38 protein-coding genes (2 of these 38 running past the window's edge) are annotated in these 57,671 nt (G+C 72.3%); 9 read left to right on the top strand and 29 right to left on the bottom strand.

The features are described 5' to 3' along the window. The 4 genes from dapB to rpsO form a co-directional block, all read right to left on the bottom strand. Window positions 1-216, bottom strand: partial view of a 4-hydroxy-tetrahydrodipicolinate reductase gene (gene dapB / locus WJM95_RS24485; protein ID WP_339131950.1) — the beginning only. It extends 537 nt beyond the left edge of the window; 216 of the gene's 753 nt are visible here — the first part of the coding sequence; it begins with the start codon at window positions 214-216; its stop codon lies off the left edge, out of view. A gap of 26 nt (window positions 217-242) precedes the next feature. After that, a complete protein-coding gene (locus WJM95_RS24480; RefSeq protein WP_339131949.1) occupies window positions 243-1,622 on the bottom strand; it encodes a pitrilysin family protein in 1,380 nt (459 codons plus the stop codon). After that, a complete protein-coding gene (locus tag WJM95_RS24475) occupies window positions 1,619-3,835 on the bottom strand; it encodes a polyribonucleotide nucleotidyltransferase (RefSeq protein ID WP_339131948.1) in 2,217 nt (738 codons plus the stop codon). Before WJM95_RS24475 ends, WJM95_RS24480 begins: the two co-directional genes overlap by 4 nt. Before the next feature lie 363 nt (window positions 3,836-4,198). Further along, on the bottom strand, window positions 4,199-4,489 hold the full coding sequence (rpsO, locus tag WJM95_RS24470; RefSeq protein WP_339131947.1) for a 30S ribosomal protein S15: 291 nt from the start codon (window positions 4,487-4,489) through the stop codon (window positions 4,199-4,201). Window positions 4,490-4,753: 264 nt separating this feature from the next. Between rpsO and WJM95_RS24465 the strand changes: the two genes are divergently transcribed. Next, window positions 4,754-5,047 carry a DUF397 domain-containing protein gene (locus WJM95_RS24465; RefSeq protein WP_339131946.1) on the top strand — a complete coding sequence of 98 codons (294 nt, stop codon included), beginning with the start codon at window positions 4,754-4,756 and terminating at the stop codon, window positions 5,045-5,047. 449 nt (window positions 5,048-5,496) lie between these two features. Beyond that, window positions 5,497-9,015, top strand: coding sequence for an SCO5717 family growth-regulating ATPase (locus WJM95_RS24460; RefSeq protein WP_339131945.1), 3,519 nt, complete (start codon window positions 5,497-5,499; stop codon window positions 9,013-9,015). A 109-nt stretch (window positions 9,016-9,124) separates the two neighbouring features. On the opposite strand, the gene WJM95_RS24455 is transcribed toward WJM95_RS24460, so the two are convergent. From WJM95_RS24455 to rimP, 9 genes are all read right to left on the bottom strand, one after another. Continuing rightward, the gene (locus WJM95_RS24455; protein ID WP_339131944.1) at window positions 9,125-10,078 is read right to left on the bottom strand and encodes a bifunctional riboflavin kinase/FAD synthetase; all 954 of its coding nucleotides are present in this window, start codon (window positions 10,076-10,078) and stop codon (window positions 9,125-9,127) included. Between the two features lie 135 nt (window positions 10,079-10,213). Beyond that, window positions 10,214-14,287 (bottom strand): trypsin-like peptidase domain-containing protein, encoded by a 4,074-nt coding sequence (locus WJM95_RS24450; protein ID WP_339131943.1) that lies wholly within the window; start codon window positions 14,285-14,287, stop codon window positions 10,214-10,216. 263 nt (window positions 14,288-14,550) lie between these two features. Continuing rightward, complete coding sequence (truB, locus tag WJM95_RS24445; RefSeq protein ID WP_339131942.1) at window positions 14,551-15,456, bottom strand: tRNA pseudouridine(55) synthase TruB; 906 nt, start codon at window positions 15,454-15,456, stop codon at window positions 14,551-14,553. After that, window positions 15,453-15,902, bottom strand: a complete 450-nt coding sequence (gene rbfA, locus WJM95_RS24440) for a 30S ribosome-binding factor RbfA (RefSeq protein WP_339131941.1) — start codon at window positions 15,900-15,902, stop codon at window positions 15,453-15,455. The genes truB and rbfA overlap by 4 nt, the downstream gene beginning before the upstream one ends. Before the next feature lie 43 nt (window positions 15,903-15,945). Next, window positions 15,946-16,239 carry a DUF503 domain-containing protein gene (locus tag WJM95_RS24435; protein ID WP_339131940.1) on the bottom strand — a complete coding sequence of 98 codons (294 nt, stop codon included), beginning with the start codon at window positions 16,237-16,239 and terminating at the stop codon, window positions 15,946-15,948. Window positions 16,240-16,477: 238 nt separating this feature from the next. After that, window positions 16,478-19,627, bottom strand: a complete 3,150-nt coding sequence (infB, locus tag WJM95_RS24430) for a translation initiation factor IF-2 (RefSeq protein ID WP_339131939.1) — start codon at window positions 19,625-19,627, stop codon at window positions 16,478-16,480. A 148-nt stretch (window positions 19,628-19,775) separates the two neighbouring features. Next, window positions 19,776-20,054 carry a YlxR family protein gene (locus WJM95_RS24425; protein WP_339131938.1) on the bottom strand — a complete coding sequence of 93 codons (279 nt, stop codon included), beginning with the start codon at window positions 20,052-20,054 and terminating at the stop codon, window positions 19,776-19,778. 101 nt (window positions 20,055-20,155) lie between these two features. Next, window positions 20,156-21,154 carry a transcription termination factor NusA gene (gene nusA / locus WJM95_RS24420; RefSeq protein WP_339131937.1) on the bottom strand — a complete coding sequence of 333 codons (999 nt, stop codon included), beginning with the start codon at window positions 21,152-21,154 and terminating at the stop codon, window positions 20,156-20,158. Between the two features lie 2 nt (window positions 21,155-21,156). Next, entirely contained in the window at window positions 21,157-21,654 is a 498-nt protein-coding gene (rimP, locus tag WJM95_RS24415) for a ribosome maturation factor RimP (RefSeq protein ID WP_339131936.1), read from the bottom strand. Between the two features lie 251 nt (window positions 21,655-21,905). On the opposite strand from rimP, the gene WJM95_RS24410 reads away from it, so the two are divergent. Genes WJM95_RS24410 through WJM95_RS24400 form a run of 3 tightly spaced genes read left to right on the top strand, consistent with a single transcriptional unit; the run spans window position 21,906 to window position 24,025 of the window. Further along, window positions 21,906-22,571, top strand: a complete 666-nt coding sequence (locus WJM95_RS24410; RefSeq protein ID WP_339131935.1) for a hypothetical protein — start codon at window positions 21,906-21,908, stop codon at window positions 22,569-22,571. After that, window positions 22,568-23,041 (top strand): ferritin-like domain-containing protein, encoded by a 474-nt coding sequence (locus WJM95_RS24405; RefSeq protein WP_339131934.1) that lies wholly within the window; start codon window positions 22,568-22,570, stop codon window positions 23,039-23,041. Before WJM95_RS24410 ends, WJM95_RS24405 begins: the two co-directional genes overlap by 4 nt. Window positions 23,042-23,080: 39 nt before the next feature. Continuing rightward, window positions 23,081-24,025: an aminoglycoside phosphotransferase family protein gene (locus tag WJM95_RS24400; protein WP_339135806.1), complete on the top strand. Its 945-nt coding sequence runs from the start codon at window positions 23,081-23,083 to the stop codon at window positions 24,023-24,025. 489 nt (window positions 24,026-24,514) lie between these two features. Here the strand turns inward: WJM95_RS24400 and WJM95_RS24395 are convergent, their stop codons facing one another. The 9 genes from WJM95_RS24395 to WJM95_RS24355 all read right to left on the bottom strand — a co-directional run bounded on the left by WJM95_RS24395 (window position 24,515) and on the right by WJM95_RS24355 (window position 38,410). Continuing rightward, complete coding sequence (locus WJM95_RS24395) at window positions 24,515-26,206, bottom strand: proline--tRNA ligase (RefSeq protein ID WP_339131933.1); 1,692 nt, start codon at window positions 26,204-26,206, stop codon at window positions 24,515-24,517. 71 nt (window positions 26,207-26,277) lie between these two features. Next, a complete protein-coding gene (locus tag WJM95_RS24390) occupies window positions 26,278-26,847 on the bottom strand; it encodes a GNAT family N-acetyltransferase (protein ID WP_339131932.1) in 570 nt (189 codons plus the stop codon). Between the two features lie 61 nt (window positions 26,848-26,908). Next, window positions 26,909-27,757: a GNAT family N-acetyltransferase gene (locus WJM95_RS24385; protein WP_339131931.1), complete on the bottom strand. Its 849-nt coding sequence runs from the start codon at window positions 27,755-27,757 to the stop codon at window positions 26,909-26,911. Window positions 27,758-27,861: 104 nt separating this feature from the next. Continuing rightward, a complete protein-coding gene (locus WJM95_RS24380) occupies window positions 27,862-28,623 on the bottom strand; it encodes an SDR family oxidoreductase (RefSeq protein ID WP_339131930.1) in 762 nt (253 codons plus the stop codon). Window positions 28,624-29,478: 855 nt separating this feature from the next. Continuing rightward, entirely contained in the window at window positions 29,479-30,636 is a 1,158-nt protein-coding gene (ispG, locus tag WJM95_RS24375) for a flavodoxin-dependent (E)-4-hydroxy-3-methylbut-2-enyl-diphosphate synthase (RefSeq protein ID WP_339131929.1), read from the bottom strand. A gap of 169 nt (window positions 30,637-30,805) precedes the next feature. After that, entirely contained in the window at window positions 30,806-32,110 is a 1,305-nt protein-coding gene (locus tag WJM95_RS24370) for a site-2 protease family protein (protein WP_339131928.1), read from the bottom strand. Further along, window positions 32,107-33,363, bottom strand: a complete 1,257-nt coding sequence (gene dxr / locus WJM95_RS24365; protein ID WP_339131927.1) for a 1-deoxy-D-xylulose-5-phosphate reductoisomerase — start codon at window positions 33,361-33,363, stop codon at window positions 32,107-32,109. Before dxr ends, WJM95_RS24370 begins: the two co-directional genes overlap by 4 nt. Window positions 33,364-33,555: 192 nt before the next feature. After that, entirely contained in the window at window positions 33,556-36,318 is a 2,763-nt protein-coding gene (gene secA / locus WJM95_RS24360; RefSeq protein WP_339131926.1) for a preprotein translocase subunit SecA, read from the bottom strand. 160 nt (window positions 36,319-36,478) lie between these two features. Continuing rightward, window positions 36,479-38,410, bottom strand: coding sequence for an acyl-CoA dehydrogenase family protein (locus WJM95_RS24355; protein WP_339131925.1), 1,932 nt, complete (start codon window positions 38,408-38,410; stop codon window positions 36,479-36,481). A 318-nt stretch (window positions 38,411-38,728) separates the two neighbouring features. Here WJM95_RS24355 and WJM95_RS24350 point away from each other — a divergent pair, with 318 nt between their 5' ends. Continuing rightward, window positions 38,729-39,742: a LacI family DNA-binding transcriptional regulator gene (locus tag WJM95_RS24350; protein WP_339131924.1), complete on the top strand. Its 1,014-nt coding sequence runs from the start codon at window positions 38,729-38,731 to the stop codon at window positions 39,740-39,742. 56 nt (window positions 39,743-39,798) lie between these two features. Continuing rightward, window positions 39,799-41,853 (top strand): glycoside hydrolase family 31 protein, encoded by a 2,055-nt coding sequence (locus WJM95_RS24345; protein ID WP_339131923.1) that lies wholly within the window; start codon window positions 39,799-39,801, stop codon window positions 41,851-41,853. Here the strand turns inward: WJM95_RS24345 and WJM95_RS24340 are convergent. Genes WJM95_RS24340 through WJM95_RS24320 form a run of 5 tightly spaced genes read right to left on the bottom strand, consistent with a single transcriptional unit; the run spans window position 41,850 to window position 49,737 of the window. After that, a complete protein-coding gene (locus WJM95_RS24340) occupies window positions 41,850-44,129 on the bottom strand; it encodes a glycoside hydrolase N-terminal domain-containing protein (protein WP_339131922.1) in 2,280 nt (759 codons plus the stop codon). The genes WJM95_RS24345 and WJM95_RS24340 overlap by 4 nt on opposite strands. Continuing rightward, complete coding sequence (locus WJM95_RS24335) at window positions 44,126-46,132, bottom strand: beta-galactosidase (RefSeq protein ID WP_339131921.1); 2,007 nt, start codon at window positions 46,130-46,132, stop codon at window positions 44,126-44,128. Before WJM95_RS24335 ends, WJM95_RS24340 begins: the two co-directional genes overlap by 4 nt. A gap of 37 nt (window positions 46,133-46,169) precedes the next feature. After that, window positions 46,170-47,105: a carbohydrate ABC transporter permease gene (locus tag WJM95_RS24330; protein ID WP_339131920.1), complete on the bottom strand. Its 936-nt coding sequence runs from the start codon at window positions 47,103-47,105 to the stop codon at window positions 46,170-46,172. Next, the gene (locus tag WJM95_RS24325; protein WP_339131919.1) at window positions 47,102-48,061 is read right to left on the bottom strand and encodes an ABC transporter permease subunit; all 960 of its coding nucleotides are present in this window, start codon (window positions 48,059-48,061) and stop codon (window positions 47,102-47,104) included. Before WJM95_RS24325 ends, WJM95_RS24330 begins: the two co-directional genes overlap by 4 nt. After that, window positions 48,058-49,737 carry an extracellular solute-binding protein gene (locus WJM95_RS24320; RefSeq protein WP_339131918.1) on the bottom strand — a complete coding sequence of 560 codons (1,680 nt, stop codon included), beginning with the start codon at window positions 49,735-49,737 and terminating at the stop codon, window positions 48,058-48,060. The genes WJM95_RS24325 and WJM95_RS24320 overlap by 4 nt, the downstream gene beginning before the upstream one ends. 361 nt (window positions 49,738-50,098) lie before the next feature. Between WJM95_RS24320 and WJM95_RS24315 the strand changes: the two genes are divergently transcribed. Then, window positions 50,099-52,966, top strand: a complete 2,868-nt coding sequence (locus WJM95_RS24315; protein ID WP_339131917.1) for a glycoside hydrolase family 3 C-terminal domain-containing protein — start codon at window positions 50,099-50,101, stop codon at window positions 52,964-52,966. A gap of 186 nt (window positions 52,967-53,152) precedes the next feature. Beyond that, on the top strand, window positions 53,153-54,496 hold the full coding sequence (locus WJM95_RS24310; protein ID WP_339131916.1) for a helix-turn-helix domain-containing protein: 1,344 nt from the start codon (window positions 53,153-53,155) through the stop codon (window positions 54,494-54,496). A gap of 84 nt (window positions 54,497-54,580) precedes the next feature. On the opposite strand, the gene WJM95_RS24305 is transcribed toward WJM95_RS24310, so the two are convergent. Continuing rightward, the gene (locus WJM95_RS24305) at window positions 54,581-56,026 is read right to left on the bottom strand and encodes an aldehyde dehydrogenase family protein (RefSeq protein WP_339131915.1); all 1,446 of its coding nucleotides are present in this window, start codon (window positions 56,024-56,026) and stop codon (window positions 54,581-54,583) included. 572 nt (window positions 56,027-56,598) lie between these two features. Further along, window positions 56,599-57,671 carry the 3' portion of a PucR family transcriptional regulator gene (locus WJM95_RS24300; RefSeq protein WP_339131914.1) on the bottom strand. Its footprint extends 592 nt past the window's final position, so the window shows 1,073 of its 1,665 coding nt (coding positions 593-1,665); its start codon lies off the right edge, out of view; the stop codon is at window positions 56,599-56,601.

The raw sequence follows: 57,671 nt of genomic DNA, 5'->3' as shown, positions 1-57,671 counted from the left end.
GCCGTGCCGGACGCAGAAGTCGAGGTTGCCCATCACCGAGGCCGGGGTGGTCAGCTCGACCACGACCTGGGTGCCGGCCTCGACCAGCGTCTCCAGCTTGTCACCGCGGCCCAGCGCGGCCACCAGCTCCATGTCCTCGGCGGCCTCGACGGCTCGTACCGCCTCGGCTCCGATCCGGCCCTTGGCACCGAGGACCGCCACGCGCAGCTTGCTCATTGCTTCGTTCCTTACCGAGACGGGATTTACGCGACCGCGTCGTGCAGCCGGGACGCCTGCTTGTCCTTGACCGGGCCGATGACCGCCAGCGAGGGCCGCTGTCCGAGGACGTCCCGGGCGACGGAGCGGACCTCGTCCGGGGTGACCGACGCTATCCGGGCGAGCATGTCGTCGACCGACATCTGCTCGCCCCAGCACAGCTCACTCTTGCCGATGCGGTTCATCAACGCGCCGGTGTCCTCCAGGCCGAGGACCGTGGAGCCCTGGAGCTGGCCGATGGCACGGCCGATCTCGTCGTCCGAGAGACCGTGCTCGGCGACCTGGTCGAGCTCGTCGCGGCACAGCTTGAGGACGTCGGGGACCTGGCTCGGGCGGCAGCCCGCGTACACGCCGAAGAGGCCGCAGTCGGCGAAGCCCGAGGTGTACGAGTACACGCTGTAGGCCAGGCCGCGCTTCTCGCGGACCTCCTGGAACAGGCGCGAGGACATGCCGCCGCCGAGGGCGGTGTTCAGGACGCCGAGGGCCCAGCGGCGCTCGTCGGTGCGGGCCAGGCCCGGCATGCCGAGGACGACGTGGGCCTGTTCGGTCTTGCGGCCGAGGAGCTCGACGCGGCCCGCGGTGCGGATCGTGCGCAGGCCGTCGCGCGGGGCGATGGGGGCCGCCGCCGCGTTCTTGAAGGCGCCGGCCTTCTCGAAGGCGGCACGGACCTGGCGTACGACCTTGTTGTGGTCGACGTTGCCCGCGCAGGCGACGACGAGGTGCGTCGGGTCGTAGTGCTTCTTGTAGAAGCGGCGGATGCGGTCCGCGGTGAGGGCGTTGACGGTGTCGACGGTGCCGAGGACCGGACGGCCGAGAGGGGTGTCGCCGAGCATGGTGTGCGCGAACAGGTCGTGCACGCAGTCGCCCGGGTCGTCCTCGGTCATCGCGATCTCTTCGAGGATGGCGCCGCGTTCGACGTTGACGTCGTCCTCGAGGATGAGCGAGCCGGTGAGCATGTCGCAGACGACGTCGATGGCCAGCGGCAGGTCGGTGTCGAGCACGCGTGCGTAGTAGCACGTGTACTCCTTGGCCGTGAACGCGTTCATCTCGCCGCCGACCGCGTCGATCGCCGAGGAAATGTCCAGCGCGGACCTGCGGCTCGTGCCCTTGAAGAGCAGGTGCTCCAGGTAGTGCGTGGCGCCGTTCAGGGACGGCGTCTCGTCGCGGGAGCCCACGTGCGCCCAGATGCCGAACGTGGCGGAGCGCACGGAGGGGAGCGTCTCGGTGACGACGCGCAGCCCGCCGGGCAGGGTGGTCTTGCGGACCGTCCCGATACCGTTCGTGCCCTTGATGAGGGTTTGGGTACGGGCGACGGCCCGCGCCTCCGAGGAGGTGCGGGCCGTCGTCGTGGAGCTACTCGACGTCACTGGTCGGTGTCGTCCTTCTTGTCGTCGTCGCCTTCGCCCTCGATCACGGGGATCAGGGAGAGCTTGCCGCGGGAGTCGATCTCGGCGATCTCGACCTGGACCTTGGAGCCCACACCGAGGACGTCCTCGACGTTCTCCACGCGCTTGCCGCCGGCGAGCTTGCGGATCTGCGAGATGTGCAGCAGACCGTCCTTGCCCGGGAGCAGCGACACGAACGCGCCGAAGGTCGTCGTCTTCACGACGGTGCCCAGGTAGCGCTCGCCGACCTCCGGCATGGTCGGGTTGGCGATCGAGTTGATCGTGGCGCGCGCGGCCTCGGCCTGCGAACCCTGGGCGGCACCGATGTAGATGGTGCCGTCGTCCTCGATCGTGATGTCGGCGCCGGTGTCCTCCTGGATCTGGTTGATCATCTTGCCCTTGGGGCCGATGACCTCACCGATCTTGTCCACGGGGATCTTGACGGTGATGATCCGCGGGGCGTTCGGGGACATCTCGTCCGGCGTGTCGATCGCTTCCATCATCACGTCGAGGATGTGGAGGCGGGCGTCGCGGGCCTGCTTGAGGGCCGCGGCCAGGACGGAGGCGGGGATGCCGTCCAGCTTGGTGTCGAGCTGGAGGGCGGTCACGAACTCCTTGGTGCCGGCGACCTTGAAGTCCATGTCACCGAAGGCGTCCTCCGCACCGAGGATGTCGGTGAGGGCGACGTAGTGCGTCTGGCCGTCGATCTCCTGGGAGATGAGACCCATGGCGATGCCCGCGACGGCGGCCTTCAGCGGCACACCGGCGTTGAGCAGCGACATCGTCGAGGCGCAGACCGAGCCCATGGACGTCGAGCCGTTGGAGCCGAGGGCCTCGGACACCTGACGGATCGCGTAGGGGAACTCCTCGCGGGTCGGCAGGACCGGCACGATCGCGCGCTCGGCGAGCGCGCCGTGGCCGATCTCGCGGCGCTTCGGGGAGCCGACGCGGCCCGTCTCACCGACGGAGTACGGCGGGAAGTTGTAGTTGTGCATGTAGCGCTTGCGGGTCACCGGGGAGAGGGTGTCCAGCTGCTGCTCCATGCGGAGCATGTTGAGGGTGGTGACGCCCAGGATCTGGGTCTCGCCACGCTCGAACAGCGCCGAGCCGTGCACGCGCGGGATGGCCTCGACCTCGGCGGCCAGCGTACGGATGTCCGTGACGCCACGGCCGTCGATGCGGACCTTGTCCTTGATGACGCGCTCGCGGACCAGCTTCTTGGTCAGCGCGCGGTACGCGGCGGAGATCTCCTTCTCGCGACCCTCGAACTGCGGGAGCAGCTTCTCGGCGGCGATCTCCTTGACGCGGTCCAGCTCGGCCTCGCGGTCCTGCTTGCCGGCGATGGTGAGCGCCTGGGCGAGCTCGCTCTTGACCGCGGCGGTCAGGGCCTCGAAGACGTCGTCCTGGTAGTCCAGGAAGATCGGGAACTCGCCGGTCGGCTTGGCGGCCTTCGCGGCGAGGTCCGACTGCGCCTTGCACAGGACCTTGATGAAGGGCTTCGCGGCGTCGAGACCGGCGGCCACGACCTCCTCGGTCGGCGCCTCGGCGCCACCCTGGACGAGCGTGATGGTCTTCTCGGTGGCCTCGGCCTCGACCATCATGATCGCGACGTCGCCGTCCTCCAGGACGCGACCGGCGACGACCATGTCGAAGACGGCGTCCTCGAGCTCGGTGTGCGTCGGGAACGCGACCCACTGGCCGTTGATCAGCGCGACGCGGACGCCGCCGACCGGGCCGGAGAAGGGAAGACCGGCGAGCTGCGTGGACGCGGAGGCGGCGTTGATCGCCACGACGTCGTACAGGTGGTCGGGGTTGAGCGCCATGATCGTGGCGACGACCTGGATCTCGTTGCGAAGGCCCTTCTTGAAGGACGGACGCAGCGGGCGGTCGATCAGACGGCAGGTGAGGATCGCGTCCTCGGAGGGACGGCCCTCACGGCGGAAGAAGCTGCCGGGGATCTTGCCCGCGGCGTACATCCGCTCCTCGACGTCCACCGTCAGGGGGAAGAAGTCGAGCTGGTCCTTGGGCTTCTTGGAAGCGGTGGTGGCCGACAGCACCATGGTGTCGTCGTCCAGGTACGCGACGGCGGAGCCGGCGGCCTGCTTGGCCAGGCGGCCCGTCTCGAAGCGGATGGTGCGGGTGCCGAAGGAACCGTTGTCGATAACGGCCTCGGCGTAGTGGGTCTCGTTCTCCACTAGCGTTTTCTCCTCGTCTTCGTCCCGGTCCTGCCCGTGTGGCAGGGGGACGGTGGCGGAGAGGCGCTCCTTCTCGTGCGGGCCGGTCTTCGATCGAAGCACCCGGGGCTCTGACGCCCGGGGGCCACTACCGAGGACCGGCGGCGATGAGGCGCGCTTCTCCTCGTTCGTTGTCGTGGGACGCCCTACCCGGCGGGTGGGTCGTCGTCACGCTGTGTTCGTCCGTGCTGTTTCCTGCGTATTGCGTTGTGCTACCACACTACAAAGCGTCGGTGACACTCCGCACGTAGAGAGCGCCCTCGGCAGCACATACAGCAAAAGGAGCGGTCCCCAGGATGTGGGAACCGCTCCCTTCACGGCGTCTTACTTGGCGCCGCCGGCCGCACCGCGGCGGATGCCCAGGCGGTCGACCAGCGCACGGAAGCGCTGGATGTCCTTCTTGGCCAGGTACTGGAGAAGGCGGCGACGCTGACCGACCAGGATCAGCAGACCACGGCGGGAGTGGTGGTCGTGCTTGTGCGTCTTGAGGTGCTCGGTCAGGTCCGAGATGCGGCGCGAGAGCATGGCGACCTGGACCTCGGGGGAGCCGGTGTCGCCCTCCTTCTGACCGAACTCGCTGATGATCTGCTTCTTCGTAGCGGCGTCGAGCGACACGCGTACTCCTCGTAGTCTCATGTCTGCCACCGAGTGCCCCTGGTCCACTTCTCAGGGGAGCTTCCGTAACTCGGGAGGCGGGGATCCGCTGGGCGCGGCCTCCAGAGCAGCGCTCCGGGGGTGCGTACACAAACGGCCGTTTCACAGGGTACCAGCCTGGCCGGATACGTCCGCCCGGGTCGCCGAACCTTCCCGGACGGCACGGGCCCGGCCACTAGGGTGACGGAACAGCTCATCCGTACGTGGGGAAGGGGCCGGCGGAACATGGCCGAGGAAGCGGACAACGACGTCAAGGCGCGCAAGGAGCGGGAGAAGGACGAGCTCTACGCCCTCGACATCTCGGGCGCCGAATGGCAGAGCGCGCCGGGCACCGAGCAGCACGAGGAGCGGGTCGAGATCGCGCACCTGCCCGGGGGCGCGGTGGCCATGCGGTCGTCGCTCGACCCGGGGACGGTCCTGCGGTACACGGAGGCGGAGTGGGAGGCCTTCGTGCTCGGCGCCCGGGACGGCGAGTTCGATCTGGAGCCCGCGCCGCACGCGGGTGGCCCGGCGGAGTAGCGCGCCACCGGGAACTCGGGGGCCGGTACGGAGACCTTTCCGTGGCGGCCCTTTTGTCTGCCCGCGTCCGCCCGCCTCGGCGTCCGTCCCGGGGCCCACCGTGCCGTCGGGCACGGCCGTACGACAACTGGCCGCCCGATGGCTTTGTTTGTCCGCTTTCGGGGTCAATAGTGAGCGTGCGGGCGCCACTTCTGGGCAGGGTGTGCCGTAACGGGTCTCCGCGGCGGGGTGGACGGGTCTGCCCCGCGAACAGTCATGGTGATTAGGCTGGGACAGGGCGCGACGCCTGAACCCGTGCACGGGTGGCGCGCGTTATCCGGGGAGCCGGTCAATTCGGGCGGCCTCGTACGGACTTCGGGCGGCCTCGGTCGTCCGTGAACGTCAGCGGACGACAAGCAGACGGTCGAACCGGCACGGCTTGAGGGTGCTCGACCACACCAGGAGGAATTGTGAACAGCGATCGGGACGGGATCCGCGGGGGCTGGGCCACGCCCGGCGATGACCAGTCCGACGCCGAGTCCGCCGTCGAGACGACGGGCGAGTTCACCATCGACTACGCGCCGCCCGCCTGGTACACGCAGAACGCCTCGGGCGGCTCCGGCGATTCGGGGGGCACGGGCGACTCGCGGGCACCGGGCGATGCGGGGGACTCGGAGGCTCCGAAGGAACCGGAGGACCAGGCGCCCTCGGCAGTGGCCGACGGCCCGAACGGTTCCGAGGACGTCCCCGGCGCCGATCCCGGTGCGCGGGACTCCGGGTACGGAGATCTCGAGAGCGGCGCGACGATGCGGTTCTCCGCTGTCGCCCTGAAGCGTGAGATCGCGGAGCGGGCGGTCTCCGAGGACGCCGGGACCGAGGAACCGGACATCACGGACACGCCCTTGGCCGGCTCCGGCGACGATGACACGGAGGCCGAGGAAGCGGTCGGCGCCGTAGACGGTGACGGTGACGACCAGGGTGACGGGGGCGGGGTACCGAGCGAGGCCGAGGCGCCGAGCGAACCCGTGGCCGTGGCGGAGGCACCGAGCGAACCCGTAGCCGTGGCGGAGGTGCCGGGTGCGCCCGTGGCCCCTGTCCAGTCCGAGCACGAGGGTCCGTCGGGGCAGTCGACGGACGCCGAGCCCGGCACCGGTCCCGCTGCCGCTCCCGTCGTCGATCCCGTACTCGCCTACCAGTCGCTGGAGGCGGCCTCCCAGTCCCAGCGCGCCGGCGTGGCCGACGTACAGGTGGACCGGGGCGCCCCGGCCGGTGCCGTCGTCGCTTCCCCGGGAGCCGGGGCAGGTGCGGACGCGGGCGCCGACCCGGCCGAGCGTGACGGTGAGGCCCAGGGCCCGGCCACCGGTCCGGTGGAACCGCGCCCGGCCGACGACGAGGCCGCCGTGCTCGCCGACGACTTCCGGATCCAGAACGCCTCCCCTCGGGACGCCGCTCCCCAGGACCCTTCACCTCGCGACCCGGAACCCCGGGACGCCGAGCACCAGAACCCCATGGCGGTGGACGGCGAGCCCCGGGACGCGGTGCCCGCCGCCGGTCCCGAGCAGCGTGTGGACGTGCAGGACGCGCCCCCCGCCTGGGCTCCGCCGCCGCTGCCTCAGGGTGGCCTGCCTCCGCTGCCGCCCGCCTACCAGCCCGCGGCCCCCGCGTCGGCTCCGCAGTGGCCCGCCAGTACGGAGCCCGCTCCCGACGCGCGGACCAGGGTGCCGGACCAGGTGCCGATGCCTCAGCAGCCGCCCGCGGCACCGGCACCGGGGGCGCCGTTCCAGCCCCCGGCAGCGCAGGCCCCCGCGCCCGGCCAGCCCTTCCGGCCGGCCGCGCCGGTGCCCGCGCCCGGGCAGCCGTTCCAGCCGCCGGCGCCACAGCCCGCGCCGCCGGCGTGGTCCTCCCCCGGTGTTCCCGGTCCCGCGGGCGGGCCTCACGGGCCCGCGCCCGCGCAGCCGACCGGATTCGAGCACGCCGTACCGGCTCCGCAGCAGGCCCAGCCCCCGGTACCGCAGGCCCCCTCCCCCGAGGCACCTGCCCCGGCCGCGCCGCAGCAGGGGACCTACGGCTTCCCCCAGCCCGATGCTTCGGACCAGGCACCCGCCCCGCAGGGAACCTACGGCTTCCCCCAGCCCGGCACCCCGGACCAGGCACCCGCCCCGCAGAGCGGCTACGGCTTCCCCCAGGGCAGTTACGGCTTCCCGCAGCCCGGCGCGCCCTCCCCGGCCCAGGTACCCGCTCCGGCACCGGCGCCGGCACCCGCACAAGCGGCCCCGCACACCCAGGCTCCCGGCTACGGCTTCCCGCAGAACGCCCCGGCCCCCGTCCAGGACCAGCAGGCCGCCGTTCAGCCCGCCCCCGCCCCGGGGTACGGGTTCCCGCAGCCCGGCACCTCGCCCCAGGACCAGCAGGCGGCCGAGCCGGCTCCCGGTTACGGGTTCCCGCAGCCGCATCAGCAGGTCCCGGCACCGGCCGCCCCGCCTCACCCGGCATCGGCCCAGCCGCAGAGCCCGCAGCCGCAGCCCCCGCACCAGCCGGGCCCCCCGCCCGCGCAGCAGCAGCCCGCCGCGCCGGCCGCCCCCGTCGACCCGCGGACCGGTACGGCCTGGCCCCAGCCCGTACGGCACGACCAGCGGCAGCCGGTCAATCCCGGCGCGGCCCCGCTGGGATACACCGCGGCGGTCGAGCTGTCGTCCGACCGGCTGCTCAACAACAAGCGGCAGAAGGTCAAGAGCGGTCGCCCGGCCGCCGCGTCCTCGCGCTTCAAGCTGGGCGGGAAGAAGGAGGAGGCGGAGCGGCAGCGCAAGCTGGAGCTGATCCGGACCCCGGTGCTCTCCTGCTACCGGATCGCCGTCATCAGCCTGAAGGGCGGTGTCGGCAAGACGACCACGACCACCGCGCTCGGCTCCACGCTCGCCACCGAGCGCCAGGACAAGATCCTCGCCATCGACGCCAACCCGGACGCCGGCACGCTCGGCCGCCGGGTGCGGCGCGAGACCGGTGCCACCATCCGCGACCTCGTCCAGGCGATCCCGTTCATCAACTCGTACATGGACATCCGGCGGTTCACCTCCCAGGCGCCCTCCGGTCTGGAGATCATCGCCAACGACGTCGACCCGGCCGTGTCGACGGCCTTCAACGACGAGGACTACCGGCGCGCGATCGACGTCCTGGGCAAGCAGTACCCGATCATCCTCACCGACTCCGGCACGGGTCTGCTGTACAGCGCCATGCGCGGGGTGCTCGACCTCGCCGACCAGCTCATCATCATCTCGACGCCGTCGGTGGACGGGGCGAGCAGCGCCAGTACAACGCTGGACTGGCTGTCGGCGCACGGGTACGCGGATCTCGTCGCGCGGTCGATCACCGTGATCTCCGGAGTCCGCGAGACCGGCAAGATGATCAAGGTGGACGACATCGTCAGCCATTTCGAGACGCGCTGCCGCGGTGTCGTGACCGTGCCGTTCGACGAGCACCTGGCCGCGGGTGCCGAGGTGGACCTCGACATGATGCGGCCCAAGGTGCGCGAGGCGTACTTCAACCTGTCCGCGCTGGTCGCCGAGGACTTCGCGCGGCACCAGCAGTCGCACGGGCTGTGGACCAACGACGGCAACCCGCCGCCGGTGGCCGCGCCGCCGATGCCGGGCCAGTACGTTCCCGGACAGCAGATCCCCGGACAGCAGGTGCCCGGACAGTACGCCCCCGGGCAGCAGGTTCCGGGACAGTACGCCCCTGGGCAGCCCGCGCCCGGGCAGGTCCCCCAGCCGTCGCAACCTCAGCCGCAGCCTCAGGCCGAGCAGTCGTACGGACAGCCCGGACAGCCCTACCCGCAACAGCCGGGCCGGCCCTACCAGCAGGCGCCGGCGCCGGGACAGGGATACCCCCAACTGCCGCAGCCGGAGCAGCAGTTCCAGCCCGGTCAGCCCGGTCAGCCCTATCCGCCGCACCCGGGGCAGACCCCGCCGCCTCCGGCGCCCCCGCAGCAGTAGCACGGGCGGGCTCCGTCGAGGGGCCGGCCAACGCGAAGACCCGCACCGTCCACGGACGGTGCGGGTCTTCGCGTAGAGAGGAGAGGTGCCGAAGAGGCGGCAGGGAGGGCTATGCGGCGTCGTACGACTCGATCAGTTCCCGGGAGCGCTTCACGTCGTCCCCGATCGCCACCAGCAGGGCCTCGATCGAGTCGAACCTGGCCTGGCCGCGGACGAACGCCAGGAAGTCGACGGCGACGTGCAGACCGTAGAGGTCGAGGCCGACACGGTCGATGGCGTACGCCTCCACCGTGCGCTCGGTGCCGTCGAACTGCGGGTTGGTGCCCACGGAGATGGCGGCGGGCATGACCTCGCCCTGGGCGTGCAGCCAGCCGGCGTACACGCCGTCGGCGGGGATGGCGGTGTGCGGGAGCGTCTCGACGTTCGCCGTGGGGAAGCCGAGCTCGCGGCCGCGCTGGGCGCCGCGCACGACGACGCCCTCGACGCGGTGCGGCCGGCCGAGGATCTCGCGTGCTCCCTCGACATCGCCCTCGGCGACGAGGCGCCGCGTGAGGGTCGAGGAGAACGGCTCGCCGCCGCCGGCCTCTCCGGACACGAACAGGTCGACGACCTCGACCTCGAAGTCGTAGGTCTCCCCCTGCTCGCGCAGGAAGCCGACGTTGCCCGCGGCCTTGTGGCCGAAGCGGAAGTTGGGGCCCTCGACGACCGCCTTGGCGTGCAGCTTGTCGACCAGCACCTTGACGACGAAGTCGGCGGGCGACAGCTTCGAGAACTCGGTGGTGAACGGCAGGATCAGCAGGGCGTCGACGCCGAGTTCGGCCATCAGCTCGGCACGGCGGTGATGCGGGGCGAGCAGCGGCGGGTGGCTGCCGGGGCGGACCACCTCGCTCGGGTGCGGGTCGAAGGTGACCACGACGGAGGGGACGCCCAGTTCACGGGCGCGGTCCACGGCATGCCGGATGATCAGCTGGTGTCCGCGGTGCACCCCGTCGTAGGAACCGATGGTGACGACGCTGCGCCCCCAGTCCTCGGGGATGTCCTCCAAGCCACGCCAGCGCTGCACTGTGACCGCTCCTTGTCGAACCCGTGTCCGTGATTGCCTTATTCGCAGCTCTAAGGGTGCCATGCCGTGCGCTCTCGGCTTGCATCGGCATCGGGCTGTGACCGATCACTCAGCGCCACGGAGCGCGGGCGCGGTTCAGACGGGAGCCCTCGCCCCGGCCAGGCTCTCGATCAGGTGACGGGTGCCGGGGCCGACGAGGCCGGACCAGGTCCCGGGCGCGCCGGTGACCCAGCGGGCCACCAGGCCGGCGAAGCCGGGGACGTACCGCGCCAGGTCGGACAGGCCGCGGTCGAAGGCGGTGGCCCCGGCCGGTGTGCGGACGAGCAGGAGTCCGACGCGGTGCACGAGTTCGCGGGTGGGCGCCTCTCCCCTGCGGTCGAGGCCGTCGGCGGCGGCCCTCAGCACCGTGTCGAGAACGGCCGGATCCCGCTCGTGCGCCAGCAGCAGATCGAGCAGTTCGCGCCGCAGCGGAGCCGACGCGGGTTCCCCCGGTGCCGCCAGGACCTGGGCGAGCGCGCCGCGCACCGACCTGCCGCAGGTCTCAAGGAGACCGCTGACCAGAGGGAACAGCACCTCTGGGGAGGCGTTCCCGTGGTCGATGCGCCGGTCCACGTCCGCGGCCGTGAAGGCGGCGGCCGCGGGGCACAGCTCCACCGTGTCCCGCACCAGGGCCGCGACAGGGCGGGCCAGTGCGGGGGTGGTGACGTCGGCGAGAGCGCGCAGCAGTTCGGCGGTGTCGGGGCCGAGCCGCAGCAGCCGGTCGCGGAACGCGGCGAGCACGGGCTCCGGGTCGGTGGCGAGCGCGGCGGCCGGCGCGCTCGGCGGCAGCCGGGGATCGCCGGCCGCGAAGCGCTCCAGTGCCTGCGGCAGGCAGCGGGCACGCGTGAGCGGATCCCGTACGAGGATCCCGAGCGCTCCGCCGTGCAGGGCGCGGTCGGCCGGGCGGGCGAGCAGGGCGAGAGCGGCCCCACGCAGCAGTTCCCGGTCGGCCGGGGTGGGCGCGAACGGCGCCGCCCGGAGTCCGTGGGCGACCGCCGCCGCGCGCCGCGCCGGCCGTTCGTCCCGGGCCCACCGGTCGACGGCCCGGCACACGGCCGAGGGCTCCTCCTCGGCGAGGACGGCCAGCAGTTCGTCGCCCCGCGGATGCGCGCCGGTCATCAGGGCCTCGGTCAGATCGTCCGGGGCGCGCCGCCGGTGCGCGTACAGCAGGGCCTGCGCGGCCGTCGCCACGGTCGCGTTCGGCGTCGCGGGCAGGGGCCGCTCGTCGTCGAACCAGCGGGTGAGGTGCCGGTGTACGGCGATGGGGTCGGCGGCGAGGAGTCGGGAGACGGTGTCGAGGTGGCGCGGGGCGGCGGGGGCCCCGCCCGGGTGCGCGGGCTCGGTGGCCGGGGCCCGGCGGGGGTCGGCCACCACCAGGCGCCTGAGCAGATCGAAGCGTTCCGTGTCCGGGACGGGCAGCGCGACCCAGAACGCGGGGCCGAGCTCCTCCGGGACGGCCCTGCCCTGCTGCCTCCACGCCACGATCCGCTCGGTGAGCAGCCGCAGCGCGCCGGTGTGCGGGGTGGCGTCGGGCACGCGGAGCAGGACGGTGGTCAGCAGACGGGTGGCCCACCAGAGGGAGTCGCCCTGCGGGGCGGGCGGCCGGCTGCCGAGGGCGGCGGTGTGCGGGGAGTCGGGCCCGTCCGGAGCCTCGGGGAGCAGTTCGTCGATCGCGTGGACGAGGTCCGCGAGGCGGAGGGTCAGTTCGGCGGTGTCCTGGTGACGGGCCGACAGGAGCAGGGTCTCGACGACGGGACCGATCCTGTGACGCGGCACGGGGGCGGGGTCCGTGCCGGGACCGCCGGCCCCCGCACCGGGCGGGCCGGACCGGTCACGCCCGGCATGCCGACGGCCGGGCCCGGCGTCCGGTCCGCCGGGGGCGAGGGCGCCGGATTCACCGGCTCCCGCGCCGGGCACGCCGGACCGGTCACGCCGGGCGTGCCGACGACCGGGCGCCGAGGTCTCCGTACGCCCGGAACCGGACCCGAGGCCGGCACCCGTGCCAGAGCTTGAACGGGAGCCGGAGCCGGTGCCTGAACCGGAGCCGGTGTCGGAGCCCGTGCCGGTGTCGGAGCCAGTGACGGTGTCGGAGCCAGTGCCGGAACCCGGTGTGGCGCGGTCGCGGTGGACCAGGGCGGCCAGTGCGGCGTCCAGGTCGAGGTGGGAGCCCTGGATCCAGTCGGCGAGCTCCTCGTGGGCGAAGCGGTAGCCGTCGCCCGCGGGGACGAGGAGTCCTTCGGTGAGGACGGCGGAGGCCCAGCCGGTGATGCCCGCGAGGCGCCCCCGGGCGGGTCCCCAGGGGAAGACGCTCTCGAAGGAAGCCCGGTCCAGGCGGCCCTGTCCGGGGCCGAGACAGCGCCGCGCGGCTTCGTGGACCTGCCCGGAGACCCGGGCGGCGAGCCGGCGCACCGCGGTGCCGCGCAGTCCGTTCGCGTCGGCGAGCCGCACCGCGACGCGCAGGCACATCAGGTCGAGATGGGCGGCGAACACGTCGTCGCGGCCGAGGTGGGGGGCGCCCTGTGCCGTGGCGGGCGGTGGCGGCGGGTCCACCGGAGCGGCCAGCACCTCGGAGAGCAGGCGCAGCACCAGCGGATGGCGTGCGTCGCCCGGGGCGAGGACGCCTTCCGGAATCCCGGCAAGGGACCGGGCCCGCCGCCCCTCGTCCTCGCTCAGGTCGCCGAGCGGCACACAGGACGGCAGGGCCGGGGCCGGCCGCCCGTCCGGGTCCGGGGTCCACGGGCCGCCCGGACACGGCTCGGGACGGTGCAGCAGGTCCGCGGGGAATTCCGCGCCCGCCCCTTCCCAGTACTCCGCGCGGCAGGCGACCACCAGGCGGGTGCCGGTCTCCGTCAGCCACGCGGCCGTCGCCTCGGTCCAGGCGGGGAGGCGGTGCGCCAGTTCGGGGGGCATCTCCTCGGGGCTGTCGAGAAGCAGCAGGAGGGGACGGCCGGCGGCGCGGGCGGGCTCGGCCAGGCGGTCCGGGGCGATGTCGCCGAGTTCGCCGCCGTATCCCTCGGGGGGCAGGACGCTCGTCGCGGCAGGGGACCGCCGCGCGGCCACCGCCCCGGTCTCTCCGGGACCGCGCCGGGACGCGGCCACGATCCGTCCGGCGCGCTCCAGGGCACGCGACGCCGCGTCCGCGACCGAGGTGTCGTCGGCGCGCAGGTCGGCTCCGCGCAGCCACAGCGTGGGAGCCGGCGCGCGTCCCCAGAGGCGGCGGGAGGCGAGGGCGGCGAGTTCCGTCGTACGGCCGCTGCCGGGCGGCCCGACGAGCCCGAGGACGACGGCCGGACCGCTCTCGAACGCGGTGAACTCCCTTACCGGGGCGTCCCGTTCGACGATTCCGGCGTACGGTCCGGCTGCCCCGGACGCGACGGGTGGGCGGGGTCCGTCCGAGCCCACCGAGGTCGCCGTGAGTTCCAGGGCGGCGGCGAGGTTCAGATCGGCGCCGTACGCGGGCACGGTGGCAGCGTTGCGGGCCAGCACTTCGGCGAGCGGCTCCGCGGCGCCCCGCACGGGGATGGCGAGACCGGGCGCGCGACGGCCTTCCGGGGTCTCCCCGGACGGGGTGCGGGCGAGCAGGGTGGTGCCGACGACCGCCACGACCGCGCCGGTGCGGGCGTCCAGGACCGGTCCGCCGGATGCTCCGCCGCCCGGCCTGAGCGCGTCCGCGCCCGCCGTGCCGATCGCCAACTCCAGTGCGCCGCGCAGGAGATGGCTGCGTCCGCCGGTCTCGTACGTCACGCTGGAGGAGTCCAGGACACGAGCCTCGCGCCAGCCGCCCGCGGCGAGTCTGACGTACGTGCCGGTCGCGACGCGGTCCCGCACGGTGACGGGGAGCGGGACCAGGCCGAGACCGTCGGTGTGCACGAGGGCGAGACCGAGGGCGGGCAGGGGTGTGACGGCGTCGGCGCCGAGCACACGGGAACGGCCGCCGGGGGCGTGCAGGACGAGCCGGGCCAGGCCGTCGACTGCCTCGTGGCTGGTGATCACGGTGCCGTGGTCGTCGGCGGCGAAACCCGTGCCGCGTGGGCGGCCGGCCAGGTCGCTGATGCGTACGAGGGCGTCGTCGCCCGAAGGTCCGGCGCCGTCCGCCGCCTCCCCGTACCCGGTCCGACCGGCGCCGTCCGCCGTCTCGTCGTACCCGGTCCGCGGGCCTCGCCCCGCCATACCCGAACCTCCCCGCCGCGCTCCTGATCCGACGGTAGGGGCGAGTTGATCAGCGGGAAAGATCGTGCGGGAAACGCGCCCCCGTCTACTCCCCCGGTTCACTCCGAGCGCCCGCCCGATGGGGTGAATACGGCGGTTCGGATGGATACACCCTTGGGTGGGGGAACCGAGGGGGGACCGTCGAGCGGCGGGCACGAGACCCCGTGACCGCCGCTCCACGGGCGCAGTCCGTCCGGCCGCGCGCCCGACGGGGCGCGCGATGCTCAGGCGAAGACGGCCAGGCTCTTGGCCTTGCCCTTCTGCTCCTCGACCAGCGCGAGGAACTGCCCCTCGGGGTCGAAGACCGCGACGGTGCCCTTGCCCGCGTACTCGTCGGGCATGTCGAGCCGGACGCCGTTGAGCAGCAGCCGGGCCCGCTTGGAGTCCACGTCCCAGCGCGGGAACGCGGCCGCGGCCGCCTCCGCGATCGGCATGACCGTCAGCTCCTCCTGGAGCTGGTCCAGGGTACGAGCGGAGTCCAGCTTGTACGGGCCGACGCGGGTGCGGCGCAGGGCGGTGAGGTGACCGCCGACGCCCAGGTCCGCGCCGAGGTCGCGGGCGATGGCCCGGATGTACGTGCCCGACGAGCAGACGACGGAGACGACCAGGTCGAGCACCGGGGTGCCGTCCTCGGCGACCGCGTCACGGATGTCGTACACCGCGAACGAGGAGATGGTCACCGGGCGGGCCGGGATCTCGAACTCCTCGCCCTCGCGCGCCCGCTTGTACGAGCGCACGCCGTCGATCTTGATGGCGCTGACCTTGGACGGCACCTGCATGATGGCGCCGGTCAGCCTGGCCACCCCGGCGTCGATCGCGTCGCGCTTCACGGCGGAGGCGTCCGTGGAGGAGGTGATCTCGCCCTCGGCGTCGTCGGTCAGCGTGTTCTGGCCGAGCCGGATCGTGCCGAGGTACTCCTTCTCGGTGAGCGCGAGGTGTCCGAGGAGCTTGGTGGCCTTCTCGACGCCGAGGACGAGCACGCCCGTCGCCATGGGGTCGAGGGTGCCCGCGTGGCCGACCCTGCGGGTCCTGGCGATCCCGCGCATCTTGGCGACCACGTCGTGCGAAGTGAAGCCCGACGGCTTGTCCACGATGACAAGCCCGTCGGGCGTTTTGGTCTTCTCCGTCATCGAGCCGAGTCGTCCTCGTCGTCCTCGCCCGGCTTCTTGTACGGGTCCGCGTCACCCGCGAAGGCCGCGCCGGCCGAGACCTCGCGCACCTTCGCGTCCGAGGCCCGTGCCTTGTCGAGCAGGTCCTCGATGGTCTTGGCGGTGTCCGGCAGGGCGTCCGCGACGAACGTCAGCGTCGGCGTGAACTTCACGCCCGCCGCCGCGCCGACGGCCGAGCGGAGCACGCCCTTGGCGCTCTCCAGGCCCGCGGCCGCCTCGGCACGCTGCTCGTCGTCCCCGTACACCGTGTAGAAGACGGTGGCCTCCCGGAGGTCCCCGGTGACCCGGGTGTCCGTGATGGTGACGTGAGTGCCGAGCCGCGGGTCCTTGATCCCGCGTTGCAGCTTCTGGGCCACCACCTCTCGGATGAGGTCCGCCAGCCTCTTCGCCCGCGCGTTGTCGGCCACTGGTCCGTCTCCTTCTTCGCCTTGCGTATTGCGTCGGTCTTCGTCAGTCTTCGTCGCTGTGGAGCCTGCGTCGTACCGACAGCAGTTCCACCTCCGGTCGGCCCGCGACCAGCCGTTCGCACCGGTCCAGTACGTCGGCCAGGTGCTGGGTGTCCCCGGAGACCACCGCCAGGCCGATCTCGGCCCTGCGGTGAAGGTCCTGGTTGCCCGTCTCGGCGGCACTCACCGCGTACTTCCGCTGGAGTTCGGCGACGATCGGCCGGACGAGAGAGCGTTTCTCCTTGAGCGAGTGAACATCGCCGAGGAGCAGATCGAAGGACAGCGTCCCCACATACATGTGTAACCGGATGTCCCGCCGGTACGGGGTAGACGGCCTGCCAAGGCGCTTGGCAGGGACATCAGAACCGTACAACGAACGGCCGGGATGCTCGCGGGGGTTTTCCGTCCCGCGGCCCTGTGGGGGCGTCTCGCGCGGTTCCCCGCGCCCTTCGAGGGGCGCGGGGAACCGTGCGATCGGGTAAACGGCAAGCTGGCCGACGGTGACTTCTCACCGCCGGCCAGCTCACACAACCGCTTTACGAGCGCGGCTTCTCGCGCATCTCGTACGTCGCGATGACGTCGTCGACCTTGATGTCGTTGAAGTTGCCGAGGTTGATACCGCCCTCGAACCCTTCGCGGATCTCGGTGACGTCGTCCTTGAAGCGACGCAGCCCGGAGATGTTGAGGCTCTCCGCGATGACCTTGCCGTCGCGGATGAGGCGCGCCTTGGTGTTGCGCTTGACCTCGCCCGAGCGGACCAGGACACCGGCGATGTTGCCCAGCTTGGACGACTTGAAGACCTCGCGGATCTCCGCCGTGCCGAGCTCGACCTCCTCGTACTCCGGCTTCAGCATGCCCTTCAGGGCCGCCTCGATCTCCTCGATGGCCTGGTAGATCACCGAGTAGTACCGGACGTCGACGCCCTCGCGCTCCGCCATCTGCGCCGCGCGGCCCGCAGCGCGGACGTTGAAGCCGATGACGATGGCGTCGGAGCCGGTCGCCAGGTTGATGTCGGACTCGGTGACCGCACCCACACCGCGGTGCAGGACACGGATGTCGACCTCGTCGCCGACGTCGAGCTGGAGCAGCGAGGACTCGAGAGCCTCCACCGAACCGGACGCGTCGCCCTTGATGATGAGGTTGAGTTCCTGCACCAGACCGGCCTTGAGGGCCTCGTCCAGGTTCTCCAGGGAGAACCGGACACCCCGGCGGGCGAAGTTGGCGTTGCGCTCGCGCGCCGCCCGCTTCTCGGCGATCTGACGCGCCGTGCGGTCCTCGTCGACGACCAGGAAGTTGTCGCCGGCGCCGGGGACGTTGGTGAGACCCAGGACCAGGACGGGGGTCGACGGACCCGCTTCCTCGACGTTGTTGCCGTTGTCGTCGAGCATCGCCCGGACACGGCCGTACGCGTCGCCGACCACCATCGTGTCGCCGATGCGCAGCGTGCCGCGCTGGACCAGGACCGTCGAGACGGCACCGCGACCGCGGTCGAGGTGGGACTCGATCGCGATACCCTGCGCGTCCTGCTCCGGGTTGGCCCGCAGGTCGAGCGAGGCGTCCGCGGTGAGGACCACGGCCTCCAGCAGGCTCTCGATGTTGAGGCCCTGCTTGGCGGAGATGTCGACGAACATCGTGTCGCCGCCGTACTCCTCGGCCACCAGACCGAACTCGGTGAGCTGACCGCGCACCTTGGTCGGGTCGGCACCCTCGACGTCGATCTTGTTGACCGCGACCACGATCGGCACGTCGGCCGCCTTGGCGTGGTTCAGCGCCTCGATCGTCTGGGGCATCACGCCGTCGTTGGCCGCCACCACGAGGATCGCGATGTCGGTCGACTTGGCACCACGGGCACGCATGGCGGTGAACGCCTCGTGACCGGGGGTGTCGATGAAGGTGATCTTGCGCTCTTCACCGTTGACCTCGGTCGCGACCTGGTACGCACCGATGTGCTGCGTGATACCGCCGGCCTCGCCCGCGACGACGTTCGTCTTGCGGATGGTGTCGAGAAGGCGGGTCTTACCGTGGTCGACGTGACCCATGACGGTCACGACCGGCGGACGGACCACGAGGTCGTCCTCGTCGCCCTCGTCCTCGCCGAACTCGATGTCGAAGGACTCGAGAAGCTCGCGGTCCTCCTCCTCCGGGCTGACGATCTCGATGACGTAGTTCATCTCGCCGGCGAGCAGCTGGAGGGTCTCGTCGGAGACGGACTGCGTGGCAGTGACCATCTCGCCGAGGTTCATCATCACGGCGACGAGCGACGCCGGGTTGGCGTTGATCTTCTCCGCGAAGTCGGTGAGCGAGGCACCGCGCGACAGGCGGACGGACTGTCCGTTGCCGCGAGGCAGCATCACGCCGCCGACCGACGGGGCCTGCATGGCCTCGTACTCCTGGCGCCTCTGCCGCTTCGACTTGCGACCGCGACGCGCCGGACCGCCGGGACGGCCGAACGCACCCTGTGTGCCACCACGGCCACCGGGACCACCCGGACGACCGCCGAAGCCGGGACGACCGCCGCCGCCACCGCCGGGACCACCCGGACGGCCGGCGAAACCGCCGCCACCGCCACCGGGACCACCGGGACGACCGGCGAAGCCGCCGCCGCCACCGCCGGGACCGGCCGGACGACCGGCGAAGCCGCCGCCCGGACGACCGCCGCCGGGACCACCGGGACGACCGCCGCCTGCACCGGGACCACGGCCACCGGGGCCGCCGCCGGGACGCGGGCTGCCCGCGGCCGGACGCTGGGGCATCATGCCGGGGTTCGGACGGTTACCGCCCGGACCGCCGCCGGGACGCGGAGCGCCACCCTGCGGACGGGGCATGCCGCCCGGAGTCGGACGGGCACCGCCCGGACCGCCCTGCGGACGCGGAGCGCCGCCGGGACCGCCCTGGGGACGGGGAGCACGGTCCTGGCCGCCGGCACCCTGCGGGCGCGGGCCGCCGGGGGCGCCGGCGCCACCGGGACGCGGGGCACCGCCGGGACGGGGCGCCTGCGGGCGCGCCATGCCGGTGGAGCCACCAGAGGTGAACGGGTTGTTGCCCGGACGGGGACCCGCGGGACGGGCACCACCCGGACGCGGGGCCTGGCCGCCGGGACGCGGGGCGCCCTGACGGTCGCCGCGCTCGGGACGGTCTCCACGGCCCTGACCGCCCTGACCGGGACCACCGGCCGGACGGGTACCGGGACGCGGGGCCTGACCGGCGGGACGCGGGGCGCCCGGACGGGGACCCGCGGCCGGAGCCGAGGGGGCCTGCTGCGGCGCGGCCGGCGCCGACGGGGGCGCGGTGAACTCGGCCGCTACCGGAGCCGGAGCCGCCGGAGCGGGCTTCGGGGCCGGCTTGGGACCCGGAGTCGGGCGCGGACCCGCAGCCGCCGGGGTCACCGGAGCGGCCGCGGGCTTCTCGGCCGCGGCCGGCTTCGGGGCCGGCGGGCGCGGGGCGGCCGGACGGGCGGCCTGCGCCGGGGAGGGGGCGCCCGGCTTCACCGGGGCAGCCTTGCGCGGGGCGGGCTTGCCGCCACCGTTGCCCTGCTGGAGGGCATCTGTCAGTTTGCGTACGACGGGGGCCTCGATCGTCGAGGACGCCGAACGGACGAATTCACCGAGTTCTTGGAGCTTGGCCATGACGACCTTGCTCTCTACGCCGAACTCCTTGGCGAGTTCGTATACCCGGACCTTAGCCACTTCGCTCCTTTTAGGTCCGGGTCTGCGTCCGGACCGTCGCTACTTCATGGGCGTACTCATCGCGTGCTCATCGAGTGCTCATCGCAATCTCGACCTACTTCCAACTCGCGGAATACCAGGGCCGCACGGGGGTTCCGTACGACGCTTCTTACGGTGCTGCCTGCTCGACGTAGAGGCGCAACGCCGCTGTGTCGAGCGGTCCCGGAGCGCGCAGCGCCCGTGGGATCGCCCGGCGGCGGACCGCCAGATCGAGACAGACCGGAACGGGATGCACGTACGCACCCCGACCAGGCAGCGTACCGCGATGATCGGGGACACCTTCACCCTCGATCGCCACGATGCGCAGCAAGTCTCTCTTGGCCGCTCGCTCCCGGCACCCCACACAGGTGCGTTCAGGGCATGCGCGGGCCCGCGTCCGGCCAGACACTCTTGAGTCTACCTCCCCGTACCGACCTCACCCCTTTGGGGCAAGAATCGAACGGTTGTTGTCGTGATGTAAGCGATGCGCGGGCCGGATCTATTCCCGGTCTATTCCCCGCGCTGCTCGGCTGGCTGCTCCGTGTCCGGACGGATGTCGATCCGCCAGCCGGTGAGACGCGCGGCGAGGCGGGCGTTCTGGCCCTCCTTGCCGATCGCCAGCGACAGCTGGTAGTCGGGGACCGTCACCCGCGCGGAGCGGGCCGCGAGGTCGACGACCTCGACCTTGGAGACACGGGCCGGCGAGAGCGCGTTGGCCACCATGTCGGCCGGGTCGTCCGACCAGTCCACGATGTCGATCTTCTCGCCGTTCAGCTCGGCCATCACGTTGCGCACCCGGCCGCCCATCGGGCCGATGCAGGCGCCCTTGGCGTTCAGGCCGCTGCGGTTGGACCGGACGGCGATCTTCGTGCGGTGGCCCGCCTCGCGGGCGATGGCGGCGATCTCGACGGAACCGTCGGCGATCTCCGGCACCTCCAGCGCGAAGAGCTTCTTCACGAGGTTGGGGTGCGTACGGGACAGGGTCACGGACGGACCGCGGACACCCTTGGCCACCCGTACGACGTACGAGCGCAGGCGCAGGCCGTGCTCGTAGGTCTCGCCGGGGACCTGCTCCTGCACGGGCAGGATGGCCTCCAGCTTGCCGATGTCGACCAGCACGTTCTTCGGGTCGCGGCCCTGCTGGACCACACCGGTGACGATGTCGCCCTCGCGGCCCGCGTACTCGCCGAGGGTCGCGTCGTCCTCGGCGTCACGCAGACGCTGGAGGATGACCTGCTTGGCGGTGGTCGCGGCGATCCGGCCGAACCCCGAGGGGGTGTCGTCGAACTCGCGCGCCTCCTCGCCCTCCTCCAGGTCCTCGGGGTCCTCCTTCGCCCACACGGTCACGTGACCGGTCGCCCGGTCGAGTTCCACGCGCGCGCGCCGGCGGCTTCCCTCGGTGCGGTGGTAGGCGATGAGGAGGGCCGACTCGATCGCCTCGACCAGCAGGTCGAAGGAGATCTCCTTCTCCCGCACCAGACCCCGCAGGGCACTCATGTCGATGTCCACGGCTACGCCTCCTCTTCCTTCTTGTCCTTGCGGTTGAACTCGACCTGGACGCGGGCCTTGACGATGTCCCCGAAGGCGAGACGCCTGGCGGTGGGCTTGCGCCCCTTCACGCCGGGCACCTCGACATCGAGACCGTCGTCCTCGACCCGCAGGATCCTGGCGAGCAGTTCGCCGTCCTCCGCCAGCTGGAACTTCACCAGGCGGTCGGTGGCGCGTACGTAGTGACGGTGCTCCTTGAGCTCGCGCTCGGCACCGGGGGTTCCGACCTCGAGGGTGTATTCACCCGAACCCATCGCGTCGGTCTCGTCGAGCTTCGCCGAGAGCGCGCGGCTCACATCGGCGATCGCGTCCAGGTCGGCGCCCTCGTCCGAGTCGACGACGACGCGCAGCACTCGCTTGCGGCCCACGGACTCCACTTCGATCTCCTCGAGATCGAGGCCCTGGGAGGTCACGAGCGGATCCAGGAGTTCTCGAAGCCTCTCGCTCTGGGTCGTGCTCATCCGGGTGACTCCTCGGCCGCGTGTGCTGTTGTGGGTTGGTCGCGTGTCAGCTCAAAGGGTATCCGGTCGCAGGGGGTGTTGCCGTCCACCGGGCGGGTGGGCCCGCGTCGGCCGACCCCGGCGGGACTGCGGCGAACGGGGCCGGAGACAGTTGGAGGAGAGCCGCTGGGCCGTGATCGGCCCCCGCGCGGGTACCGTGATCACGGGCAGTTCGCCCATACATTCGTACGAGCCCTCCGAGGACGTCTGCCGTGTCGTTCCCCCTGCCGTCGCGCACCCCGTCGGGTCCGCGCCGAAGGACCCTGCTCGCGGCCGCCGCGGGTGCCTTCGCGCTCGCGGGCTGTTCCGCTCCCGAGCCGTCCGGCGACACGACGGGCGGCAGCCCCTCGGCCGCGGACCGGGCCCGAGCGCGGGCGGCCAGCGACAGCCTGAGCCTCTCCGACCGCTACACCGCGGTGATCGCCGCGCATCCGCAGCTGGCGGAGCGGCTCGGCCCGCTGCGCGCGGAGGTCGTCCGGCACGCGACGGCGTTCGGGGGCGGAAGCGCGGGGGCGACGGCTTCCTCGTCGGGGTCCGCCTCGGCCCCGGAATCGGCTTCGCCGTCGGCACCGGAGTCGGCTTCGGCGTCCGCCTCCTCGACCGGATCCCCGTCCGCGTCGGCCACGGGTTCGGCTTCCGCCACGGTCTCTCCCTCCGAGCCGGCGTCCGCGTCGGGTTCGGCCCCGGCCGGCGCCTCCCCCGGTGTGGCGGCCCGTCCCAAGGACGCGCTCGCCGAGCTGGCCTCCGCCGAACTGGCGCTCGCGGACGAGAGGACTCAGGCCCTGGTGACCGTCCCCGGTGAACTCGCCCGGCTGCTCGCCTCGGTGGCGGCGGCCGGCGCGGCCCACGCGTTCCTGCTGACGAAGGCGGCGAAGTGACCAAGCGGAACAGGACCGAGGAAGCGGAGCTGAAGGCCCTTCAGGCCGCGCTGGGCGCCGAGCACGCGGCCGTCTACGGCTACGGCGTCGTGGGCGCCCGGATCGGCACGGCCCGGCAGCCCGACGCCCGCTCTGCGTACGACGCCCACCGGGCACGCCGGGACGAACTCACGCGCGCGGTCAAGGACATGGGCGCCGCGCCCGAGGCCGCGTCGGCCGCGTACATGCTGCCGTTCCCGGTGACGGACACCGCCGCGGCCATACGGTTCGCGGCCGAGCTGGAGGAGCGGGTGGCCGACGTGTACTCCGACCTCGTGCGGGCCGCCACGGGAGACCGGCGGCGCATGGCGGCCGGGGCGCTGCGCGAGGCCGCGGTCCGCGCGGTGCGCTGGAGCGGCGAGAGCGTAGCCTTCCCTGGGCTCGCCGAGCGGGCGGGCACCCCGTCCCCCACGGCGTCCTCGCCGACGTAACGCGACCTGGAAGGAAACATCTCGCGCATGGACTCGCGCATGGCCTTCGAACCGCCGAGCCGCCTCCTCCGGGCGCTCGGCGAGTCCCGCCGGAGCGGGCCGGAGGGCGCCGACGAGGCCGACGAGTGGCTGGAGAGCCTGCCCGGGCTGGTCCGGGAGGCCGTCGCCGCACGCGAGTTGACCGTGGAGCGGGTGCAGGCGCCGGGCGGGCGCAGCAGTCTGGTCGTCCTGGTGCGCCGGGCCGACGGGACGCCCGCCGTGCTCAAACTGGCGCCCGGGCGGGCGCGTCCGGAGAGCGAGCGGGCCGCGCTCGCCCACTGGGACGGCCGCGGCGCGGTCCGGCTGCTCGGCCCCGGTGACCCGGAGGGCGCTCCCGGCACCGATGGCGTGCTGCTCCTGGAGCGGCTGCACCCGGATGTCTCCGTGCGGTCGCTGCCCGAGGCGAAGGCCCTGCTGGAGGCGGCGGGGACGCTGCGGCGGCTGTGGGTCGAGCCGCCCGCGGACGTCGTCCTCGAGACGGTGGCGGAGCGGACCGGGCGGCAGGCCGAGGCGATGCGGGCCACGGCGGCGGGCGAGGCCGGAGCCGGGGTCCGGGATCTGGTCGGCGCGGCCCTCGCGGCCCGCGACGAACTGCTGGCCGAGCCGCCCGAGACACGGCTGCTGCACGGCACGTTCCGGCAGAGCAAGGTGCTCGCCGCCGAGCGGCTGCCGTGGCTGGCCGTGGGGCCCGACCCGGTGGTCGGCGAGTGCGCGTTCGACCTGGCCCGGCTGGTCCGCGACCGGGTGGAGGACCTGATCGCGTCGCCCTCGGGAGCCTCGATCACCCGCCGGCGGATCAAGCGGCTCGCCGAGTCCCTGGACGTGGACCAGGCACGGCTGCGCGGCTGGACCCTGTTCCGCGCCGTCGAGTCGGGCGTCCGGGCGGGCCGCGTGGGCCGCGCCCAGGACGCCGAACTGCTCCTGGAGTTCGCCGGCTGGCTCTGAGGGCCGGGCGTCCGGCGCCGTGCGCGTGACACCGCCCGGCGGAATCCGGGCCGTCCGTCGACCGAAGCGGAATCCCACCCCTCCGGCACCGGCCGCCCGACACCCCGCAAACGGCCGAACGGCAGCCGGCGCCCCCGGAAACGGCAGACCGACACGGCGCCCCGGAAACTGCCAAGCGGCTCCCCACTCCTCAGAGACGGCCGACTGGCAACCCGCTCCCCCGGAGATGGCCGACCGACACCCCGCTCCCCCGGAAACGGCCGAACGGCAGCCGGTACCCCCGGAAACGGCAGACCGACACGGCGCCCCGGAAACTGCCGAACGGCTCCCCACTCCTCAGAGACGGCCGACTGGCAACCCGCTCCCCCGGAGATGGCCGACCGATACCCCGCTCCCCCGGAAACGGCTCAGCGGCACCCGCCGCCCCCGGAAACGGCTGAGCGGCGCCCCGCCCTCGGAGAGGGGGCGGGGCGCCGCTCTGGTTGTCGGCTACGCCGTCAGGCGGGCGATCGCCTCTTCGACGGTCAGTTCCTCGCGCTCGCCGGTGCGGCGGTCCTTCAGCTCCAGGACGCCCTCGGCCGAACGGCGGCCCGCGACCAGGATCTTCGGGACACCGATGAGCTCCGCGTCGGTGAACTTCACGCCCGGGGAGACACCCGCACGGTCGTCGACCAGGACGCGGACGCCCGCGGCACCGAGCTTCTCGGACACGTCGAGCGCCAGCTCGGTCTGGAGGGCCTTGCCCGCGGCGACCACGTGCACATCGGCGGGAGCGATCTCCTTGGGCCAGCACAGGCCGTGCTCGTCGGCCGACTGCTCCGCCAGCGCGGCGACGGCGCGGGAGACGCCGATGCCGTACGAGCCCATGGTCACGCGGACCGGCTTGCCCTGCTGTCCGAGCACGTCGAGGCCGAAGGTGTCGGCGTACTTGCGGCCGAGCTGGAAGATGTGGCCGATCTCGATGGCGCGGTCCAGCTTGAGTCCTGCGCCGCACTTCGGGCAGGGGTCGCCCTCTTCGACCACGACGACGTCGAGGTAGTCGTCGACCTCGAAGTCACGGCCGGCCACGACGTTCTTCGCGTGCGTGTTGATCTTGTTGGCGCCGGTGATCCAGGCGGTGCCGGGCGCGACGCGCGGGTCGGCGATGTAGCGGACCTTCTCCAGACCCTGCGGGCCCACGTAACCGCGTACGAGATCACCGCGGCCCTCGAAGTCCTCGGCCGTGACGAGTTCGACGACGGCGGGGGCGAGGTGCTCGCCCAGCTTGCCGAGGTCGACCTCGCGGTCGCCGGGCACGCCCACGGCCACGATCTCGCCGTCCACCTTGACCAGCAGGTTCTTCAGGGTCGCGGAGGCGGGCACACCGAGGTGCTCGGCGAGCGTCTCGATGGTCGGGGTGTCGGGGGTGTCCAGCTCCTCGACCGCGCCGTGCTCCTCGGAGACGGGCGCGAGCTTGAAGGTGACGGCCTCCGTGTTGGCGGCGTAGTCGCAGGCCGGGCAGTCCACGAAGGTGTCCTCACCGGCGGGGGCGGGCGCGAGGAACTCCTCGGAGGCCGAGCCGCCCATGGCGCCGGAGACGGCGGAGACGATGCGGTAGTCGAGACCGAGACGCGCGAAGATCTTCTGGTAGGCCTCGCGGTGCAGACGGTAGGACTCGGCGAGACCCTCGTCGGTGATGTCGAAGGAGTACGAGTCCTTCATCTGGAACTCGCGGCCGCGCAGCACACCGGCGCGCGGACGGGCCTCGTCGCGGTACTTCGTCTGGATCTGGTAGAGCATGACCGGCAGGTCCTTGTACGAGGCCACCTGGTCCTTCACGATCAGCGTGAAGATCTCCTCGTGCGTGGGACCGAGCAGGTACTCGGCGCCCTTGCGGTCCTTGAGGCGGAACAGCAGGTCGCCGTACTCCTCCCAGCGGGCCGAGGCCTCGTAGGGCTCCTTGGGCAGCAGGGCCGGGAGGAGGACCTCCTGGGCGCCGATCGCGTCCATCTCCTCGCGGACCACGCGGGAGATGTTGTCCAGGACCTTCTTGCCGAGCGGCAGCCAGGTCCAGATGCCCGCGGCGTTGCGTCGCACGTAACCGGCGCGCATGAGCAGCTTGTGATTGAGCGTCTCGGCGTCCGCCGGGTCGTCACGCAATGTCTTGACCATCAAACGGGACATGCGCTGGACCTGGGCCATGGTTCTCGACTCCTGCTGCGTAAGGGTGATGCCTGGAGGTTAGCCGGGCAGCGGCCGTCCCCGGAAATCCATTAGCGGTGTCGCAGGGGGAGAGGGGCGCCCATCACGGCGTACGGCTTGGGGGCGCTGGGGAACAGGACCCGGCGGGCGAGGTCCTCGTAGCCCAGCGAGCGGTACAGGCCGCGGGCCGGGCTGTCGATGTCGATCGCGGAGAGGATCGAGCGGGGTTCGGTCGCCGTGTCCGTGATGGCGGTGATCAGGGTGCGGCCCACGCCCCGGTTCTGGAAGCGGGGGTGGACGTGCAGTTCGGTGATCACGAAGGAGTCGTCGAGCCAGCCGTCGTGGCCCTGGGCGCGCAGATACGGTTCGACGACGGTGGACCACCAGTGCGCGCGGTCGTTGGGCATGCCGTAGACGAATCCCACGAGCCGTCCGTCGACGGTGGTCGCGCCGAGCGCCCGTGCTCCCGGATGGGTCAGGTGGCGCAGCACGATCTGGCGTCGTACGGCGATCTCGTCGGCGCCGAGCCCGAAGGCGAGCGCCTGCACGGCGAGTGCCTCGTCGACGCGCGCGGCGAGGTCCAGCGGGCCGATGACCACGTCGTCGGACTGGCGGTGGCCGTGACCGGGGAAGCGCAGCATGCCGGGAGACTACCTGGCGGACCGTGTGACGCGTGAGGTGCCGACGGGCCCGCGGCGGACGTCAGAACAGGACACTCATGAACGCCCCGGCCTCCTGGAACCCGACGCGGCGGTACGTCGCCCGCGCCGCGGTGTTGAAGTCGTTGACGTACAGGCTGACGACCGGGGCGACATCGGCGAGGGCGTAGCGCAGGACGGCCGCCATGCCGGGGGCGGCGAGTCCACGGCCACGGTACTCGGGAGCCACCCACACCCCCTGGATCTGGCAGGCCTCGGCGGTCGCGGCGCCGATCTCCGCCTTGAAGACGACGTTGCCGTCCCGGTCGAGCCGGGCGAAGGAGCGGCCGGAGCCGACGAGCTCGGCAACCCTGGCCTGGTAGAGCAGTCCGCCGTCGCCGGCCATCGGGGAGACGCCGACCTCCTCGGTGAACATGGCGACGCAGGCCGGCATGATCGTCTCCATCTCGTCCTTGCGGATGCGGCGGACGTAAGGATCCGGGGTGATGCCGGCGGGCAGCCGGTCGGTCACCATCAGCGGCTGGTGGGCGCGGATCTCGCGGGCGGGGCCCCAGCTCGGTTCGAGCAGCCGCCACAGCTGGGCGGTGGACTCGGCGGGCCCGACGATCGAGGAGCAGCGGCGGCCGCTTCTGCGGGCCCGGTCGGCGAAGCCGCGCACGGCGCGCGGGGTGGCGCAGATCGGAACGAGGTTGGCGCCCGCGTAGCACAGGGACTGGAGCATGCCGTCCTCGTACCAGCCCCACATCTCCCCGCCGAGCCGCCACGGGTCGAGCCCGGCGACCTGTACTCGGGAGGTGACGAAGGCGTTCGCCACCGGCTCGCGGCCGAGGACGGCGAGCGCGGCGTCCAGGTCACTCGGTTCGAGGACCCTGGTGGTGGTCTGGGTCAACACGTACGGGGGCCTCACCCTGGGATCTGCTGATCTCCGCACTGTACCTGGCGAGGTTGTGCCACGCCGCCCCTCGTACCGGCGGAACGGTCGGCCGGCCCGCGCGGTCAGGGGGCCACGAGCTGCTGGCCGCCGTCCACGTCGAAGGTCGCCCCGGTGAGTGCTTCGTTGACCATGATGTGGACGGCGAGCGCCGCCACGTCCTCGGGGCCCACGACGCGGCGGATCGGCAGCGTGCGGCGCAGCTCCTCCCGGCGTTCTTCGAGCCGGTCGCCGAGAAGCGAGGCGGACAGGGGGGTGTCGACGAATCCGGGGGCGATGAGGTTCGCCCGGATCGGCGCCAGTTCGAGGGCCAGGTTGGCGGTGAGGGCGGGCAGGGCCGCGGTCATCGCGCCGACGATCGACATGCCGGGGCCGGGGCGGCGGCCGCCCGTGCCGCCGATGAAGATCAGGGTGCCGCCCGCCCGCACCTTGTCGCGGCTGCCGAGGGCGACGCCGAGCGTCATGGACAGGCGCTGGGCGAACGCGCGGCCCGCGTTGTCCACCTCCATGTCGTCCAGGGGCATGTACGCGGGGCTGCCCGCGGTGAGCAGGATGTGGTCGACCGGTCCTGGCAGGTCCTCGAAGAACTCCGCGAGGCGGACGGTGTCGCTCGCGTCGAACGCCGCCGTGCCGACCGGCCGGAGTTCCCGCGCGGCCTCCTCCAGTCGTTCCGGGTTCCGGCCGACGAGGACCAGGCGTCCGCCGCCGGCGCGGACCTGGCGGGCCGTCTCGCGTCCGATGCCCGCGCTCGCCCCGATCACCACGACCGTCTGGTCGGCGATGCCCGTCGGGCGGGGAGTTCCCGGTACTTCTCGGTCAGCGCTCATGGTGTGCCTCCTGGACCGGGTGCACCGGCCGTGCGGTCGCGCGGGCGGGCGGGGCCGTGCGGTCACCCGGTCGGAGACCGTGCGGTCCCGCCCCTTCGTCCGTGCCTGCGGAAAGCCGCGCCGGGACGGTGCCGTCCAGGCGCTCCGCCCCATCGTCGCGCCCGGCCCCGGGGAGCGCCTGTCGGAGGGACCGCAGCATGGCGCGGGGGCGCCGGGACACCAGGAGGCGGGGCGGAGGCCGGGACGTGGGGACCGCCTGGGCGCGGCCAACACCGGAGCCCGGAGCCTGGCGCACGCCGGGACGCCGGCACGCCGGGGCGCCGGGGCGCCGGGACGCCGGGACGCCGGGACGCCGGGGCGCCGGGACGCCGGGGCGCCGGGGAACGGACAACGCCGGACCGCGAGGGACGCGGAGGACGCCGGGACGCGGAGCACGTGGAGCACGCGGGAACGCGGAGCACGCGAGGACACGGAGGACAGTGAGCACGCGAGGACACGGGGACGCGGGGACGCGGGGACGCGGAGGACGCGGGGACGCGGAGGACGCGGGGACGCGGAGGACGCGGAGGACGCGGGGACGCGGAGGACGCGGAGGACGCGGAGGACGCGGGCGGAAGGGAATGCCGGAGCGCAGCAAACGCCGGAGCGCGGCGCACGCCGGAGCGCAGCAAGCGCCAGCGCCCGGCGCACGCCGGAGTGCAGCGAACGCCAAGGCGCGGGGCGCCCGAGGGGGCGCCGGAGTGGCAGAAGCCCCCGGGACCCGCGCCTTCCCGGGAGTCCCACCCGTCCGGTGTCGGATCGGGGGGCCGGGGAGGCGCGGGGCCCGGGGGCCTCGCGCGGGGATGCTTGGGGGCGTCAGCCCGCCACGGACACCGACGGCTCGCCGGAGGCGACTCCGTCGGCCTCCATCTGCTCGGCGAGCTTCATCGCCTCTTCGATCAGGGTCTCGACGATCTTCGACTCGGGGACGGTCTTGATGACCTCGCCCTTGACGAAGATCTGGCCCTTGCCGTTGCCGGAGGCGACACCGAGGTCGGCCTCGCGGGCCTCGCCGGGACCGTTGACGACACAGCCCATGACGGCGACGCGGAGCGGGACCTCCATGCCGGTGAGGCCGGCGGTGACTTCCTCGGCCAGCTTGTAGACGTCGACCTGGGCGCGGCCGCAGGACGGGCAGGAGACGATCTCCAGGCCGCGCTGGCGCAGGTTCAGCGACTGGAGGATCTGGAGGCCGACCTTGACCTCCTCGACCGGCGGGGCGGACAGGGAGACGCGGATGGTGTCGCCGATGCCCTCGGAGAGCAGGGCGCCGAAGGCCACGGCCGACTTGATGGTGCCCTGGAAGGCGGGGCCCGCCTCGGTGACGCCGAGGTGCAGCGGGTAGTCGCAGGCGGCGGCGAGCTGGCGGTAGGCGTTGACCATGACGACGGGGTCGTTGTGCTTGACCGAGATCTTGATGTCCCGGAAGTCGTGCTCCTCGAAGAGGGAGGCCTCCCACAGCGCGGACTCGACCAGCGCCTCGGGCGTGGCCTTGCCGTACTTCTGGAGCAGGCGCTTGTCGAGCGAGCCCGCGTTGACGCCGATGCGGATCGGGGTGCCGGTGTCCTTGGCGGCCCGCGCGATCTCCTTGACCTGGTCGTCGAACTGCTTGATGTTGCCGGGGTTGACGCGGACGGCGGCGCAGCCGGCGTCGATCGCGGCGAACACGTACTTCGGCTGGAAGTGGATGTCCGCGATGACGGGGATCTGCGACTTCTTGGCGATGGTGGCGAGCGCGTCCGCGTCGTCCTGGGTGGGACAGGCCACCCGCACGATCTGGCAGCCGGACGCGGTCAGCTCGGCGATCTGCTGAAGCGTGGCGCCGATGTCCGACGTACGCGTGGTCGTCATCGACTGCACCGAGACGGGAGCGTCTCCGCCCACGGCGACGGTCCCGACCTGGATCTGCCGGGTCTTGCGGCGCTCGGCCAGCTTGGTCGGAACGGACGGCATGCCGAGAGAAATCGCAGTCATCTGCTGTGCAACCCCAAGTTGTGGATCAAGGTCCCGGAAATCGTGGGCTCCGGGCTTCGAGATTACGGTACGGGCGCACCACCGGGCACATCACGCCCCCACGTTCAAACCCCCTCAACGAACGACGGCCGGACACCCGAGGTGTCCGGCCGCCATCCATGCGGTACGACTACGAGATCTTCACCGGATTGACCACGTCCGCGATCAGGACGAGGACCGTGAAGCAGACGAAGATCCCGGCCACCACGTAGGCCACCGGCATCAGCTTCGCCACGTCGAACGGGCCCGGGTCCGGGCGGCGCATCACCCGGGCGACGTTCCGCCGCAGGGACTCCCACAGGGCGCCCGCGATGTGCCCGCCGTCGAGCGGGAGCAGCGGGAGCATGTTGAACAGGAACAGGGAGAGGTTGAACCCGGCGACGAGCAGCAGCATCATCGCGACCTGCTGCGACGCGGGGATGTCCAGGGTGAAGACGTCGCCGCCGATGCGGGCCGCGCCGACCACGCCCATCGGGGAGTCGGCCTTGCGCGGGGCGTCGTCGAAGGCCGCGTTCCACAGGTCGGGGACCTTGCCGGGCAGCGACACCAGGGACTCGATGCCGTTCTGCATCATGTCGCCCATGCGGGTCACGGACTGGCCGAAGGACTGCTGGAGGATGCCGGAGGCGGGCGTGAAGCCGAGGAAGCCGGCGTACACGTACTTGCCCTCGACGTAGCCGCCGTTGCCGTCGGTCTTGCTCACCTGGTTCTTGATGAGGTGGGCCTTCAGGGCGACCTGCTGCCCCTTGCGCTCGACGGTGATCGTGACGTCCTTGCCGGGGTTGGCCCGGATGTCGGACTGGAGGGCCGACCAGTCGGCGACGGGCCTGCCGTCGAACGCGACGATCTTGTCGCCGCCCCTGAGGCCGGCGGCCTTGGCGGGTGCCGCCTGGTCGTCCTTGGCGCACTTGGTGCGGTTCTCGCTCTGCTGGATGACGCAGTCGGAGACCTTGCCGACCGTGGTGGTCTGGGTCTGGACGCCGAACGTCATCATCACGCCGAGGAAGATCGCGACGGCGAGCACGAGGTTCATGAAGGGGCCGGCGAACATCACGATCACGCGCTTCCACGGCTTGCGCGTGTAGAAGAGGCGGGTCTCGTCACCGGGCTGGAGTTCCTCGAAGGCGGCCGACCGGGCGTCCTCGATCATGCCCCGGAACGGGGAGGTCGAGCGGGCCTCGATCCGGCCGTCGGGGCCGGGCGGGAACATGCCGATCATGCGGATGTAGCCGCCGAGCGGAACGGCCTTGATGCCGTACTCGGTGTCGCCCTTCTTGCGCGACCAGATGGTCGGCCCGAAGCCCACCATGTACTGCGGCACCCGGATGCCGAAGAGTTTGGCCGTCGACAGATGTCCCAGCTCGTGCCACGCGATCGAGATCAGCAGCCCGAGCACGAAGACGACTATGCCGAGAATCATCATCAGGGTCGTCATGCACGAGCCTCCGCGGTTGTCGTCTGTGCCGTCAGTTCCCGGGCCCGGGCGCGCGCCCAGGTCTCCGCTTCGAGGACGTCCGCGACGGTCAGGGAAGTTCCCGTACGCGGTGTGCCGTGTTCCTCGACGACCCGGGTGACGGTCTCCATGATCCCGTTGAACGGCAGTGTGCCGTTCAGGAACGCGTCCACGCACTCCTCGTTGGCGGCATTGAACACCGCCGGAGCCGTGCCCGCGAGCTGCCCCACGTGCCGGGCGAGTCCCACGGAGGGGAAGGCGTCGTTGTCGAGCGGGAAGAACTCCCAGCTCGACGCCTTCGTCCAGTCGAAGGCGGGCGCCGCGTCCGGGACGCGCTCGGGCCAGCCGATGCCGATGGCGATGGGCCCCCGCATGTCGGGGGGTGTCGCCTGGGCGATCGTCGAGCCGTCCGTGAATTCCACCATCGAGTGGACATACGACTGCGGGTGCACGACCACCTCAATGCGGTCGAAGGGAATGTCGTAGAGGAGGTGCGCCTCGATGACTTCCAGTCCCTTGTTGACCAGGGTCGCGGAGTTGACGGTGATCACCGGGCCCATGGCCCAGGTGGGGTGGGCGAGGGCGTCGGCGGGTTTCACGTCCGCCAGCTCCGCCTTCGTACGGCCGCGGAAGGGGCCGCCGGACGCGGTCACGACCAGCTTGCGCACCTCCGCGCGGGTGCCGGAGGCCAGCGACTGGAAGAGGGCCGCGTGCTCGGAGTCGACCGGGATGATCTGGCCGGGCTTGGCCAGCGCCTTGACCAGCGGCCCGCCGACGATGAGCGACTCCTTGTTGGCGAGCGCCAGCGTGCGGCCCGCCTCCAGCGCGGCGAGGGTGGGCGCGAGGCCGATGGAACCGGTGATGCCGTTGAGGACGGTGTGGCAGTCGGAGGCGGCGACCTGGGTGGCCGCGTCGGGTCCGGCGAGCACGTCGGGAAGCGTCTCACCGGGCGCGTACCGGGCCGCGAGGGCCTCCCTGAGCGCGGGGACGGCGTCCTCGCGCGCCACGGCGACGGTCCGTACCCGCAGCTGGTGGGCCTGCTCGGCGAGCAGGTCGACCCTGCCGCCTGCGGCGGACAGCGCGGTGACCCGGAACCGGTCGGGGTTGCGCAGCACGAGGTCGATGGCCTGGGTGCCGATCGAGCCGGTGGATCCGAGGATCACGACATCCCGGACTCCGTGCACGGGGTCGAAGACGAGATGCGGATCAGCGAGGGGGGCTGGACTGTCGCTCATCCCCCCATTGTCGCCGCATCGCGCGGGCCGAAGGACAGGGCGTCCCTCATTCCCGCCGTCCCTCCCGGTGACCGCCGGTGCCCGGCCGTGCCGAGGGGCCCCGGCGGGGAGCGGTCGTGCGGTACGGGCCGGGGCGGGGCGGTGTCCGTCCGCGGGGCCGTCGTACGGGCCGTCGCCCTACTGATCCGCAGGTCAGCGCTTGCGGCGGCGCCGGGGCGCGGGCTTCGACGGCCCGCGGCGGCCGCGTTCGGACCGTCCGCCGGGCGGTGCGGGAGGGGCGGTCGCGGGCGCGGGCCCCGGGGCGGGGGCGAACGCGCCTTCGACCACGCCCTCGGCCGTGTCGAGGGTCGGTGCGGTGAACAGGAGGCCGTCGGCGCGGTCGCGCCGCTCCAGGGTTCCGGGGGCGGGGGGCTCCGGGCCGAGGTTGAAGACGTAGCCGACGGACTCCTCCTTGATGGCGTCGGTCATGGCTCCGTACAGGTCGTAGCCCTCGCGCTCGTACTCGATGATCGGCTCGCGGCCGAGCGTCCAGCGCAGCCCGATGCCCTCGCGCAGGTAGTCCATCTCGTAGAGGTGCTCGCGCCACTTGCGGTCGAGGACGGACAGGACGACCAGACGCTCCAGGTCGCGCAGGGGCCCGGAGCCGAGCGCGGACTCGCGTTCGGCGTAGCGGGCGCGGATGTCCTCGGTGACGGTCTCGACGATCCGCTCGGTGGTCAGGTCGTCACGGCTCCCGTGGCGGTCCTCCAGTTCCCCGACCGTGATCCCCACGGGGTAGAGCTGCCGGAGCGCGGCCCACAGCCGTTCCAGGTCCCACTCCTCGCCGAAACCCTCGCCGGTCTCGCGCTCGATGTAGGCCCGGACCGTGTCCTCCATGAAGTGGCGGATCTGTTCGCTCAGGTCCTCGCCCGCCAGGACGCGGCGGCGCTGGGCGTAGATGAGCGTGCGCTGCCGGTTGAGGACCTCGTCGAACTTCAGGACGTCCTTGCGCGACTCGAAGTGCTGCTGTTCGAGCTGTGCCTGGGCGGAGGCGATGGCGCGGGTGACCATCTTGTTCTCGATCGGTACGTCGTCGGGGACGTGGGCCATGGACATCACGCGGTCGACGACGTTGGCCCGGAACAGCCGCATGAGGTCGTCCTCGAGGGAGAGGTAGAAGCACGAGGCCCCGGGGTCGCCCTGGCGGCCGGAGCGGCCCCGCAGCTGGTTGTCGATGCGCCGCGACTCGTGACGCTCGGTGCCCAGCACGTACAGGCCGCCGAGCGCCGTGACCTCGTCGTGCTCGGCCGTGGCCGCGGCGGTGATCCGGTCGAGCACCCTGCGCCGCTCCCCCGGGTCCGCGTCCTCGCCCGTCTCGGCGAGCGCCATCGCCTCCGGATTGCCGCCGAGCATGATGTCGGTGCCGCGGCCGGCCATGTTGGTGGCGACGGTGACCGCGCCCCGGCGTCCGGCCTGGGCGACGATCCCGGCCTCGCGCCGGTGGTTCTTGGCGTTGAGCACCTCGTGCCGGATGCCGTGGCGGCGCAGCAGCGCGGAGAGGACCTCGGACTTCCCGACGGAGGTGGTGCCGACGAGCACCGGCCGGCCCACCTCGTGCTGCCGGGCTATGTCGGCGAGGATCGCGGCGTACTTCGCCTCCTCGGTGCGGTAGATCTGGTCGGGGTCGTCCCGCCGGACCATGGGCCGGTTGGTGGGGATCGGGACGACGTGCAGGTGGTAGATCTGGTGGAACTCGGCCGCCTCGGTCATGGCGGTCCCGGTCATGCCGGCCAGCTTGCCGTAGAGGCGGAAGAAGTTCTGGAGGGTGATCGTGGCGAGCGTCTGGTTCTCGGCCTTGATCGCTACGCCTTCCTTGGCCTCGATGGCCTGGTGCAGTCCCTCGTTGTAGCGCCGGCCGGCGAGGATGCGGCCGGTGTGTTCGTCGACGATCAGCACCTCGCCGTCGACGACGACGTAGTCCTTGTCCCGCTTGAAGTGTTCCTTGGCCTTGAGGGCGTTGTTCAGGTGTCCGATGAGGGGGGTGTGGTCGGATTCGTAGAGGCTGTCGATGCCGAGCTGGTCCTGGAGGTAGTCGACGCCGGGGTCCAGGATCGACACGGTGCGTTTCTTCGGGTCGTACTCGTAGTCGTACCTGGCCCGCAGTCCCGCGAGGCGTTCCTTGTCGGCCGGGCCGGTGAACCGCTCCTCCTGCACCCGTACGCCGTCCATGTGCCCGGCGAAGGCGGCGAAGGCCTCGTACCAGTGCGTGGGCTGGTCGGCCGGGCCGGAGATGATCAGCGGGGTGCGGGCCTCGTCGATGAGGATCGAGTCGGCCTCGTCGACGATCGCGAAGTGGTGCCCGCGCTGGACGAGTTCGTCGTCGGACCAGGCCATGTTGTCGCGCAGGTAGTCGAAGCCGAACTCGGTGTTGGTGCCGTAGGTGACGTCGCGGGCGTACTGGGCGCGGCGCTCGGCGGGGGTCGACTCCGCCTCCAGGACGCCGACGCTCAGGCCGAGGAAGCGGTAGGCGCGCCCCATCCACTCGGCGTCCCGGCGGGCGAGGTAGTCGTTGACGGTGACGAGGTGGACTCCGTCGCCGGTCAGGGCGTTGAGATAGACGGGCAGGGTGGCGACGAGCGTCTTGCCCTCCCCCGTCTGCATCTCGGCGATGTGGCCGAGATGCAGCGCCGCTCCGCCCATGACCTGGACGTCGAAGTGGCGCATGCCGAGGACACGGCGGGACGCCTCGCGCATCGCGGCGAAGGCCTCGGGCAGCAGGTCGTCCAGGCTCTCACCGGCGGCGAGGCGTTGCTTGAACTCCGGTGTGAGGGAATGGAGTTCCCCGTCGCTCAGGGTACTGAAGCCCTCTTCGAGGGAGCCGACCTGCGCGGCGAGGTGTTCGAGGCGGTGCAGCATCCGGCCCTCGCCCGCCCGCATGATCCTTCCGGTGATGGCATCGAGCCCTTTTGCTGGCATGGGAATCCCTCGCAGTCCGGCACGGCCGGTGCCGGGGAACCGCCAGGGCGTCTCGGTGGAGTTCCCCGTTCGCCGTCGCGTTCATTGTCGGCGCCCTGCTTCGGCGCGGCAAGCAGCGCGGCGGCGGACGGGGGGTGACCTCGCTCCACCGGGGAATCGGTCAGCGGATGGGCCGGTGCACGTTCTCCCTGGTGCTGGCGCCGGGCGTGGCGTCGGCGATCCAGGGGCCGTCGCCGGACGGGTCGAGGACGCCTTCCTCCAGCCAGGTGTAGGTGCCGGACAGGACTCCCTTGACGACCTTGCGGTCGATGTCGTCGGTGTTGCTCCACAGACGTCCGAAGAGTTCCTCGACCCGGATGCGGGACTGACGGCAGAAGGCGTCGGCGAGCTGGTAGGCCTCGCGCCCGTGCTCTCCCTGGGTGCGCAGGAGTTCGGCCCGTACGCAGGCCGCGCTCATCGCGAACAGCTCGGCGCCGATGTCGACGATCCGGCCCAGGAAGCCCTGCTTGGTCTCCATCCGGCCCTGCCAGCGCGACATCGCGTAGAAGGTGGACCGGGCGAGCTTGCGGGAGCTGCGCTCGACGTAGCGCAGATGGGTGGAGAGGTCCACGTCGTGCCGGAACTCGCCGTACGAACGCGGGATCCTGCCGGGGCCCGCCACCAGCTTCGGGAGCCACTTGGCGTAGAAGACGCCGGCGTTCGCGCCCGCCTTCGCCTTCTCCGAGAGGGACTTGTCGGGGTCGATGAGGTCGCCGGCCACCGAGAGGTGGGCGTCGACGGCCTCCCGGGCGATCAGCAGGTGCATGATCTCGGTGGAGCCCTCGAAGATGCGGTTGATGCGCAGGTCGCGCAGGACCTGTTCCGCGGGGACGGCGCGTTCGCCGCGGGCCGCCAGCGACGCGGCCGTCTCGAAGCCGCGGCCGCCGCGGATCTGGACCAGTTCGTCGGCCATCAGACAGGCCATCTCGGAGCCGTACAGCTTGGCGAGGGCGGCCTCGATACGGATGTCGTTGCGGTTCTCGTCGGCCATCTGCGAGGAGAGGTCAAGGACCGCTTCGAGCGCGAAGGTGGTCGCCGCGATGAAGGAGATCTTGGCGCCGACGGCCTCGTGGAAGGCGACCGGCTTGCCCCACTGCTCACGCACCGACGTCCACTCGCGGGCGATCTTCAGACACCACTTGCCCGCGCCCGCGCACATGGCGGGAAGCGAGAGGCGGCCGGTGTTGAGGGTGGTGAGGGCGATCTTCAGGCCCGCGCCCTCGGGTCCGATGCGGTTGGCGGCCGGCACCCGCACCCGGTGGAAGCGGGTGACGCCGTTCTCCAGGCCGCGCAGGCCCATGAACGCGTTGCGGTTCTCGACGGTGACGCCCTCCGAGGACGCCTCCACCACGAAGGCCGTGATGCCGCCCTTGCCGGCCTCGGACTTCGGTACGCGGGCCATGACGACGAGGAGGTCGGCGACGACACCGTTGGTCGTCCAGAGTTTCACCCCGTCGAGGATGTAGTCGTCGCCTTCCCGGACGGCGGTCGTGGCCAGCCGTGCCGGGTCGGAGCCGACGTCCGGCTCGGTGAGCAGGAAGGCGGAGATGTCGGTGCGGGCGCAGCGGGGCAGGAAGGTGTCCCGCTGTTCCTGGGTGCCGAAGAGTTTCAGGGGCTGCGGAACGCCGATCGACTGATGGGCGGAGAGCAGCGCGCCGAGGGCCGGGTTCACGGAGCCGACCAGGGCGAGGGCCTTGTTGTAGTACACCTGGGTGAGGCCGAGGCCGCCGTACTTGGTGTCGATCTTCATGCCGAGGGCGCCGAGCTCCTTGAGCCCGGTGATGGTCTCGTCCGGGATGCGGGCCTCGCGCTCGATCCGGGCGGAGTCGATCTTCGTCTCGCAGAAGTCCCGCAGTTTGGCCAGGAACTCCTCGCCGCGCAGGGTGTCCTCGTCGGCGGGGAGCGGGTGCGGGTGGATGAGGTCGAGCCGGAAGCGGCCGAGGAAGAGTTCCTTGGCGAAGCTGGGCTTCTGCCAGCCCTGTTCGCGTGCGGCCTCGGCGACTTGTCGGGCCTCACGTTCGGTGACTGTGGGCTGGTGGGGTGTTGCGGACATGAGGCTCACCTCGCCGCGAATAGGGATCTTGGGGCAGTCCGTTACCGACCGGTTCTACTCGATCGTATTTACCGGATTCCGGACGACCCCACCAGTCCTCGCGCAGCGAACGGCCCATTGGGCCGTCCGTGAACCGGTCTCCTTCGCCGCCCCGGGGGCAGGTGGGGCCCGGGGCGGCGACCGCGGGAATACGGCTGTCGAAGCGCTTCGACAGCTATGGACACGATTCCTTCACGCGGCTAGGGTCGAACCACCCGCATGCGCCCCTATCGGGATGGCGCGCCCCGTCGAAGCGCTTCACAGATCTGGGAGAGCCGGATGGTCACCCTCGCCGAGGTCGCCCAGCACGCCGGAGTCTCGGCGAGCACGGTGAGCTACGTCCTCAGCGGCAAGCGGTCCATCTCCGCGAGCACCCGCCTGCGGGTCGAACAGAGCATCCGGGAACTCGGCTACCACCCGAACGCGGGCGCCCGTGCACTGGCGAGCAGCCGGTCCAACATCATCGCGCTGATGGTTCCGCTGCGCACCGACATGTACGTACCCGTGATGATGGAGATCGCCATCGCGGTGGCCACCAACGCCCGCAACCACGGCTACGACGTCCTGCTGCTCACCGGCGAGGAGGGGCCCGACGCGGTGCGCCGGGTCACCGGCAGCGGGCTCGCCGACGCGATGATCCTGATGGACGTCGAGCTCGACGACGAGCGTCTGCCGCTGCTGCGCGAGACGGACCGGCCGTCCGTGCTCATCGGCCTCCCCGCCGACACCACCGGCCTGACCTGCGTCGACCTCGACTTCGGGGCGACGGGCGCGCTGTGCGCCGAGCATCTGGCACTGCTCGGCCACCGTGACATCGCTGTCATCGGCGAGGCCCCCGCCGTCTACGAGCGGCACACCGGCTTCGCCGAGCGCACGCTCGACGGGCTGCGCGCCCGCGCGCGGGAGCTGGGGCTGCGTGTGCTGCACCGGCCCTGCGAGGGCGGCTACGACGCGATGGCCCTCACCCTCGCCCGCATCCTCGACGAGCGTCCGGGCACCACGGGCTTCGTCGTGCAGAACGAGTCGGCGGTCGAACCCCTGCTCGCGCTGCTGCGCCAACAGGGCCGTGCCGTGCCCGAGGACGTCTCGGTGGTCGCCGTCTGCCCGGACCAGGTCGCCACCCAGGCCTCGGTGCGGCTGACGTCGGTCGCGATCCCCGCGCAGGACATGGGCCGCCATGCCGTCGAGCGCCTGATCGCCAAGCTCGAAGGCCGCGGCAAGGACGAAGTCGTCCTGATCGCACCCGAGCTGACCGTACGGGCGAGCACGGGGCCGGCCCCGGCCGCTTCCTGAACCGGTCGCCCGTCAGGGCACTCCTTCATGTCTGCACTCCGTCAGGAGCCATCCACGTGAACCAGTCCGCCGCCATCCGGCCCCAGGCGGGTCTCGCGCAGTCCTCCCCGACCGTCGGCACGTTCCGTGAACGCGGCGGAGCGCTGGAGTGGAGCGGCCGCACCGAGACCGTCCGGATCGAGCCGTGGGGCCCCGACGCGGTCCGGGTGCGCGCCCGGCTCGGCGGCCCCCTGCTCGAAGGGCTGCCCGGCGCCCTGCTCGACGAGCCGGAGGACACCGCGAGCACGCTGGAACTCCGTGACGGCGAGGCCCTGTTGACGGTGGGGGCGCTGAGGGTCGGGATGAGCGCCGAGGGACTGATCCGTTTCACCCGCACCGCCGACGGCGCCGAACTCCTCGCCGAGGAACGCGCCCACTTCTGGTGGCCGGGGTCGCGGCTGTACACCCCCACGGGCAACGGCCACCACCGGCTGGAGCAGCGCTTCGCCGCGTACGAGGGCGAGCGGCTGTACGGCCTCGGGCAGCACCAGCACGGGCTGTTCGACCAGAAGGGCGCGGTCCTGGACCTGGTCCAGCGCAACGCCGAGGTCACCGTGCCGGTGCTCACCTCCAGCCGCGGCTACACCCTCCTGTGGAACAACCCGGCGATCGGCCGGGTGGAGCTCGCGGGCAACGGCACCCGCTGGGTCGCCGACTCGGCCCGGCAGATCGACTACTGGATCACCGCGGGCACCCCGGCCGACGCCCAGCGCCGCTACAGCGCGGCGACCGGCAGGACGCCGATGCTGCCCGAGTGGGCGGCCGGTTTCTGGCAGTGCAAGCTGCGCTACCGCACCCAGGACGAACTCCTCGGCGTGGCACGGGAGTACAAGCGCCGGGGGCTGCCGCTGTCGGTCATCGTCTGCGACTTCTTCCACTGGACCCACCTCGGCGACTGGAAGTTCGACCCGGCCGAGTGGCCCGACCCGGCGGCCATGCAGGCCGAACTCGCCGGTCTCGGCGTCAAACTGGTCGTGTCCGTCTGGCCGTCGGTCTCGCCCCTGTCCGAGAACCACGGGCTCATGGAGCAGCGGGGCCATCTCATCGGGACCGAGTACGGGCCGATGGCGCACGCCGACTGGCCGGACAAGCAGGTCGCCTCCACGGTCCAGGTGGCCTTCTACGACGCCACGAACCCCGAGGCGCGGGAGTTCGTCTGGTCGCGGGTGAAGGACAACTACTTCGATCCGTACGGCATCTCGGCCTTCTGGCTGGACGCCTGCGAGCCGGAGCTGAAGCCGGGCTTCTCCGAGAACCTCCGCTATCACGCGGGCCCAGGACTCGAAGTCGGCAACCTCTACCCCCGCGAGAACGCCCGCACCTTCTACGAGGGGCTGCGCGCCGCCGGGGAGACGGAGATCATCTCCCTCAACCGCTCGGCCTGGGCGGGCAGTCAGCGCTACGGGGCGGCCCTGTGGTCGGGCGACATCGGCACCGACTTCGCGACCCTGCGCCGTCAGATCGCCGCAGGTCTCAACACCGCGCTGTCCGGCATCCCCTGGTGGAACACCGACATCGGGGGCTTCCACGGCGGCGACCCGGACGACCCGGCGTACCGCGAGGTCATGGTCCGCTGGTTCCAGTTCGGCGCGCTGTCGCCGCTCATGCGGCTGCACGGCTTCCGCGACCCGGGGCTTCCGCTCGGCCCGGCCATGACCGGCGGTCCGAACGAGGTCTGGTCGTACGGCGAGGAGGCCGGTGCCGTCATGGAGCGGTACCTGCGGCTGCGGGAACGCCTGAAGCCGTATCTGCTGGAGGTCATGCGGGAGGCGCACGAGGAGGGGCTGCCGGTGATGCGCCCGCTGCTCCTGGAGTTCCCCGGCGACAAGGCGGCCTGGTCGGTGGACGACGCCTACCTCCTCGGCCCTGACCTGCTGGTCGCGCCGGTCCTCACCGCGGGCGCCACGGCCCGTACGGCCTACCTCCCGGCGGGCGCCCGCTGGACGGACGCGTGGACCGGGGTGACGTACGAGGGAGGCGCGGCGGTGACGGTGGACGCGCCGCTGGACCGCATCCCGCTGTTCCTGCGCGACGGGGCACGCCTGCCCGTCGCCGAGCCGGACACGCCCTAGGGCGGCGGCCCCAGGGTGAGGACGCGGTCCTCTCCGGCGTCCAGGGACAGGGGTGCCGTGCCGGAGGGCGTCACGAGCTCGACGTGGCAGGAGCGGTCCGGCCGCAGGACGGCGGAAGCGCCCTCGGGGGTCCAGACCAGGTCGGCCGTGGCGCCGAACCGGGTGCGGACGCCCCGGAGTACGCCGCAGGGCAGACCGGCCGGACGCGCGGGGAAGAGCACCAGTCGCCGCGGTGTGGACTGGATCAGCGCCTCGATGAGGACGGCGGGCAGCGTGTGGGCGGCGTCGGCGTTGTAGACGCGCCGGCCGGGGTAGTGGCCGCTCATCAGGGAGGCGTGGAAGAAGTCCCCGGCCAGGACCTTGCCCAGGGAGTCGGTCACGCGTCCGGCGTCCCGCAGGCGGGCGGCGATCAGGGCGTGATGGAGATGGCCGTGCGCCGAGTCGTTCTCGGCGCCGCGCAGTTCGAGGGCGCGACGGGCCGCCTCGGCCAGCCGGGGGGTGTCGTAGGGGTTGATCTCGTCGAGCGGCCAGACACCGTACAGGTGGCTGAGATGGCGGTGGTCGTAGGTGTCGAGGAGTCCGGGACGGGCCCATTCGGCCAGCGCCCCCTCGGCGTTGACCCGGTGCGGCGGCAGCCGGTCGGCGAGCGCCCGCCATCGCCCGCCGTCCGGGCCCGGACAGCGGGCGGCGGCCGTGCGCAGGGCGTGCCGGGCCGCCGAGAGGTCCATGGCGGCGTTGACGGTGACCCAACTCGCGTTCGCGGGACGGTTCTCCGGCGAGTAGGACGGCACGATCACCAGGTGTCCTTCCTCGTCGGTCCGGGTGAGGAAGTCCTCGTAGAACAACGCGGTCTCGGCGAGCGCGGCGGCCAGCCGAGGATCGCGCACGCCATAGGTCTCGTCGTGGTCCACGAGCGGCTTGAGCAGCCAGTCGGCACCCGCGCTCCACACATGCAGCGGGTAGGCGCGGCTGAAGTGGTACAGGTGTCCCGACTCGCCGTCGGTGTGGGCGGGGGCGAGCACCCCGCGCGTGCCGAAGACCGCTCTCGCGTTGTCCCGCCAGTGCGGCAACTGGGCGTGGACCAGGGCCGCGTGGGCCTCGGTGACCTCGGGGAGGACGGCCGCGGCGGCCGACGCCGTCTGGAGATTGAGGTTGGCGTCCGTGGTGAACGCCCCGGACCACGCGGTGTCCCAGTCGCCGGTCCACAGGCCGGTCAGCCGCGGCGGCAGCGTCCCGGAGGCCGACAGCAGGTGGTGGCGGCCGGCCGCGAAGAGCCGTTCCAGCAGGGCCGGGCTCCTCGGCCGCCCGACCAGCTCCGATCCGGGCAGGGCGCGCTCGGCGGGATCGGCGCCGAGGTCGAGGGTGACCCGCAGATAGGCGGCGCGGTGCAGGGCGGTGTGGCGGGCGAGCAGACGGGCGTGGGCGTGCCCCGCGCTCTTGGCCGTACGGCCGGCGCGGGGCAGCAGGCCGCGCAGAGAGCGGAGCTCCGCGAGGGCGTCCAGGTCGCCCGGGTGGCGGCGCACCCGGGTGAGCAGCAGCATCGAGCGGGCGCCCTCGACCCGTACGCCGGAAGGGCCCGGACGGACGGCGCCGTCCGTGAGGAGAAGCGTGATCCCGGTGTACGAGAGGTCGCTGCCCGGATAGCGGGCGCACAGGGTGAGCAGGGCGCCCTCGGGGGTGGGGACGGCTCCGTGCTCCACCGCCAGGTCCGCGGGCGCCCCCGGCAGCCGGTGGTCGAGCGTCACCTCGGCTGTGGGGCCGGGAGCGGTGACGTACTGCGTGATCACGTCGTCGGCGCGCGAGACGAAGACCTCGCTGCGCCTCTCACCGCACACGGAACGGACCACCCCCGTGGTGAAGTCGGCCTCGCGCCGGTACTCCCCCGGTTCCCGGGCCGGGCGGCGCAGCCGCACCTGGAACGCCGGGTGGAAGGGCTGGACCCACAGCAGCGGCCGGCCGTCGGTGAAGTCCTCCCCGGCCGTCACGTCCCCGGCCAGCAGCCGGTCCTGTACGTCGGCGAGGCGGTCGGCGAGTTCGGGCGGGCGCGCCCCTGCGCTGCCGTTCGGGCGGACCAGCCGGTGATGGTTGACGATGACCCGGTCGTCGTCCGGATCACCGGACACCATGGCGCCGTGGGTGCCGTTCCCGCTCAGGAAGGCGTCCTCCCAGCGGGCGGCGGGCCGGGGTTCCCAGGTGCCGTGGACGGGGCCGGAGTACCGCCCGCCGCCCCTGCCGGAGCGGTCCGCGCGGGTGCGGGGGCGGTCCTCGTCGGTCATGGGGCGAGCACCGCCGCTCCGAGACGCTCCAGGCGTACGGAGTCCCGCACGAGCGCGCCGCCGAGCAGGTCACGATGGCTGCCGGGCACCTCGACGGTCACCGGGTCGCGCCCGTGGTTGAGCAGGAAGAGCAGTTCGCCGCGCCGGACGGCCTCGACGCCGTCGGGCAGCCCGTCGAGCACAGGCCGGACGCCCGCGCCGTCGGCCGCCTCGGCCAGCAGTGCGCGCAGGGCCGCCGGTTCGGGGAGGGTGGAGAGGTAGCGGACGGTGCCGCGGCGGAGCACGGCGGGCATCCCGTCCAGCTCTCCGCCGCGGTACCGCGCCTCGACGGCCGCGGCGGGGTCGGGATCGATCTCCTCGGACCAGAGCGTGCCCGTGAACCCGTCGCACGCCACCTGCTCGCCCGCCTCCAGCGGCCACCATTCGTGCAGCGTGCGGATGCCGAACAGTTCACGCAGCCGCTCGTCCATGCCTCCCGGGCGCACCCGGTCGTCCTCGTCGGCGACGCCGGTGAGGAAGCCGCAGACGAGGGTGCCGCCGGCGCGCGCGTGGGCGAGCAGGTTCTCGATCGCGGTGTCCGTGAGCAGGTACAGCTGAGGCACGACGACCATGCGGTACGCGGACAGGTCGTGCTCGGGATGGGCGAACGCGGTGGTGAGGTGGGCCTCCCACAGGGCGCGGTGCCAGGCCCGTACGAGCCCGGCGCAGTCGATCTCGGCGGAGAGGCGGCCGTCCTGCTCCGCGGCCCACCAGGAGTTCCAGTCGTGCAGGACCGCGATGTCCGCGGCGACCCGGGTGCCGGCCACCCGCGGTGCGAGGAGGGCGAGTTCGGAGCCGATCCGCTTGATCTCCCGGAAGCCGCGGCCCTGTTCACCGGCGTGGCCGATCATCCCGGAGTGGAACTTCTCCGCGCCCTGCCGGGACTGCCGCCACTGGAAGTAGCAGACGGCGTCGGCGCCGCGCGCGACGGCCTGGAGCGACCACAGCCGGTTCAGCCCGCGCGGCTTGGGGTGGTTCACCCCGCGCCAGTTGACCGCTCCGGCCGCCTGCTCCATGAGCATCCAGGGGCCGCCCGCCGCCTGCGAGCGGGTCATGTCCTGGACGAGCGCCCCGTGCTGTGCGCCGAGGGGGTCGCGCGGGTCGGGGTAGAGGTCGACCGAGACGACGTCCTCCTCCCCGGCCCAGCGCCAGGCGTCCTGGCCGACCCACATCGGCATGAAGTTGCTGGTCACCGGGATGCCGGGGCTGTGACGGCGCACGATGTCCCGCTCGGCGACGTAACACTCCAGAAGCATGTCGGAGGTGAAGCGTCTGAAGTCGAGGACCTGCGCCGGGTTCTTCAGGTAGTGCGCGTGACGCGGCGGCAGGATCTCGTGCCAGCCGTCGTAGCCCTGGCCCCAGAAGGCCGTTCCCCAGGCCGTGTTGAGCGCTTCGAGGGTGCCGTACCGGTTCCGGAGCCAGTGCCGGAAGGCGGCGGCCGCCTCGTCGCCGTAGTCGAAGGTGCAGTACTCGTTGTTGATGTGCCACAGCGTGAGGGCGGGGTGGCTCGCGTAGCGGGCGGCCAGGTCCTCGGTGATGGCGGCGGCGCAGCGGCGGTAGACGGCGCTGGAGTGCGAGAAGTGCTGCCGGGAGCCCCACCATTCGGTGCGGCCCTCCTCGTCCCTCGGCAGGGTCTCGGGGTGCAGCCGGCCCATCCAGGGCGGCGGCGAGGAGGTGGGGGTGGCGAGGACGACGCCGACGCCGTGCTCGTGCATCAGGTCCATCAGCCGGTCCAGCCAGCCGAACTCCCGCGCCCCCGGCCGGGGTTCGATCCTGGCCCAGGAGAAGACACCGAGCGTGACGGAGTTGACGCGGGCCTCCTTCATCAGCCGGACGTCCTCGTGCCAGGTCTCCTCGGGCCACTGCTCGGGGTTGTAGTCGCCGCCGAACAGGATGCGGCCCCGGGTGGCGTCGCCCGGACCCGGCCTGCCGGGCTCCGGAGCGGTTCCGCCGCGCGTGCGCATGAGCCACCTCGATGAAGAAGGGGAGGGAAGGAGCTGTTCAGCCCTTCACGGCGCCGGTGAGCATGCCCTTCTTGAAGTGCCGCTGGACGAAGGGCGAGAGGACCGCGACGGGCAGCAACGCCATCACCATGACGGCCATCTGGACGGCGAGCGGCGACAGTTGGCCGGTGTTGATCTGGGTGGCGAGTCCGACCGGGCGCTCCTGCTTCTGGACCAGCTGGATCATGACGTTCTGGAGCGGCATCATGTCCTGGTCGGTCAGGTAGATGGAGGCGTTGAACCAGGCGCTCCAGTAACCGACCGCGTAGAACAGCGAGATGACCGCGAGGACGGGCCGGGAGAGCGGCATCACGATCTGCCACAGGATGCGCCAGTCGCCCGCGCCGTCGATCCGGGCACTGTCGACGAGTTCGGGTGAGATGCCCATGAAGAACGCCCGCAGCACCAGGATGTTGAAGACGCTCACCGCGCTGGGCAGGATCAGCGCGAGATAGGTGTCGGTGAGGCCGAGCGCCTGCACCAGCAGATAGGTGGGGATGAGCCCGGCGCCGAAGAACATGGTGGCGAGCAGCAGCATCAGGAGCCCGCGGTGGCCCAGCGATCCGGCGCGCGAGAGACCGTAGGCGCACAGGACGGAGACCGCCATGCTGAACAGGGTGCCGGTCAGGGTCACGCCGAGGCTGACGAGCGCGGCGCGCTGCACCTGGCCGCCGGTGAGCAGTTCCCTGTAGGCGACGAGGCTGACGCCCCGGGGGACGACGACCAGGCCGCCCGCCGCGTCGATGGTCCGCTTCGACTGGAGGCTGGTGACGACGACGATCCAGAGCGGGAAGAGGATCGCGCAGGCCGCCAGGACCAGGACGAGTCCCTTGCCCGCGAGGCCGGCCTTCGACGGTTCCTCCTCCCAGGCCGGCCGGGGCGGCGCGGCCCAGCGGCCGGCCCTGTCCCACGGGTCCCTGGTCGCAGCGGTCATTTCTCGTACACCCCCTGCTCGCCCATGAGGTGGGCGACCTTGTTGGCGGTCAGGACGAGCCCCAGGCCGATCACGCCCTTGATCAGTCCGGCCGCGGCCGCGTAGCCGAAGTCCTGGTTGCGGATGCCGTTCCACCACACGTAGGTGTCCAGGACCTCGGAGGCTCCGGGGCCCACGGCGTCGCGCTGGAGCAGGAGCTGCTCGAAGCCGACGGTGAGCGCGTCGCCCACGCGCAGCACCAGGAGCAGGGCGATCACCGGGCGCAGCGCGGGCAGGGTGATGTGCCACATCCGCCGCCGGCGCCCGGCTCCGTCCATGGCTGCGGCCTCGTACAGGTCGGGCGGTACGGACGACAGGGCGGCGAGGAAGACGATGATGCCCCAGCCCGCGTCCTTCCAGACGCCCTCGGCGGTCACCAGGAACTTGAAGATCCCGGGGTCGGTCATCAGGTCGATGCCCTGGTGGCCGTGCCGGCGCAGGGTCTGGGCGATGATGCCCGCCCCGCCGAGGATCTGCTGGAAGACGGTGACGACGAGGACCCAGGAGAAGAAGTGCGGGAGGTACATGACCGCCTGGGCGACGGCCCGGACCCGGGGCCTGACCACGCTGTTGATGAGCAGCGCGAGGGCGACCGGGATCGGGAAGTACAGCACGAGCTGGAGGAGGAACAGGACGAAGGTGTTCTGCACCGCGTGCCAGAACCCCGGGTCAGCGAAGATCCGCCGGAAGTTCTCCAGACCGGTCCAGGGGCTCAGGAACATCGCGGAGAAGCCGTTGTCGCCGAGGTAGGGGTCGTAGTCCTGGAAGGCGACGACGTTGCCCAGCACGGGGAGGTAGGTGAAGACGAGCAGCAGCGCGATCGCGGGCAGGGTCATCAGGATCAGGGTGCGGTCGCGTCGCAGCCGCAGCCGGAAGGCCGGTTTCCCCTCGCGCTGTCCGGCGCTCTCCTCGGTCACTTGGCCGCGGAGCCGTTGTCGTCGAGCAGCTTCCCGTACCAGGCGCGCAGGTCGTCGCCGCCCTTGCGCTTCCAGTCCGCGACGGCCTGCTGCATGTCGCCGGTCTTCTTGCGGCCGCGGACGATGTCGTCCTCCAGCTGTTCGAAGTCGTTGGCGAGGTTGGTCCACCGGTTGGGTTCGGTGATGGTCAGGCCGTAGAAGGAGGACTTCCTGGTGAAGGCGCCCATGCGCTGCTGCCATTCGACCTGGAGCCTGGCGATCTCCGGCAGATCGGGGTGGGCGAGGTAGGCGGCCGGGTCGCCGGTGTAGTCGTAGGCGCCGTTGACCTCGTTGGTGCCCTTGGCGGTCTTGGTGGGCAGGCCGTTCTTGACGGTGTAGTCGGTGCCCTCGACTCCGTACACCGTGAGCATGTACTCCTTGGTGCCGTACGGGGCCGCGCAGAAGTCGGCGAGCGCGAGGAAGTCCTTGATCTGCCGCTCGGACGCCTTCCGGCTGACGAAGGTGAAGATGCCGGCGGGCTGGGTGGCCCAGAGCGTGGGGTCGCCGCCGTCGGGGCCGAAGATGTCGAAGGCCCCCATCTCGAAGTCGGTCTTCTGGGTGCGCTGTTCGGCCGTCGAGCCGTACCAGTAGGACAGGTCGCCGTTGAACACGAGGGACTGGCCCGCGGTGAAGCGGTTGGACGCGTCGCCCTTGACGGCCCTGGCGTCGGGGTGGACCACGCCCGCCGCGTACAGCTTGCGCGTCCATTCCAGGGCTTCGAGGTATTCGTCGGTCTCGATCCGGTTGACGAGTTTGCCGTCCCTCAGGTCCCACCACAGGGCCTTGTCGCTGCCGTTGAGGACGCCGTAGATGTTGAAGGCCGTCCACTTGAGGTCGTCGCAGGCCCAGACCTTCGCCCGGGCGTCGGTGGCCTCCTTCGCCCAGGCCAGGAACTCGTCGGGCGACTTGGGGAGGGTGTAGCCCTTCTTGGCGAAGACGTCCTTGCGGTAGAAGGGCGCGATGTTGGTGACGTACGAGGCGGGCATCGGGATCGCGCGCAGCCGGCCGCCGAAGATGGAACGCTGCCAGGCGTCGGTGGGGACGGCCGCGAGGTTCGGGTAGTCCTTGACCTTGTCGCCCGACAGATACGGGCCGAGGTCGGCGAACTTGGCGTCGATCGCGCTCGGGATCCTGCCGTTCAGGTTCCAGCCGGGGACGACCACCACGTCCGGGATGTCGCTGGAGGCCAGGATCGCGCCCAGCTTCTCGTCGTAGGTGTTGCCGTCCTGGTTCTGCCAGGACGCGCTGATGCCGATGGCCTCGTTCATGGCCGTGTAGTAGGCGTTGTCGCCCCTCGGCGGGGTGCCCCAGAACGGCGACATGATCTTCAGGTCGCCGCCGCTGCCCAGTTTCTTCGGGACGGACGTCTTCAGCGCGCCCAGGTCGATGGCGCGGGTGAACCCCGCCGCCGATCCGTTCTTCGACGGTAGGTCGGGCGTGACGACGCTCGACGCCACGAACGCCGGAAGGATCTTCCTGGCGTCCTTCCCCGAGGTGGTGCCGTCCTTGCCACCGTCGTTGCCGCCGCCGCAGGCGGCGAGCAGAGGCGTTCCGCCGGCCACGGCGGCCGCTGCGACGGCCGTGGAGGCGAGGAATCTTCTCCGGCTGGGGGCGGATGTGACGGAGTTCGGCGTCATTGCGTCAACCCTTCGTGGCGCACAGCAGGACACCGGCGGGCGGGGCCGTCGGCTGCGGTGTCTCGAATGGAGCTGCCCGAGCGGAAGCGGACCTCGGAGGACTGTGCCCTGGGGAGAGGGCAGCCCGACAGTCGAAGCGCTTCGATGTTGCTGCGAGGTTAAGTGAACGCCTGGGGGCGCACAAGGGCCGCTTCCAAGATTCCTCGGGGACGGAGAACAACAGGGCGCATCTGTGCGGCACTTGGCGTGTTGGCGGGAAACAGAGGTGCCGGATGCTCGTCTCTTGACACCCACCCCTCGACCGATCGAGCATCGAAGCGCTTCGAAAGACCTTCGAGGCCCATCGCGGAGGGAACACCAGGTGACCGCCGAGACGCCGCCCGTACCGCCCTTCCGTGACGCGAGCCTGCCGTTCGCGAAGCGCGTCGACGACCTGCTGACGCGGCTCACCCTGGACGAACGGATCGCGTTCCTGCACCAGTTCGCGCCCGCCGTCGAGCGGCTCGGAATCTCCGCGTTCCGCACCGGCCAGGAGGCACTGCACGGGGTCGCCTGGATGGGTCCCGCGACGGTGTTCCCGCAGGCCGTCGGGCTCGGCGCGACCTGGAACGAGGAGCTCGTACGCCGGATCGGCCGGGCCGTGTCCTCCGAGGCCCGCGCGATGCGCGCCCGCGACGACCGTGTGGGCCTCAACCTCTGGTCCCCCACGGTCAATCTGCTGCGCCACCCGCTCTGGGGGCGCAACGAGGAGGGCTACTCGGAGGACCCGGCGCTCACCTCCGCCCTCGCGACCGCGTACACCCGCGGGCTGCGCGGCGACCACCCGGTCCACTGGCGCACGGCGCCGGTCCTCAAGCACTGGCTCGCGCACAACAACGAGACCGCGAGGGACACCTCGTCCTCCTCCGTGCGGCCACGCGTGCTGCACGAGTACGATCTGCGCGCCTTCCGCGACACCGTGCGGGCCGGTGCCGTGGCCGGCGTGATGCCCGCGTACAACCTGGTCAACGGCCGCCCCAACCACGTCTCGCCGTACCTGCGCGAGCAGCTGCGGGCCTGGACCGACCAGGAGCTGCTGGTCTGCTCGGACGCGGGCGCGCCCTCCAACCTGGTCGATTCCGAGCACTACTTCGACACCCACGAGGAGGCGACGGCGGCCGCGCTCCTCGCCGGCGTCGACAGTTTCACCGACCACGGCACGGACGGCTCCCTGATCACCGCGCGCGTCCGGGGCGCCCTGGAGCGGGGCCTGCTGACCGAGGCGGACATCGACACCGCGGTGCGCCGGCAGCTCGCGGTGCGCTTCCGGCTGGGCGAGTTCGACCCGGACCTCGGCCCGTACGCCGCGACCGGGGAGTTCGACACGCCCGCCCACCGCGCGCTCGCCCGGGAGGCCGCGGAAGCGGCGATCGTCCTGCTCAAGAACGACGGCCTGCTGCCGCTGCGCCCCGGCGCCAGGGTGGCCGTCGTCGGCCTGCTCGCCGACGAGTGCATGCTCGACTGGTACAGCGGCACGCTCATCCACCGGTCGACCCCGCTGGAGGGGCTGTACGAGCGCTTCGGCGCCGACCGGGTGGAGTTCGCCGAGGGCGTGGACCGCGTACGCCTGCGGACCTCGTCCGGCCGGTATCTCGCGGTGCCCGCCGCGGACGACGTGCCGGAGGCGGCGCGGGACGCCGAGGGCGCCCTCGACCCCGCGCTGATCACGGGCCGCACCGATCTGCCCCCGCTGACCGCCGACGCCGTGGGCACCGAACTGGCCCTGACCGACTGGGGCGAGGGCGTCCTCACCCTGCGCTCTCCGGACGGCCGCTTCCTGTCCGTCGCCGAGGACGGGTTCCTGCGCGCGTCCGCGGACCGGCCCGGCGGCTGGGTCGTCCAGGAGACCTTCCGGCTGGAGCCCGCCGCGTCCCGGGGCGGCGGACACCTCCTGAAGCACCTCGGGACGGGCGGATACGTCCACGTCGCCGCCGACGGAGTGAAGGTCGCCGGGCCGGACATCCAAAAGGCCGAGGTCTTCGAGCTGGAGTTCACGCGGCGGGGCGAGGACGCGGTGGCGCGCGCCGCCGCCTCGGCCGACGTGGTGCTGGTCGTCGCGGGCAACGACCCGCACATCAACGGCCGCGAGACCGAGGACCGTACGACGCTGCGGCTGCCCCCGCATCAGGAGCGGCTGCTGGCGGCCGCCCGCTCGGCGAACCCGGCCACCGTGCTGGCGCTGGTCTCCGCCTACCCGTACGCGGTCGACCCCACCGGGCTGCCCGCCCTGCTGTGGACCGCGCACGGCGGCCAGGCTGCGGGCACCGCGCTGGCCCGCGTCCTCGCCGGGGACGTCTCCCCCGCCGGCCGCCTCCCGCAGACCTGGTACGCCGGGGACGACGACCTGCCGGACCTGCTCGACTACGACGTGATCGGCGGGCGGCAGACCTATCTCTACTTCGAGGGGACCCCGCTGTTCCCCTTCGGACACGGCCTGAGCTACGCCTCGTTCGCCTACACGGATCTTCAAGTCGGCCGGGCGGTGGACGCGTTGACCGTGACGTGCACGGTGACGAACACCTCGGCCGTGACCGCCGAGGAGGTCGTCCAGCTCTACACCCGGGCGGTGGCCCCGTCCGTGCCCCGCCCGCGCCGCGAACTGGCGGCCCACCGCCGGATCCTGCTCGCCCCGGGCACACCGACGGCCGTCACGTTCGAACTCCCGCTCACGGTGCTGGAGTTCTGGGACGTGAGCCAGGGAAGGCGACGGCTCGAACCCGGTGCGTACGAACTGCTGGTGGGCGCGTCGAGCGAGGACATCCGGCTCGGCGCGACCGTCGAACTCGACGGCGAGCCGGGTACGTACCGTCCGGTCCGCGAACGCGGCCTGGACGCCGCCGACTTCGACGAACAGCGTGACACCGCGATCGTCGACCGGACGAGGAGCTCGGGCGACGCGGTGACACCGGTCGGCGGCGGCACGGGCGAACTCCTGTACCGGGGATGCGACTTCGGTCCCGGAGTCACCGAAGTCGTCGTCGAGGTGGCGGGTGAGGGCGTGGTCGAGATCTCGCTGGACGGCTCACCGCCGGGCGGCGGGCCGGCCGCCGCGGAGGTTCCGGTGGGCCGGACGGGCGGGCCCTACGCCTACCGCACGCTCACCGCCGCGTTCACCGCCGCCGGTGTGCACGACGTCCGCCTCGGACTGCGCGGGCCGGTCCGGCTCGCGCACGTCGGCTTCTCCGGTTGAGGGTCCGGAGAGGCCGGCACGGGGTCCGGCACCGGAAGGCATCGGTGCCGGACCCCTTCACGGCGACGTGAGCTGAAAACGATTGTCACTAGACACGTCGTTTTCGGTCGGGCCCTGCCGTACACATGAGCGATAATCACCCCGTTCTACGCAGTGGGCGAGAGCCATGTGTGACGGGGGACCAGAGTGACCAGAAGTCAGGGGGGCGGCGGTGGGCAGCCATCGGGCAGAGAGACGCTCGCGGCGGAGCTGCGGCGGCTGAAGGAGAGGTCCGGACTGAGTTTCGGGCGCCTCGCCGGCAAGACGCACTACAGCCGCTCGTCGTGGGAACGCTTCCTCAACGGCAAGCAACTGCCCACCGCGGTGGCCCTGGAGGAGTTCGCCGCCGTCATGGACGCGGACGCGGACTTCCTGCTCGGGCTGCTGGCGGGGGCGGTGGAGCCGCCGGGGGCCGGGAGCGTGACCGACTCCGGGGCCGGGTCGTCTGCGGCCGTGGGCGGGGACGGGGCGGGGACCGGGGGCGGTGTCGCCCAGGGGGGCTCGTCGGCGACTGCGCCTGTGGCGGCGACGGCTGCGACCGCGGAACCGGGCTCGGTGCGGGCTGCGGCCGTGCAACCGGTGACGCCGGAGAGCGTCTCCGTGCAGGGCGGGTTCGTGCAAGGCGGGCCCGCGCAAGGCGTGTTCACGGAGGGCGAGTCCGCGCAAGGCGGGTTCGTGCAGGGCGGGTTCGCGGAGGGCGGGTTCGCGGAGGGTGTCTTGGCTCGCCCCGCCTCCGCGCAGGCCGTGGGGGCACAGTCCGCGCCGGAGCGGTCGGTGGCGGAAGGGCCGGTGTTGGTGCCGGTGCCGGTGCCGTCTGTGCCGGTACCGGCCGTGCAGGTGCCGTCCGCCGTGCAGGCCGTGCAGGTGCCGTCTGTGGCGGTGCAGGCCGGGGCGGTTTCGTCGGCCGAGGGACCGCCGGCCGAGGTGGCGTCCGCCGGGGTGGCGTCGGGCGATGTGCCGGCGGGTGCCCGGCGGCAGCTCGCCCTGCGGGACTGGAAGCCCGGGATACGTGTGGCCGGGCTGGTCGCCGCCGGTGCTCTGGTGGGCAGTCTCGCCACCGCGTTCACGCTCGGCGCCGCCCCGTTCGGCGGCGGCTCGTCCCCCGGGGCGACGGACCCTTCGCCGCAGACCCCGCGGCCGAGCTGCTCCAAGGACAGCTGCCAGCGACGCGATCCCCAGGCCATGGACTGCCAGTGGGACGCCACGACCGCCCGCGAGACCTGGCTGCGCGGCATGCACATCGAACTCCGCTACAGCGCTGCCTGCGGGGCGGTCTGGGGCCGCATCGAGAGCGGCGCGGTGGGCGACTCCGTGACCATCAGGGACAAGTACGACCTCGAACTGACGGCCACGGTGCGCGTGGACCGCGACACCTACACCGGCATGCTGCCCGTCGACTCCGACGCACCGCCCCGCACGGTGACGATCTGCGGGCGGATCCCGAAGTTCCACGCGATGGAGTGCTCCCCCGAGGGCTCCGTCGAGCCCTGAACTCCCTTGCCCCCGCTCCGGACACACCGACGGCCCGAGCCCCCGCACAGTGGGCTCGGGCCGTACGGCTCGGTCAGGTCCCGGTCAGAGGGCGAGACCCGTCAGGACGAGCACGCGCTCGTAGGTGTAGTCGTCCATCGCGAACTTGACGCCCTCGCGGCCGACACCGGACTGCTTCGCGCCGCCGTACGGCATCTGGTCGGCGCGGTAGGACGGGACGTCACCGATCACGACGCCGCCCACCTCCAGGGCGCGGTGCGCGCGGAACGCGGTCTGGAGGTCGTGCGTGAACACGCCCGTCTGGAGGCCGTACTTGGAGTTGTTCGCGGCCTCGAAGGCGGCCGCCTCGCCGTCGACCTTCTGCACGGTCAGGACCGGTCCGAAGACCTCCTCGCAGGAGATCGTGACATCGGCCGGAACGTCGGCGAGAACGGTCGGGGCGTAGGAGGCGCCCTCGCGCTTGCCGCCGGTGAGCAGCGTGGCGCCGGCCGCGACGGCCTCGTCCACCCAGGTCTCGACGCGCTCGGCGGCGGCCTGGCTGACCAGCGGGCCGACGTCGGTCCTGTCGTCGGACGGGTCACCGGTGACCTGGGCCTCGACGGCGGCGACGACGCGGGGCAGCAGCCGGTCGTACACCGCGGCGTCCGCGATCACGCGCTGCACCGAGATGCAGGACTGGCCGCCCTGGTAGTTGGAGAAGGTCGCGATCCGGGTCGCGGCCCAGTCGAGGTCCGCGTCGCTCGCGAAGTCGGCGAGGACGACGGCCGCGCCGTTGCCGCCGAGCTCCAGGGTGCAGTGCTTGCGCGGCACCGAGTCCATGATCGCGTAGCCGACCGTCTCGGAGCCGGTGAAGGAGATGACCGGGAGGCGCTCGTCCTGGACCAGGGCGGGCATCTTGTCGTTGGCGACCGGCAGGATGCTCCAGGAGCCGACGGGGAGGTCGGTCTCGGCCAGCAGGTCACCGAGGATCAGACCGGACAGCGGGGTCGCGGGCGCCGGCTTCAGGATGATCGGGGCGCCGGCCGCGATGGCCGGGGCGACCTTGTGGGCGCACAGGTTCAGCGGGAAGTTGAAGGGCGCGATACCGAGGACGACACCCTTGGGGAAGCGGCGCGTGAGAGCCAGCCGGCCCTGGCCGCCCGCGTCGGTGTCGAGGCGCTGCGCCTCGCCGCCGTTGAAGCGGCGGGCCTCCTCGGCGGCGAACCGGAACACGGACACCGCGCGGCCGACCTCGCCGCGGGCCCACTTGATCGGCTTGCCGTTCTCGGCGGAGATGAGCTGCGCGATCTCCTCGGTGCGCTCGGCCAGCCGGCGCGAGACGTGGTCGAGGGCGGCGGCGCGTACGTGGGCCGGGGTGGCGGCGAACTCGTCGCGCACGGCGTAGGCGGCGGCCACGGCCTCCTCGACCTGGGCGTCGGTGGGCACGCTGACCTGACCGACGATCCGGCCGTCCCACGGCGAGGTGACGTCGAACGTGGTCTCGCCGGTGGCCTGGCGGCCGGCGAGCCAGAAGGCGTGGGGAGAAGTCATGTGCGAGTCCCGGCCCTTCCATAGGAGTGCTGACGGGGGGGTTCCTGCTGGTGCTGCGCTTTCCCGTCCACGGTAGGGCCGTGACCACCGGGAGGTGTTTGTCCGACGCGTAACAGTCGGGGTGCCTGACGCTCCGGTTTGGCCTGGTTTCCGGGGCTGCCCGAGCACGGGCCCGCACGGAGCGAGGTACGGGCTTGGCCGCCGTCGTTGCGTCGGCTTGCGCTGGGCGCGGGTCCCGTGGCAGGCCGCCGTCGGAGCACCGGCCCGACCTGCCCACGGGCTCCCCTGCCGGACTGCCACCAGCGGGCCGAGGATCACCGGGTCCCGGCCCGGCCGCCCTCGGAGCACCGGCCCGACCTGCCCACGGGCTCCCCTGCCGGACTGCCACCAGCGGGCCGGGGATCACCGGGTCCCTGCCCGGCCGCCGCCGGAGCAGCGGCTGGACCGGCCGCCGTGCCCCGGGACGGCCGTCGGCTCGCGCCGGGCACCGCGTGTCGCGCGGGCGTCCGTCCGAGCACGCGCTCCACTCGTCGCCGGAAGGTCCCGGCCGCCCCCTCAGCCCTCGGCCCCCGTCACTCCCCCGTCGCCGACGTCGCCTTCAGGGCGAGCCAGAGTTCCATCCGGACGTCGGGGTCGTCGAGTGAGCGGCCGAGGATCTCCTCGACCCTGCGCATGCGGTAGCGCAGGGTGTGCCGGTGGACTCCCAGGTCGGCCGCCGCCGCGTCCCACTGCCCGTGCCGGGACAGCCACGCCCGCAGCGAGGCGACCAGGTCGCCGCGGCCGGTGGCGTCGTGCTCGTGGAGCGCGCGCAGGAGCCCGTCGGCGAACGCCCGTACGGCGTCGTCCGCGAGCAGCGGCAGGACGGACCCGGCCGCCAGTTCCTCGTGCTCGACGAGGAACCGGCCGCGCCGCCGGGCGACGGACAGGGCCTGTTCGGCCTGCTTGTAGGCGGCGCGGGCGGCGATCGGACCGGCCGGGGCGGAGAGCCCGACGACGAGTTCGTCCTCGTCCCCGGCGCCGGCGCCCTGCTCGCGCGGAACGGCCCGCGCGGATTCCAGCACCGCGGCGTAGTCCCCGCAGGCGGCGACCGCGGCGCCGCCGTCCACGGCGAGGACGACCAGCCGCTCCCCGTCGGGGACGACGAGCACCGACTCCCCCGAGCGCACGGCGGCGGACTCGACGACCTCCGCGAGGCCGCCCATTGGATCACCCTTCACGCCGGGCACGGCGACGGCGGTCTTCGCGGGTGCCGAGGCGCCCACCCGGGCGTGGCCGTCGGCGTGCGCCCGCCCGGCCGACGCGGACACCGACTCGGCGATGATCAGCCGGAAGGGCGCGTCGAGCAGTTCGCCGTACAGGTCTCCGGCGACGGCCCGCGCGTGGTCGGGTTCCCCGGCGAGCAGCATCCCGAGGACGGCCGCGCCGATCCGCTGTTCGGCGGCGTGCAGGGACCGGGAGCGTTCGGTGGTCAGGGTCAGCAGGGCGATCGCCGAGTGCACGGCGTAGCGCTCCGCGGTGCCGAGGGCGCCGGCGGTTCCGACGGCGAGGGCGGCGCGCGGTCTGCGTCCCGTCCCCAGGGAGTGCAGTTCGACGCGGTCCTCGCCGCCGACGACCGAGCTCGCGGGCGCGGGCCGCTCGCGCAGCC

Source organism: Streptomyces sp. f51 (assembly GCF_037940415.1).
Classification (GTDB): domain Bacteria; phylum Actinomycetota; class Actinomycetes; order Streptomycetales; family Streptomycetaceae; genus Streptomyces.
This window is presented reverse-complemented; position numbering and strand designations above follow the sequence as displayed.

Excerpts from the sequence above, each read along its gene's own strand:
- secA (WP_339131926.1), bottom strand. The coding sequence starts at position 36,318 with ATGCCAGCAAAAGGGCTCGATGCCATCACCGGAAGGATCATGCGGGCG.
- WJM95_RS24305 (WP_339131915.1), bottom strand. The coding sequence starts at position 56,026 with ATGACTTCTCCCCACGCCTTCTGGCTCGCCGGCCGCCAGGCCACCGGC.
- WJM95_RS24320 (WP_339131918.1), bottom strand. The coding sequence starts at position 49,737 with ATGACGCCGAACTCCGTCACATCCGCCCCCAGCCGGAGAAGATTCCTC.
- WJM95_RS24450 (WP_339131943.1), bottom strand. The coding sequence starts at position 14,287 with ATGGCGGGGCGAGGCCCGCGGACCGGGTACGACGAGACGGCGGACGGC.
- WJM95_RS24465 (WP_339131946.1), top strand. The coding sequence starts at position 4,754 with ATGGCCGAGGAAGCGGACAACGACGTCAAGGCGCGCAAGGAGCGGGAG.
- WJM95_RS24350 (WP_339131924.1), top strand. The coding sequence starts at position 38,729 with ATGGTCACCCTCGCCGAGGTCGCCCAGCACGCCGGAGTCTCGGCGAGC.
- WJM95_RS24390 (WP_339131932.1), bottom strand. The coding sequence starts at position 26,847 with ATGCTGCGCTTCCCCGGTCACGGCCACCGCCAGTCCGACGACGTGGTC.
- WJM95_RS24340 (WP_339131922.1), bottom strand. The coding sequence starts at position 44,129 with ATGACCGACGAGGACCGCCCCCGCACCCGCGCGGACCGCTCCGGCAGG.
- truB (WP_339131942.1), bottom strand. The coding sequence starts at position 15,456 with ATGACGGAGAAGACCAAAACGCCCGACGGGCTTGTCATCGTGGACAAG.
- WJM95_RS24395 (WP_339131933.1), bottom strand. The coding sequence starts at position 26,206 with ATGGCCCAGGTCCAGCGCATGTCCCGTTTGATGGTCAAGACATTGCGT.
- rimP (WP_339131936.1), bottom strand. The coding sequence starts at position 21,654 with ATGAGCACGACCCAGAGCGAGAGGCTTCGAGAACTCCTGGATCCGCTC.
- WJM95_RS24370 (WP_339131928.1), bottom strand. The coding sequence starts at position 32,110 with ATGACGACCCTGATGATGATTCTCGGCATAGTCGTCTTCGTGCTCGGG.
- WJM95_RS24330 (WP_339131920.1), bottom strand. The coding sequence starts at position 47,105 with ATGACCGCTGCGACCAGGGACCCGTGGGACAGGGCCGGCCGCTGGGCC.
- WJM95_RS24400 (WP_339135806.1), top strand. The coding sequence starts at position 23,081 with ATGGCCTTCGAACCGCCGAGCCGCCTCCTCCGGGCGCTCGGCGAGTCC.
- WJM95_RS24380 (WP_339131930.1), bottom strand. The coding sequence starts at position 28,623 with ATGAGCGCTGACCGAGAAGTACCGGGAACTCCCCGCCCGACGGGCATC.
- WJM95_RS24335 (WP_339131921.1), bottom strand. The coding sequence starts at position 46,132 with ATGCGCACGCGCGGCGGAACCGCTCCGGAGCCCGGCAGGCCGGGTCCG.
- WJM95_RS24435 (WP_339131940.1), bottom strand. The coding sequence starts at position 16,239 with ATGTATGTGGGGACGCTGTCCTTCGATCTGCTCCTCGGCGATGTTCAC.
- dxr (WP_339131927.1), bottom strand. The coding sequence starts at position 33,363 with ATGAGCGACAGTCCAGCCCCCCTCGCTGATCCGCATCTCGTCTTCGAC.
- WJM95_RS24355 (WP_339131925.1), bottom strand. The coding sequence starts at position 38,410 with ATGTCCGCAACACCCCACCAGCCCACAGTCACCGAACGTGAGGCCCGA.
- ispG (WP_339131929.1), bottom strand. The coding sequence starts at position 30,636 with ATGACTGCGATTTCTCTCGGCATGCCGTCCGTTCCGACCAAGCTGGCC.